This is a genomic window from Hydrogenophaga sp. NFH-34 (assembly GCF_021401345.1).
GTDB lineage: Bacteria > Pseudomonadota > Gammaproteobacteria > Burkholderiales > Burkholderiaceae_C > Hydrogenophaga > Hydrogenophaga electricum.
Window position 1 is genome coordinate 1 of sequence record NZ_JACBGE010000010.1, and the last position, 52,807, is coordinate 52,807.

The 52,807-nt window shown below is 65.2% G+C and carries 64 protein-coding genes (1 of these 64 cut by a window edge); 23 read left to right on the top strand and 41 right to left on the bottom strand.

What is annotated here, in order from left to right; genetic code table 11:
• Positions 1-311: 311 nt before the first annotated feature.
• The 3 genes from L0977_RS10805 to L0977_RS10815 are packed head-to-tail and all read left to right on the top strand — an operon-like array spanning position 312 to position 1,099.
• The gene (locus L0977_RS10805) at positions 312-578 is read left to right on the top strand and encodes a CopG family ribbon-helix-helix protein (protein WP_234264876.1); all 267 of its coding nucleotides are present in this window, start codon (positions 312-314) and stop codon (positions 576-578) included.
• Complete coding sequence (locus tag L0977_RS10810; RefSeq protein ID WP_234264877.1) at positions 578-853, top strand: type II toxin-antitoxin system RelE/ParE family toxin; 276 nt, start codon at positions 578-580, stop codon at positions 851-853. The genes L0977_RS10805 and L0977_RS10810 overlap by 1 nt, the downstream gene beginning before the upstream one ends.
• 24 nt (positions 854-877) lie before the next feature.
• Positions 878-1,099 (top strand): hypothetical protein, encoded by a 222-nt coding sequence (locus L0977_RS10815; protein WP_234264878.1) that lies wholly within the window; start codon positions 878-880, stop codon positions 1,097-1,099.
• A gap of 304 nt (positions 1,100-1,403) precedes the next feature.
• On the opposite strand, the gene L0977_RS10820 is transcribed toward L0977_RS10815, so the two are convergent.
• From L0977_RS10820 to pilL2, 24 genes are all read right to left on the bottom strand, one after another.
• Positions 1,404-3,041 carry a conjugal transfer protein TraG N-terminal domain-containing protein gene (locus L0977_RS10820; protein WP_234264879.1) on the bottom strand — a complete coding sequence of 546 codons (1,638 nt, stop codon included), beginning with the start codon at positions 3,039-3,041 and terminating at the stop codon, positions 1,404-1,406.
• Between the two features lie 18 nt (positions 3,042-3,059).
• Positions 3,060-3,455: a hypothetical protein gene (locus L0977_RS10825; protein WP_234264880.1), complete on the bottom strand. Its 396-nt coding sequence runs from the start codon at positions 3,453-3,455 to the stop codon at positions 3,060-3,062.
• Between the two features lie 12 nt (positions 3,456-3,467).
• Entirely contained in the window at positions 3,468-4,838 is a 1,371-nt protein-coding gene (locus tag L0977_RS10830) for an integrating conjugative element protein (protein WP_234264881.1), read from the bottom strand.
• A 40-nt stretch (positions 4,839-4,878) separates the two neighbouring features.
• Complete coding sequence (locus L0977_RS10835) at positions 4,879-6,210, bottom strand: TraU family protein (RefSeq protein WP_234264882.1); 1,332 nt, start codon at positions 6,208-6,210, stop codon at positions 4,879-4,881.
• A gap of 13 nt (positions 6,211-6,223) precedes the next feature.
• Entirely contained in the window at positions 6,224-6,664 is a 441-nt protein-coding gene (locus tag L0977_RS10840; RefSeq protein WP_234264883.1) for a TIGR03757 family integrating conjugative element protein, read from the bottom strand.
• A gap of 58 nt (positions 6,665-6,722) precedes the next feature.
• Positions 6,723-7,154 (bottom strand): DUF1525 domain-containing protein, encoded by a 432-nt coding sequence (locus L0977_RS10845; RefSeq protein WP_234264884.1) that lies wholly within the window; start codon positions 7,152-7,154, stop codon positions 6,723-6,725.
• A 61-nt stretch (positions 7,155-7,215) separates the two neighbouring features.
• A complete protein-coding gene (locus tag L0977_RS10850) occupies positions 7,216-7,749 on the bottom strand; it encodes a hypothetical protein (protein WP_234264885.1) in 534 nt (177 codons plus the stop codon).
• 1 nt (position 7,750) lies between these two features.
• A complete protein-coding gene (locus tag L0977_RS10855; protein WP_234264886.1) occupies positions 7,751-8,008 on the bottom strand; it encodes a hypothetical protein in 258 nt (85 codons plus the stop codon).
• A 17-nt stretch (positions 8,009-8,025) separates the two neighbouring features.
• On the bottom strand, positions 8,026-11,010 hold the full coding sequence (locus L0977_RS10860) for a conjugative transfer ATPase (protein ID WP_234264887.1): 2,985 nt from the start codon (positions 11,008-11,010) through the stop codon (positions 8,026-8,028).
• Between the two features lie 56 nt (positions 11,011-11,066).
• On the bottom strand, positions 11,067-11,567 hold the full coding sequence (locus L0977_RS10865) for a TIGR03751 family conjugal transfer lipoprotein (protein ID WP_234264888.1): 501 nt from the start codon (positions 11,565-11,567) through the stop codon (positions 11,067-11,069).
• The gene (locus L0977_RS10870) at positions 11,554-12,996 is read right to left on the bottom strand and encodes a TIGR03752 family integrating conjugative element protein (protein WP_234264889.1); all 1,443 of its coding nucleotides are present in this window, start codon (positions 12,994-12,996) and stop codon (positions 11,554-11,556) included. The genes L0977_RS10865 and L0977_RS10870 overlap by 14 nt, the downstream gene beginning before the upstream one ends.
• A gap of 15 nt (positions 12,997-13,011) precedes the next feature.
• Complete coding sequence (locus tag L0977_RS10875) at positions 13,012-14,145, bottom strand: TIGR03749 family integrating conjugative element protein (RefSeq protein ID WP_234264890.1); 1,134 nt, start codon at positions 14,143-14,145, stop codon at positions 13,012-13,014.
• 52 nt (positions 14,146-14,197) lie between these two features.
• Complete coding sequence (locus tag L0977_RS10880) at positions 14,198-15,007, bottom strand: PFL_4703 family integrating conjugative element protein (RefSeq protein WP_084383438.1); 810 nt, start codon at positions 15,005-15,007, stop codon at positions 14,198-14,200.
• A gap of 23 nt (positions 15,008-15,030) precedes the next feature.
• Positions 15,031-15,528 (bottom strand): TIGR03750 family conjugal transfer protein, encoded by a 498-nt coding sequence (locus L0977_RS10885; protein WP_234264891.1) that lies wholly within the window; start codon positions 15,526-15,528, stop codon positions 15,031-15,033.
• A gap of 48 nt (positions 15,529-15,576) precedes the next feature.
• Positions 15,577-15,999 carry a TIGR03745 family integrating conjugative element membrane protein gene (locus L0977_RS10890; RefSeq protein ID WP_133156645.1) on the bottom strand — a complete coding sequence of 141 codons (423 nt, stop codon included), beginning with the start codon at positions 15,997-15,999 and terminating at the stop codon, positions 15,577-15,579.
• A gap of 72 nt (positions 16,000-16,071) precedes the next feature.
• Positions 16,072-16,305, bottom strand: coding sequence for a TIGR03758 family integrating conjugative element protein (locus L0977_RS10895; protein ID WP_133156644.1), 234 nt, complete (start codon positions 16,303-16,305; stop codon positions 16,072-16,074).
• A gap of 34 nt (positions 16,306-16,339) precedes the next feature.
• The gene (locus L0977_RS10900; RefSeq protein ID WP_234264892.1) at positions 16,340-16,699 is read right to left on the bottom strand and encodes an integrative conjugative element protein, RAQPRD family; all 360 of its coding nucleotides are present in this window, start codon (positions 16,697-16,699) and stop codon (positions 16,340-16,342) included.
• Between the two features lie 104 nt (positions 16,700-16,803).
• On the bottom strand, positions 16,804-17,550 hold the full coding sequence (locus tag L0977_RS10905; RefSeq protein WP_442786630.1) for a TIGR03747 family integrating conjugative element membrane protein: 747 nt from the start codon (positions 17,548-17,550) through the stop codon (positions 16,804-16,806).
• A gap of 5 nt (positions 17,551-17,555) precedes the next feature.
• Positions 17,556-19,877 (bottom strand): type IV conjugative transfer system coupling protein TraD, encoded by a 2,322-nt coding sequence (traD, locus tag L0977_RS10910; protein ID WP_326491062.1) that lies wholly within the window; start codon positions 19,875-19,877, stop codon positions 17,556-17,558.
• Positions 19,874-20,479, bottom strand: coding sequence for a PFL_4695 family integrating conjugative element protein (locus L0977_RS10915; RefSeq protein WP_234264894.1), 606 nt, complete (start codon positions 20,477-20,479; stop codon positions 19,874-19,876). Before L0977_RS10915 ends, traD begins: the two co-directional genes overlap by 4 nt.
• A complete protein-coding gene (locus L0977_RS10920) occupies positions 20,476-21,045 on the bottom strand; it encodes a lytic transglycosylase domain-containing protein (protein ID WP_234264895.1) in 570 nt (189 codons plus the stop codon). The genes L0977_RS10915 and L0977_RS10920 overlap by 4 nt, the downstream gene beginning before the upstream one ends.
• Positions 21,046-21,311: 266 nt before the next feature.
• Positions 21,312-21,896 carry an integrating conjugative element protein gene (locus L0977_RS10925; RefSeq protein ID WP_234264896.1) on the bottom strand — a complete coding sequence of 195 codons (585 nt, stop codon included), beginning with the start codon at positions 21,894-21,896 and terminating at the stop codon, positions 21,312-21,314.
• Positions 21,893-22,813 (bottom strand): hypothetical protein, encoded by a 921-nt coding sequence (locus L0977_RS10930; protein WP_234264897.1) that lies wholly within the window; start codon positions 22,811-22,813, stop codon positions 21,893-21,895. Before L0977_RS10930 ends, L0977_RS10925 begins: the two co-directional genes overlap by 4 nt.
• A gap of 68 nt (positions 22,814-22,881) precedes the next feature.
• Entirely contained in the window at positions 22,882-23,403 is a 522-nt protein-coding gene (gene pilL2, locus L0977_RS10935) for a PFGI-1 class ICE element type IV pilus protein PilL2 (RefSeq protein WP_234264898.1), read from the bottom strand.
• Between the two features lie 561 nt (positions 23,404-23,964).
• On the opposite strand from pilL2, the gene L0977_RS10940 reads away from it, so the two are divergent.
• The 4 genes from L0977_RS10940 (at position 23,965) to L0977_RS10955 (ending at position 28,490) form a co-directional block, all read left to right on the top strand.
• Entirely contained in the window at positions 23,965-24,504 is a 540-nt protein-coding gene (locus tag L0977_RS10940) for a hypothetical protein (RefSeq protein ID WP_234264899.1), read from the top strand.
• 133 nt (positions 24,505-24,637) lie between these two features.
• The gene (gene mobH / locus L0977_RS10945) at positions 24,638-27,043 is read left to right on the top strand and encodes a MobH family relaxase (protein WP_234264900.1); all 2,406 of its coding nucleotides are present in this window, start codon (positions 24,638-24,640) and stop codon (positions 27,041-27,043) included.
• A 329-nt stretch (positions 27,044-27,372) separates the two neighbouring features.
• Positions 27,373-27,708, top strand: a complete 336-nt coding sequence (locus L0977_RS10950; protein WP_234264901.1) for a hypothetical protein — start codon at positions 27,373-27,375, stop codon at positions 27,706-27,708.
• Between the two features lie 518 nt (positions 27,709-28,226).
• The gene (locus tag L0977_RS10955) at positions 28,227-28,490 is read left to right on the top strand and encodes a hypothetical protein (protein WP_234264902.1); all 264 of its coding nucleotides are present in this window, start codon (positions 28,227-28,229) and stop codon (positions 28,488-28,490) included.
• 17 nt (positions 28,491-28,507) lie between these two features.
• Here the strand turns inward: L0977_RS10955 and L0977_RS10960 are convergent, their stop codons facing one another.
• The 8 genes from L0977_RS10960 to L0977_RS10990 form a co-directional block, all read right to left on the bottom strand.
• A complete protein-coding gene (locus L0977_RS10960) occupies positions 28,508-29,368 on the bottom strand; it encodes a zonular occludens toxin domain-containing protein (protein WP_234264903.1) in 861 nt (286 codons plus the stop codon).
• Positions 29,368-29,688, bottom strand: a complete 321-nt coding sequence (locus L0977_RS10965; RefSeq protein WP_234264904.1) for a DUF5455 family protein — start codon at positions 29,686-29,688, stop codon at positions 29,368-29,370. The genes L0977_RS10960 and L0977_RS10965 overlap by 1 nt, the downstream gene beginning before the upstream one ends.
• A gap of 98 nt (positions 29,689-29,786) precedes the next feature.
• Positions 29,787-31,019, bottom strand: a complete 1,233-nt coding sequence (locus L0977_RS10970; protein WP_234264905.1) for a hypothetical protein — start codon at positions 31,017-31,019, stop codon at positions 29,787-29,789.
• Between the two features lie 12 nt (positions 31,020-31,031).
• Positions 31,032-31,277, bottom strand: a complete 246-nt coding sequence (locus L0977_RS10975) for a hypothetical protein (protein ID WP_234264906.1) — start codon at positions 31,275-31,277, stop codon at positions 31,032-31,034.
• Positions 31,278-31,684: 407 nt separating this feature from the next.
• Entirely contained in the window at positions 31,685-31,813 is a 129-nt protein-coding gene (locus L0977_RS25440) for a hypothetical protein (protein WP_267966419.1), read from the bottom strand.
• A gap of 9 nt (positions 31,814-31,822) precedes the next feature.
• The gene (locus L0977_RS10980) at positions 31,823-32,707 is read right to left on the bottom strand and encodes a rolling circle replication-associated protein (RefSeq protein ID WP_234264907.1); all 885 of its coding nucleotides are present in this window, start codon (positions 32,705-32,707) and stop codon (positions 31,823-31,825) included.
• A gap of 157 nt (positions 32,708-32,864) precedes the next feature.
• Positions 32,865-33,068, bottom strand: coding sequence for a hypothetical protein (locus L0977_RS10985; RefSeq protein ID WP_234264908.1), 204 nt, complete (start codon positions 33,066-33,068; stop codon positions 32,865-32,867).
• Positions 33,069-33,078: 10 nt separating this feature from the next.
• Positions 33,079-33,372 carry a G5P family DNA-binding protein gene (locus tag L0977_RS10990; RefSeq protein ID WP_234264909.1) on the bottom strand — a complete coding sequence of 98 codons (294 nt, stop codon included), beginning with the start codon at positions 33,370-33,372 and terminating at the stop codon, positions 33,079-33,081.
• 78 nt (positions 33,373-33,450) lie between these two features.
• Here L0977_RS10990 and L0977_RS10995 point away from each other — a divergent pair, with 78 nt between their 5' ends.
• The 8 genes from L0977_RS10995 to L0977_RS11030 all read left to right on the top strand — a co-directional run bounded on the left by L0977_RS10995 (position 33,451) and on the right by L0977_RS11030 (position 39,423).
• On the top strand, positions 33,451-33,738 hold the full coding sequence (locus L0977_RS10995; RefSeq protein ID WP_234264910.1) for a hypothetical protein: 288 nt from the start codon (positions 33,451-33,453) through the stop codon (positions 33,736-33,738).
• A 130-nt stretch (positions 33,739-33,868) separates the two neighbouring features.
• Positions 33,869-34,198, top strand: coding sequence for a hypothetical protein (locus L0977_RS11000; protein WP_234264911.1), 330 nt, complete (start codon positions 33,869-33,871; stop codon positions 34,196-34,198).
• Between the two features lie 170 nt (positions 34,199-34,368).
• Positions 34,369-35,208 (top strand): ABC transporter substrate-binding protein, encoded by an 840-nt coding sequence (locus L0977_RS11005; protein WP_234264912.1) that lies wholly within the window; start codon positions 34,369-34,371, stop codon positions 35,206-35,208.
• 12 nt (positions 35,209-35,220) lie between these two features.
• Entirely contained in the window at positions 35,221-35,907 is a 687-nt protein-coding gene (locus tag L0977_RS11010) for an ABC transporter permease (protein ID WP_234264913.1), read from the top strand.
• A gap of 3 nt (positions 35,908-35,910) precedes the next feature.
• A complete protein-coding gene (locus tag L0977_RS11015; protein ID WP_234264914.1) occupies positions 35,911-36,624 on the top strand; it encodes an ABC transporter permease in 714 nt (237 codons plus the stop codon).
• 7 nt (positions 36,625-36,631) lie between these two features.
• A complete protein-coding gene (locus L0977_RS11020; protein ID WP_234264915.1) occupies positions 36,632-37,780 on the top strand; it encodes a succinylglutamate desuccinylase/aspartoacylase family protein in 1,149 nt (382 codons plus the stop codon).
• A 24-nt stretch (positions 37,781-37,804) separates the two neighbouring features.
• Positions 37,805-38,620 carry an ABC transporter ATP-binding protein gene (locus tag L0977_RS11025; protein ID WP_234264916.1) on the top strand — a complete coding sequence of 272 codons (816 nt, stop codon included), beginning with the start codon at positions 37,805-37,807 and terminating at the stop codon, positions 38,618-38,620.
• A 128-nt stretch (positions 38,621-38,748) separates the two neighbouring features.
• On the top strand, positions 38,749-39,423 hold the full coding sequence (locus tag L0977_RS11030) for an EF-hand domain-containing protein (protein WP_234264917.1): 675 nt from the start codon (positions 38,749-38,751) through the stop codon (positions 39,421-39,423).
• Positions 39,424-39,447: 24 nt separating this feature from the next.
• Here L0977_RS11030 and L0977_RS11035 read toward each other — a convergent pair whose 3' ends face one another.
• Positions 39,448-40,392: an adenylate/guanylate cyclase domain-containing protein gene (locus tag L0977_RS11035; protein ID WP_234264918.1), complete on the bottom strand. Its 945-nt coding sequence runs from the start codon at positions 40,390-40,392 to the stop codon at positions 39,448-39,450.
• Between the two features lie 397 nt (positions 40,393-40,789).
• Between L0977_RS11035 and L0977_RS11040 the strand changes: the two genes are divergently transcribed.
• Positions 40,790-41,122 (top strand): hypothetical protein, encoded by a 333-nt coding sequence (locus L0977_RS11040; protein ID WP_234264919.1) that lies wholly within the window; start codon positions 40,790-40,792, stop codon positions 41,120-41,122.
• A gap of 36 nt (positions 41,123-41,158) precedes the next feature.
• Here the strand turns inward: L0977_RS11040 and L0977_RS11045 are convergent, their stop codons facing one another.
• The 4 genes from L0977_RS11045 to L0977_RS11060 all read right to left on the bottom strand — a co-directional run bounded on the left by L0977_RS11045 (position 41,159) and on the right by L0977_RS11060 (position 45,051).
• On the bottom strand, positions 41,159-42,115 hold the full coding sequence (locus L0977_RS11045; RefSeq protein ID WP_234264920.1) for an LD-carboxypeptidase: 957 nt from the start codon (positions 42,113-42,115) through the stop codon (positions 41,159-41,161).
• 2 nt (positions 42,116-42,117) lie between these two features.
• Positions 42,118-43,509 (bottom strand): tRNA adenosine(34) deaminase TadA, encoded by a 1,392-nt coding sequence (gene tadA, locus L0977_RS11050; RefSeq protein WP_442786627.1) that lies wholly within the window; start codon positions 43,507-43,509, stop codon positions 42,118-42,120.
• Positions 43,510-43,703: 194 nt separating this feature from the next.
• Entirely contained in the window at positions 43,704-44,339 is a 636-nt protein-coding gene (locus L0977_RS11055; protein WP_234264921.1) for a 3-oxoacid CoA-transferase subunit B, read from the bottom strand.
• Positions 44,340-44,349: 10 nt separating this feature from the next.
• On the bottom strand, positions 44,350-45,051 hold the full coding sequence (locus L0977_RS11060) for a CoA transferase subunit A (protein ID WP_234264922.1): 702 nt from the start codon (positions 45,049-45,051) through the stop codon (positions 44,350-44,352).
• Between the two features lie 139 nt (positions 45,052-45,190).
• Between L0977_RS11060 and L0977_RS11065 the strand changes: the two genes are divergently transcribed.
• Entirely contained in the window at positions 45,191-45,748 is a 558-nt protein-coding gene (locus tag L0977_RS11065; RefSeq protein ID WP_234264923.1) for a LuxR C-terminal-related transcriptional regulator, read from the top strand.
• Between the two features lie 18 nt (positions 45,749-45,766).
• Here L0977_RS11065 and L0977_RS11070 read toward each other — a convergent pair whose 3' ends face one another.
• Positions 45,767-46,750 (bottom strand): Bug family tripartite tricarboxylate transporter substrate binding protein, encoded by a 984-nt coding sequence (locus tag L0977_RS11070; protein WP_234264924.1) that lies wholly within the window; start codon positions 46,748-46,750, stop codon positions 45,767-45,769.
• A 45-nt stretch (positions 46,751-46,795) separates the two neighbouring features.
• A complete protein-coding gene (gene pcaC, locus L0977_RS11075; RefSeq protein ID WP_234264925.1) occupies positions 46,796-47,200 on the bottom strand; it encodes a 4-carboxymuconolactone decarboxylase in 405 nt (134 codons plus the stop codon).
• A gap of 65 nt (positions 47,201-47,265) precedes the next feature.
• Here pcaC and L0977_RS11080 point away from each other — a divergent pair, with 65 nt between their 5' ends.
• On the top strand, positions 47,266-47,859 hold the full coding sequence (locus L0977_RS11080) for a peroxidase-related enzyme (protein WP_234264926.1): 594 nt from the start codon (positions 47,266-47,268) through the stop codon (positions 47,857-47,859).
• Positions 47,860-47,936: 77 nt separating this feature from the next.
• Here L0977_RS11080 and L0977_RS11085 read toward each other — a convergent pair whose 3' ends face one another.
• On the bottom strand, positions 47,937-48,518 hold the full coding sequence (locus tag L0977_RS11085) for a superoxide dismutase (protein ID WP_234264927.1): 582 nt from the start codon (positions 48,516-48,518) through the stop codon (positions 47,937-47,939).
• A gap of 115 nt (positions 48,519-48,633) precedes the next feature.
• On the bottom strand, positions 48,634-49,944 hold the full coding sequence (gene xseA / locus L0977_RS11090) for an exodeoxyribonuclease VII large subunit (protein WP_442786628.1): 1,311 nt from the start codon (positions 49,942-49,944) through the stop codon (positions 48,634-48,636).
• A 336-nt stretch (positions 49,945-50,280) separates the two neighbouring features.
• Between xseA and L0977_RS11095 the strand changes: the two genes are divergently transcribed.
• The 5 genes in view from L0977_RS11095 to kdsB are tightly spaced (at most 46 nt apart) and all read left to right on the top strand, a layout consistent with a single transcriptional unit that may run on beyond the window.
• On the top strand, positions 50,281-50,913 hold the full coding sequence (locus L0977_RS11095; protein ID WP_234264929.1) for a MotA/TolQ/ExbB proton channel family protein: 633 nt from the start codon (positions 50,281-50,283) through the stop codon (positions 50,911-50,913).
• Between the two features lie 16 nt (positions 50,914-50,929).
• Complete coding sequence (locus L0977_RS11100) at positions 50,930-51,361, top strand: ExbD/TolR family protein (RefSeq protein ID WP_234264930.1); 432 nt, start codon at positions 50,930-50,932, stop codon at positions 51,359-51,361.
• A gap of 5 nt (positions 51,362-51,366) precedes the next feature.
• Positions 51,367-52,437, top strand: coding sequence for a tetraacyldisaccharide 4'-kinase (gene lpxK / locus L0977_RS11105; RefSeq protein ID WP_234264931.1), 1,071 nt, complete (start codon positions 51,367-51,369; stop codon positions 52,435-52,437).
• A gap of 46 nt (positions 52,438-52,483) precedes the next feature.
• Positions 52,484-52,699 (top strand): Trm112 family protein, encoded by a 216-nt coding sequence (locus L0977_RS11110; protein WP_234264932.1) that lies wholly within the window; start codon positions 52,484-52,486, stop codon positions 52,697-52,699.
• Positions 52,696-52,807, top strand: the start of a protein-coding gene (kdsB, locus tag L0977_RS11115) for a 3-deoxy-manno-octulosonate cytidylyltransferase (RefSeq protein ID WP_234264933.1). 662 nt of this gene lie beyond the right edge of the window; 112 of the gene's 774 nt are visible here — the first part of the coding sequence; the start codon lies at positions 52,696-52,698; its stop codon lies beyond the right edge, outside the window. Before L0977_RS11110 ends, kdsB begins: the two co-directional genes overlap by 4 nt.

The following is a 52,807-nucleotide window of genomic DNA, read 5'->3' on the forward strand; positions in this document are numbered from 1 at the left end:
GTGCCAACCCTGCATCGTGAACCTCAAAAGTGGGAGGCCACCATACCCGTTTACAAAGCGAACAGGAAAGTCAATGAAATCAACGGTCTACCCAGACCACCCCCGCGCCAGTGCTAGCTTTGCGTACCGTCACTTATTGCACTGAAAACGAGGAGACCCCTAGTTCTGCGTCGTGGGAGTGGAGTCAGCTCGGGCCATGGCTTTGTATTGTGCAATACACATTGATTGATTTGATTTTAATCACTATGATTCACTTTGAGTGAGCTGGAATGACCGGCCCAGCAACGTCAAGTTCTGACAGGAGAAACCCCATGACCGCAGCTACCAGGGTGCTGACCGCACATGTGCCGCTTCCACTGGCCGACAAGGTCGATCAGATGGCATCCCGACTTGAACGCTCTCGCGGCTGGGTGATGAAGCAGGCCCTTTCAGCCTGGATCGCCCAGGAAGAGGAGCGCGACAGGCTGACCCAAGAAGCGATGGCGGACGTAGACGCCGGTCATGTGTTCGACCACCAGGCGGTGCAAACATGGGCGCAGAGCCTTGGCTCTGACCAGCCGTTGCCGGTGCCGCGCTGATGGAGCTGAAGTGGACCAGCAAGGCGCTTTCCGACTTGGTACGCCTGTATGAATTCCTGGCTCCGGTGAACAAACCAGCGGCTGCGCGTGCGGTGCAGGCACTGACCAAGGCCCCTACTGTTCTGTTGACCAACCCGCGTATTGGCGAGCAGCTTTTCCAATTCGAGCCACGAGAGGTCCGGCGAATCTTGGTCAAGGAGTACGAGATTCGCTACGAGATTCAGAACTCGATCATCTACGTGCTGCGGTTGTGGCACACCAGGGAAGACCGCTGAAATGGCATTGCCAGTGAGGAGTGCATGTTGTTGAACAAATCCGGCGTTGACGACATCGAGGAGCCCGTGGAAGGCCCCCTGCAGGATCTGGACGTCGCCGGCATGGCCTGGTGGAACGGCTTATCCGAGGCCGACCGGCGCTACTGGTGCCTGGCTGCGATGACGGCCGTGCCGGCGGAGGCCTGGAAGTATTTCCGGCTGGTGACGGCGCCGCGCCGTTCGGTGAAGGTCAACCACTGCGATTGACGCGTGCCGACGTAGGTTGCGCACTGGGACCGACTCGACGAAAATCCCCTTTAAACCCCAAGGGAGAACAACATGACAGCAAAGCTTTTCTATCGCTTGGTCGATGCGGCAGCCGAGAAGGTCTACCGTGCTGCGACGACGCTCGGGCCTGCCGTGGGAAATGCTGTGCTTGATGGAATGTCGACCGCGACGAGGGCGCGCCCACCTGTAAACGAATGGCAAGGGATTCCCAACATTGATGCAGTTGAGCATCCAATGTGGGAAGAAACCTATGGCCCCAATAGGCGCCCTTGGTAGGGCTGTATCAACGTCGCCCCCTGGGAACCGATGAGTTCGTAGTGCTGTTTGCGGTTGAATCAGCACTTTTCAATGCTGATGTGATGCCATTGCCTAAGCTGTAGCCTAGCCAAGCCATCATCCCCGTCCAAAGCAGCGGCAAGCCAATAAACATCCCCAGCATCAGCAGGTTCAGCAGCATCCGCTTGTGACCCTGCATGGCCGACCCGAAGATGTCGGTCAGCGTGAAGCTGCCGACCGGGTACATGGCGCGGATCAGGTGGGCATCCACCCACACCGTGATCGCCCACAGCGCGCCCCAGAACTTCACCGTGAAGACGCCGATGGCGCCGTAGAGCATCACCTTGAGGTTGTAGCCGGAGAAGAAGGTCACCAGGGGCAGGAACATGTACATGCCCATGAGGATCAGCGCCTGCATCATCAGCAGCCCGTTCTTCAGTGGCCCTGAGGTGATGTAGCTCAGCAGCGAGACGATGCCCAGCCCGACGTTGGAGAGCACGCCACCGGCCGTCCTGGCCACGCCATCGGCGATGCCGGCCGGGTCGCTGATGCGGGCGTTCTGGTACCAGCGGTCGCCCAGCGCCTGGGTCGGATCGACGAACATCGGGTTGGCCTTGACTTGGGCCAGGCGGGCCAACTCGTCCTTGGTCCGGTCCTCGCTGGAGAACAGCGTGCGCGCCCGCCCCCACAAGGCCTGCCAGTCGGAAGAATGGGTGATCATGGCCTCGCGCAGGCCGATGCGGGTGTCTTCCCACCACTCGCGGCAGGTCGGGCGTCCCCAGTCGGGATTGGCAAAGCCCTCGAACGGCAAGGGCTCGCCCGAAGAGGGGTTGTAGTAGTCGACATCGCGCCCAAAGTCGATGGCAAAGCCGGTGACCGGGTTGACCGAGCGCATGTCGGTGTAGAAGCCCGGCTCGGTGCGGAACAGCTGCGAGCCCATCCAGCCGGTGTCGTCCGGGCCGTACTCGGTGTTGGTGGTGGCGATGATGGCGCGGCCGGCAGCCGTGAGGTCCGCAGGGTCCATCTGAATGAACCGGCTTTGCGCCGGCACGAAGCACTCGCTGTAGAAGCGCTGGATGTTGTGCAGCAGGCGCGGGTCTTCGATGGTGGCGATGCGCGCCAGTTCCTCGACCGCGCGCAACTCGCTCTGGCTGGCGTTCAGGCCCGCCTTGATCGAATGGTTCATGCCCGAGGAGATCGCCATCACCGTCATCCACCAGGCGGGCACGTGCGCCAGCGACCCGCTGACGTTGCTCATGCTGCCGTCGATGGCATCGACCAGCGCCGCGTCGTAGGTCGAACCCGTCCCGCTGTCGCGCGAGACTTCGGGTGGGTTGGGCTCCAGCGCCGTGGGCGGCGGCTGATAGCGCAGGTTGATCGAATGCAGCGAAGTGAGCGGGCTGGTCGCAAAGCAGGTCATGAAGACGAACAGGCCCACGATCAGCTGGGTGCCGATGCTGTCGACCAGGCCGAAGACGCCGATCTGCTCGGCGCCCTGTTCCTTGGCCTGGCGCCAGGCGTTGAAGGCCATGATCATGAACGGCAGCACGACCAGGCCGGTGCCGGTGAGCGCTTCGCCAATGATGTTGGCGAACGCCCAGCCGTACATGGTGGTGAAGATTTCCAGGTAGGAGTCCAGTTGCATGGTGCGATCCTTCCTTCTTCAGCCGCCAAGCACCCGCAGCAAGGTCGCGGGTCCGACAGGGATCAAGAGCCAGTAGGCCAGCAGCATCAGCATGACCTTGCCGCGCGCCGCAATGACTTGCTCGTACTCCCACTCCTGGACGATGCCTCGGCGGCGACCCCAGTTCACCACCTGCGTCCAGCGCAAGCCGATGAGCACGATCAGCGCACCCTGGATCGCGATACCCCAGGGCTTGAACACCCGGACCGTATCGAGCTGGGCCTCCAACTTGACGCCCAGGGCGAGGAAGATGGCGACGATCACGCCGATGAGCAGCACCAGCGCCAGCATGCTCAGGGCGGGCAGCAGCTTGCGCAGCCAGCGCTTTGAGCGGCTGGTGCTGGGCATGGGTTGGACGGGGAGGGGGTTGTTCATGAGGACCTCGGCTCAGGGAGTGGTTCGCACGCGGCCACCATCGAGCGGTGCGGGATCGGGGCGGCCGGCCGGCGGCACGCGGGTGGCCTGGCCATCGCGTTGGGTGCCCGATTCCAGGATGGCCAGCGCGTTGTTGGCGGTGATTTCCTTGCGGATGCGGTGCTCGAACATCAGGTCCTCGATGTGCTGCGTCATGCGTGCGACCTTGCCCTGCATGTCCTGCGAGACCTTGCCCGCTGCCGTGACCTCGGGCAGGCTCATGCCGGTGATCAGCGCGTTGCGCGCGATCAGGGCCTTGTCCACCACCCGCTGCATGCCCAGCTCGTGGGCCAGACGGCTGGTGGCCAGGGTCCGGTTTTCAGCGGGCATGGCTCGCAGGGCCTGAATGACCTGGGCGTTGACGGTGATGCCGGGTGCGCCGATTTCGGCCAGTGCCGCGCTGGTGGGGATGGTGGTGCCGTTGACGATGGCCTCCAGGCGCGGGCGCACAAACACGATTTCTTCCTCCAGCAAGGGACCCAGACCCGTGGCGGTCGAGGTGGAGGTGGCCGCAGGGCAGTTGGCGATGCCCTCGCACAGGTAGATCTGCTGGTCGCCCAGCACCTTGGTAGTGAACACCGCCAGCGCGTCCGAGGTGGGGAACGCGGCCACCATCCGGGCGTCTGCGGGGCCTCCACCGGAGGAGCCAGGCTGGCGGTTGAGCGTGACGTTGTAGCCCGCAACCGAGAGGTCGCGCACCGGCCGCAGCGGCTGGGTGCCCACACCACCAGCCCGTTGTCCAAAAATCCAGCTCACGCCGTTTCGGTGGCCTTCCTCCTGCTCGTTGATGGCCCGTTTGGCCTCGACCACGTCGCCGTTGAGGGAGGCGCGCATGCGCCAGGACTCGCCCTTGGCAATGCCCGCCCATTCCTCGTAGGGGTTGTCGCCCTGCTTGATGGCGGCCTCCATCTCCTCGCAGGTCTTCAAGGCCGCTGCGATCATGGCGTCGGCCTTGAGCGAGTAGGTCTGGAACAGCTGGTAGAGACCGGGCTGGGCACGCTCAAAGATGTACATCGGCAGCGCAGCGATGCCGGCGCGGATGGCGTTGGAGAGCGTGTCGCCGAACTGCTCGATGTTGTTCATCAGCGTCTGCCAGGACAGACCGATGTCGAACTTGCCGCAGGAGTAGTTCAGCCGCAGGTTGGCCGCGAGGCTGAGCTGCAGCGGGATCTGGGAGCGGTAGTTGGCGTTGCCACCGGGCGAGTTGCCGCCGAGCTGGTAGTACAGCGCGCCGCGCGAAGCCTGCGCGCTGGCGGGCGCGGACCAGGTCAGTGCCACCAGGCCGGCCAGGGCAACGCCGGCCAGCAGGGGCCGCACACGAAAACGGAGTCGGTTGTGGGTCATGGTGGTTCCAGGAAGAAATGGGATCGCGCGTCACGGCGCCTCAAGGGACCGCGAACAGGAAGATTTCGGTGCGGCGCCGGCAGCACTCGTACCGGGTCCAGAGGTTCCAGACGAAGCTGTTGTTGGGCGTGTTGCGGTAGTCGCCGTATCCGAGCAAGGCCACCGAGTCGTTGGCGCCGAAGGTGTGGCAGCCCGAGGGGTAGGGGTGCACCATGGACCACTTGGGGTCGGCCACTTGTGCAAACCACACGTAGGAGTGTGGGCTCTTGGGCCGCAGGTGCGCATAGATGTGCGGCTGCGAGGGCTTGAGGATGATCTGGGCCGAGCGCTCGGCCAGAACGGCCGAGGCCTTGACCGGGTGCTGCTGGACCACCTCGCCTATACGGGGGTACTTGCTGCCCCACGTGCTGAAAACCGGTGTCTGCGAGACTTCCTTGTAACCGGGAAACCAGGAGCCCACGTAGAGCAGCTCCAGCGGGATCATGCTGCGCCAGAACAGGGAGTCGACGTCGGAGCTGAAATACACGCCGAAGGCATCGGCCGAGCTGGGACACAGGAAGTCGTTGCCGCCGCCAGCGTCGGCCGCGCCTTCGAGCATGCCGCGCAGCTGGCCCAGTTGCTCCTGAAAACCGCCCTGACTGGCCGAGTCCATCCCACCTGAGGCAGCGGGTCCCATGCTGCTCATGTCGGGGCCCATGTTGCCCATGAGGTTGCCAACGCCGGTCACGGTGTTCATCAAGGCGCTGGGGTTGGTCAGCAGGTTGATGACTCCTTCGCCGGCCTGCTGCATCAGGCCCACGGGCGCCACGGCCCACTCGGCCAGGATGTCGGGCAGCGTGGAGGGAAAGCTCATCAGCTCGGTGATGCCGGGCACCACCATGCGCGTGCCCGAGTTGTTGATGAGTACCGCCGGATTGCCGATGGCGTCGACCGTTTTCATGGTCACGGGTTCGGCCGCGCCGCGCCGCTTGGCCGAGGTGTTGGCCGTTGCATCCAACGGGCTTCGCAGGATCGCGGCGCCAATGCGGTCGCCGATGCCGGAGACGGCGCTGCCCACGTCGCGCCAGGGGTGGATGTACTGGTCGTTGTAGGTGCTGACCACCACGTCGGGCATGTAGTGGCTGACCCGGATGGAGGTCTCTACCGTGCAGCCGAACGGTGTGCAGCGCAGGAAGAAGCACACCCCGGTGACCATGTAGGAGATGCAGCTGGGTGCCGAAGCAGCGGTCGCGGCCAGCACGCCGAGCGTGTTGGTGCTCGGTGGCGGCGCGGGCGACTGGGCCCAGGCCGGCCGCGCCAGCACCAGGGCACACACCAGGCCGCGCAGGAGCGCCAGGGCGGCGCGGGTGAGTGGGTCAAACCGTCGGGTCAAGGTGGATCTCCCTTCAGCGCTTGGCGGCTGCGGCCCGGTGCTGCTGGACCAGCGCAAGGGCCTGCGGTACGTCGGGCACCCCGTAGATGACGTTGGCGCCATCCACGACGATGGCCGGCAGGCGGTCGATCTTGTAGTGCCTGGCCAGCGCGATGCCGTTGGCGGCACCGAGCACGTGCGGGGTGATCTGCTTCTTGATTTCGGCCTGGTTGGCCTGGAAGTACGCGCGCGCGGCCGCTTCGGTCTTGGGCAGGCGCTGGTTGATCGCCGCCTCGACGTTCTTGAGCGCATCGAGGCGGTAGATGGCCAGCTGGTAGCGCTGGGGTTCACCCCCCGTGATGACCATGGCCGAGTTGGCAAACACCTCGACCTTGGTGATGCCCCGGTAGAGCTCCGTGGAGGCACTCTGTGCGTGGACGGAAGCGGCAAGGAGCCAGCCTGCCAGCCATGGCATGCGGCGCGCTCTGGCAAGGCGCCTGTTCGATTGGGTGGTGGGCTTGTGCATGAGCATGTCAATTCCCCTGGAGCTTCTGAAAGATCGCGACGGCCCGATCCACATCGGTCACGTCGTAGATCACCTTGGTGCCGTTGATCACGATGGCCGGCAATGCGGCAATGGCGTACTGGCGCGCCAGTTGCTCCACCTGGTAGTGGCGACTGACCAACGGAGCGAGCTGGTGCAGGACGGCCTTTCCCTGCTCGCGCAGGTAGGCTGCCTGCAGCGATTCGGTTTCCTTGTCGTTGCGCCCGGTGCCCGCCGGCGCCAGCAGTGCCCGCTGGGCCTGTTCCAGCTCGTCGGTGCGGTAGATCGCCAGCGGGTACGCAGGCTTGTTCGGGACGTTCAGTGGGGTGGCACTGACGGCAAACACCTCGACCTTGAGGATGGCGGGCGCTGCCCCCTGGGCGAGCACAGGGCCCGCACTGGTGACCCCCCACAGAAGCAACGCGGCGATCCTGGGCCGAACCGGTGGCGTCCAGCCTCCGCAGACAACAGACGACTTCATCTCAGCGCCCCCGGTAGTGCTTCTGGTAGGCGCGCAGCGCCTCGTGCAGGTCGTTCGTGTGGTCAAAGACCGCCACACCATTGATCACGAACGCGGGGTAGTCCAGCAGCTTGTAGCGGAACGTGAGTTCCTTGCCCTCCAGGTACATGGCCTTGAGGTCCTTGGACTCGGCCTCGATCTGGGCCTTGTTCGCTTCGATGTAGGCCGAGATGTTGTGCTGGATCTCGGTGCTCGATGCGCCCGGCGGCAGCTTGGGAATCCTGGGCATCAGGGTCTGCTCGATGTACTGCTGGTGGGCGTACAGGCGGTAGACCTTCACGGGCACCTTGGCGCCCTGGACATTGCGCACCGGGGTCGGGCGTGCCAGGAACAGCTCGATGCGCTCGACGCCGCCGTACAGGTCGGCGACTGCTGCTCTGGACTGCGCCTGGACGATGCCGCTGCCAAGCGCCAGCATCACCAGCAGGATACAAAGCAGGGCAGAGCGGACGACACCCGCGCTGAGACTGAACGTGTTTTCCTCTTGATGGGTCATGTCAGCGTCCCCCGGTGTCAAATTCCTGCAGCGCCTTCTCGCGACCTTCCGGGTCCAGATAGTCCCAGCGGTAGGCCACTTCCAGTGCCGCCGCGTGATGCACCTCGGGAATCGCCCTGAGGCGCTCGTCCACCAGTTCGGAGAACAGGCGCTGGTAGCGGTCATGGGCGCTGCCGCAATTGCGCGAGGCCTGCGCGGCCAACTGCACGCACAGCTCGTTCCAGCGGGCCGCGTTGAAGCTGGTGATTTCCTGGTCCATGGTCCGTCCCTTCTCGATCAGCCGCGCTTGGCGGTCAGTTCGTCGGCCACCAGCTGAGCGGCCTGCATTTCGGAGCAGCCGTGCTGATCCATCAGTCGGCGACGGTGGGCTTTTTCGTGTCCCTCGGTCATGGCCAGGGCAATCGGCAGGGCCGGTGGCACGTTGCGAAACAGCGCCTGGTCCGAAGCCGAGATGAGCACGCCCTCGGTGTACTTGGGCGGCTCCTTGCGAGCCGACTCCATGAGGGCGCGCTGTTCGGGGGTGAGGCTGCGAAACCGCGCCACCTCCTCAATCTCGGAGCGGTCCATGGTCAGCAGCATCCAGTATTCGCACATCGACAGCACGCGGCTCATGCTGTCGGGGAAGTCCTTCAAGTTCTGCGTGGCCAGCCAGAACCAGATGTTGAGCTTGCGCCACATCTTGGTGCCCTTGGCGATCTTGGGTCCCAACAGCTCATTGGTGGTGATCAAGTGCCCCTCGTCGGTGAGCATGATCAGCGGCCGGTCCTCGGCCTGTGCGCGCTCGCCGCGCGACTGCACCGAGTCGATCAGGCTGGTGTAGGCCACGGCCAGCGCATCGCCGTAGCCGTCCTGCGTCAGGGTGCCCATCTCCACCAGGGTCACATCGGCATCGGGCCAGTCCACGCCCTCGCGGTTGAACAGCTTGCCGCGCAGGCCCTGGGTGAAGCTCATCATGGCCTGACCCATTTCTTCGGCGCGCGCCTGGCGTGCAGGGGAGAGCGTGGCATCGGCGTGCATGCCCATGAGGGCGATGGCCACGTCGTGCGTCAGCGGGTGCTTGCGGCCTTCGGCTGCGGAGCGGGTGGCGGCGCGGATGATGGCGTTGGTGATCAGGTATCGGTCGGCGCGGGACATGCGCTCGACCTCCTGCTGCTCGCCACCGGTGATCATCATGATCGCAGCAATCAGCATTTCTCCCAGCAGATCGCGCTTGTCGGTGCCTTCGTCGTCGGCGTCGGCCTCATCACCACTTGCGGCCGTGGGCTCGCGCTCGATCTCGGCCGGCTTCTTGCCGTCCAGCAGCGCATCCAGGCTGGCATCGTCGGGCATTCCGGCGTTCTGCCGGGCCTGCTGCTCGGCGGCGCGGTAGGAGGACATCACGTCCTGGTCGCCCAGCAGCCGGTGGGCGTGGAAGAACGGCGGCAGGGACACGTCCGCCTCGTTGGTCAGCGTCACGCTGTAGGTGGACAGGCCCATGGTCTTGAAGTAGTCCATGAGCAGGGAGAAGGAGCGGCCGGCGTCGGCAATGACCAGGCGAGGGCGGTGCACCGCCATGGTCAGCATGGCGATGTAGTTCAAGGTCGCGCTCTTGCCCGCCCCTGTAGGTCCGAGCACCAGCATGTGGGCGTTCTTCTTGCGGTCGTGCCGGTTGAGCGGATCGACCCACAGGGGTTCGCCGCCCCGGTTCCAGAACCACATGCCCGGGTGCGGAGTGCCACGCGAGCGGCCGTAGACCGGCAGCAGGGCGGCGATCTGTGAGGCGAAGGTCAGGCGGGTGCGGCGCAGCTGCTTGGCATCGAAGGCCGGATCGAAGGCGAAGGGCAGACCCCGGATGAAGCTGTCCAGGGCCACCAGGTCCTGGCGGGCGTCGATGAAGCGAAGGCCAGAAGGCACGAGCTGGGCATTGACTTGCGAGATCACGGCGCCCAGCTCCTCGCGGGTGGGGGCCGTGACGTACAGCGTCATGAGCATCGGATACAGCTTGTCGCCCTCGATCATGCGCTTGAGCACCTGCACGCACTCCTTGTGCGTCTCCATGGCCAGCGGCGTCTGGGCGCGCGAGGCGTCGCGGATGCGGGCGATGTGCTCGTCCAGCCGGTGCTGCGGCTCCACGGTCACGGTGATGGAGAGCATGCAGCCGGCCGGCAGCCGGTCAAAGCGCGCAAAGGCTTCCTTGCCCAGGCTGCGCTCGGCGGTGAAGTGGCCGATGTTCGGGTTGGTGCGCATGCCGTCGAGCGTGAGTGCCTTGACTGGCACGCCATCGAACTCGAACAGGCCTGCCTCGGCATCCGAGACGGGTGGGCTCACGCTCAGCAGATCGGCCATGTCCCACCCGAAAACCGGCGCCGCCTCGCGGCCGTCGGCATCGTGTGCGGGGGACTGATCGCCGGGGTAGGGCAGCTGCTCCAGCAGGTCGCCGGTATGTCGGCTGGCCCAAGGCACCTTGCGATTGAAGAAGGGCAGCAGCCACTCGTAGAACTCGCGCGAGCTGCAGCGGCGGGCCTGGACGCCCGACTCATGCAGCGTGGCCATCAGCGTGACCGAAACCGCCTCGATCTGTTGCTGCGCGGGCGAGGGGTCCTCGGACAGGCGGGTGAAGCGCTTGTAGACCGCGCAGCGCACGCGCCGCTGCTGCCCGCGCCAGGGTTGGCCACTGACCAAGGTGTCGGTGAACAGGCCTTGCGGGCGAGAGACCAGGGCCAGGTGCTTCTCGAACTCCTTGAGCACCGCCTGGGTGTAGGGGGAACTCAGGATGGCGTCGCGCCGCTCGGGATACCGCTCGTGCACCTGGGCGATGTAGTCGCGCAGGTAGGTGTTCAGGCCGCTGATATCGCGGTCGTCGTTGACGAAGAACTGGACGATCCACGGGGTGTCGGTGGACTCGGGCAGCGCCTGCAGAGCCTCCTGCACCTTGCGGGCCTTGTCGATCAGGTAGGCCGGTGCCTGGGCTTCGGTGGGCACCGCACCCAGCTCGAACAGCGCCCCGAGCGTGGTGCCGTCGCCCAGCACGAAGGTCTTGGCATCTGCCTCGTAGCTGACATACGGCAGCAGGTCGGTGAACGAAGGCGGACGCTGGGCCATGCCCTGACGGCGCCCTACGGTCATGGGCTCACGCGGGGCAGCATCCTTGGGCCCTTGACGGGCAGCGCTGGGCTTCTTCGGCTCCGTACCCGCAGCGTCTGTGGCACCAGCACGCCCCTTGGGCATCAGACCCAGGGCCTGGATCACGGACAACAGACCGAGTTTTTGTGTAGCAGCCATGGACGGCATCCCTCTTGATGGGCGGGTGGTCGGATTCGGTGGGGTTGTTCTGCGGCTCAGCGGGACGGGATGAAGCGCTCGCGCGCCTGGCTGTCTTCCTGCTCGATCTCGCCGGGCAGGGCGTACTCCACCGTCTCGTACATGGGAAACACCGTCACGTAGCCGGGCACCGGGTACTTGCCCTTGGACAGGTGGGGGTAGACCACCATCACCAGGTCGGGGTTGGGCACACGGGCAAAGCGCTGCTGCGTGGGATTGAGCGGGTCCCAGTACTTGCTCTGACGCGCATCGCGCCCGTCCACCGTGCGTGCGCGGCTGGCCAGTTGCAAGTTGTCGCGGGCCTGCAGGTTGCGGCCCTGAGCGCCCTGACCCGACTGCTGGTCGCGGTAGACCTCGGTGACCGTGGGACTGCCCTCGGTGGCGCCGATCAGGGGAGACTCGCGCGGGCCAGCGGCCGAACATGCGGCCAGGGCCAGCGGCACCAGCACCGAGAGGGTGAGCAGCGCCGGGCGATGCCAGCGGTGGTGGGGGTGGCGTGGGGTGTCATTCGAGGCCATGGTTTCCTCCGCGTTGGGCGTTGCTGGTGTTCTGGGCGCGGTGCGCGATCTTTCGGGCGGCGACGGCCTTGTCCAGGCGCAGCTCCTGATCCAGGTGGATCACCACCTCGTCGCCCGAGGGGGTGACCACCGCGTCGAAGGAGTTCTTCAGGCGTGAAAGCAGCCAGGCCGTGAACTCGTCGGTGGCGCCGCTGACGGCCTGGCCCATGACGTAGCGGCTGGTGTCTGTGATCTGGGTGGTGGTCGATCCCAGGGCGTTCTGGGTGACCAGCTTGGCGGCGTCGGCGTAGGCCTGGCCTGCCACGCCCAGCGTCTTGGCACCGATGATGTCGGTCAGGTACGCTGGCGCGTTGGTGACGAACTTGCCAACGATGCAGGGGTTGCCGCGCGGGTCGCTGATGAAGCCCAGGTCGCCGCTCGATCCGGCCGTAGCGCCTCGACCGCGCGAGGAAACCGTGCGGATCGTGCCGTCGTTGAACACGAAGGTGGCCGAGCGGATCTTGCCCTCGGAGCAGGACAGGGCCATGTCGCCGATGGCCACGCCGGTGAGGATCATGCCGGCGATGTCCTCGGGCAGCTCCCAGCCATTGGCCGCGAGGTTCTCGCGCCCGACGATCAGCTTGAACTGCATCGGATCGGTCACCCGGCCGTCAATCGGCACCCGCCCGATGATGGCGGTCATGGCCTTGGCACCCACCAGTGTTGAGTTCTCGGGCAGCGTGAAGTAGGCCTCGTCCTGTTCTGCCTCGGCGACACCTGCCGCGCCCCCGGTGGCTGCGCCACCTGCACCTGCCGGTTCTGTGCCGGCGCGGGCGCTGGCGTTGGTTCGCACGTACCGCGTCGAGGGAGGTCCCTGATTGCGGTTGCGCGTGTCCTCGAAGGCCGCGTAGCCCATGGGCGCCACGGTCTTGTAGGCCACGGCGCCCGGCGCCGCTTCCTGCTCGCCCAGGTTCAGGTCCGCCGTGATGGGCGCTGCGGCACCGCCGTTGACCGTGCGGCCGACCTGCGAACCCGGCGCAGGGCGCGACGTGGGCAGGGTGGGCAGAGCGCCCAGCAACGATTCAGCGGCCTGGCCAGCCGCATCCACGGTCGCCCCGAACTCCCCGTCTTTCTGGCCGGACCCCGTGGTCGGGCGCGCTGCGCCGCGCCGGGCCGCTTCCTCTTCGAGCTTCTTGTTGCGCTCGACGATCTCGGCCACTTGCTTGCGCAACTCGGCGTTGCTGGCCACCACCGTGGCCAGGGTCTCGCCCGCGTTGTCGTTGTCAGCGCCTTTGGTGGGTGGCAGCTCGCTGGGCTGGGGCACCGCCTTCATAGGTGCAGCGGGTGCGCCGCCCTGCGAGCCGCTGAACTGCTGGTACAGGATGACCCCCACGATGAGCAGGGAGAGCAGGCCCAGGACGGGCAGCAAGGTGTTCTGTTTGATGGCCATGAACAGTTCCTCCGCTCAGAGACAGGCGTCAAAGGCACGGTCGCAGATCAGGTACAGCGCCGTGGTGTCCGTCTCGCTGCCAGCAGGACCAATGCGCCCGTGCTGCGCGGTCACCGCCAGCCAGCGCCCACGCAGGTGCTCAAGCGGCAGCTCGAAGGGCTGAGCCGACTTGTTGGTCACGCGAACCGCCGTGACATACAGGCCGGCCGAGCGCCACTGACCCAGCGGCACCGTCTCGACCAGGCCACCACGCACCAGCCCTGGCACGGGCTTGGTGCTGACCTGGACTTGCGAGATGCCGGGCCGCGTGGTGGCCAGGCGACGGGGCGCATACAGCATGCGGGAGGCAAAGCGCGTGAGTTCGACCATGTCCGCAGCCGGTGGGCCGGCCTCGGTGGCCGCTGCAGCGCCGGCAGAGGCATCGCGGCTGCCGGATCGGTCCAGGAACACCTCCAGCTCGGCGCTGGCGCCCGAGGTCTGGGCGTTGGCCACCAGGTCCAGCGGGATTTGCCGTCCACCGTCGATCAGCTCGGCCACGATGCGGATTGGGGCGAAGGGCACCAGCGCGGTGACATAGATGGTGCGGTCGATGGCCTCCACGCGAGCCACCGACTCGATGTCGGCGGGCACATGCAGGGCGGCAGGGCCGGGGAGCGTGATTAAGCGCTCGCGCTGGACCGGCAGGCCGACCCGCACGGGCTGCCGGTTGAAGACCGCCCGCTCCACACCGGGGCGATCCGACGGCGCAGCAGCGCCGGACGATGCTGCCGCGCGGTTGGCATTCTTGGTAGCTGGCTTGGCCTTGGGGGTGGGCGCGGCCTGGTTCGAAGACGCAGGCGTTCCCGAGTCGCGGGCCGCAGCGGCCGCGCGCGCGGCCACGCCCTGGGGCATGGGAGCGGGTGAAGCGCCGGCAGCGACGGCGCCGGCCTGTCCCAGATCCACCTCAGCGACCACGGGAGGGGAGGCGGTGCTCGATGCCGGTACCGGCTTCTGGCCTGCAGCAGGCAGGGCGATCAGCGGTGGCTGGGTCGCAGCAGGCGCGATGTCCTGCACCTGCTGCGCCAGCGACGGCAGGGCTGCGAACACGGCCAGCGCCGCCAGGCTGACGCTCAGGACATGGCCCGCAAGGGTTGGGGTGTGATCAGACATGGGTCGTCCTTTGGGAGGAATGGCCTGCTGCAGCGCAGAGGGGGATGGCGTTTCATCGGCTCGATGCCGGTGCGGAGGGGGTGGTTGCTGGCGCACCGGTCGCGGTGTTGGCGCTTTCGGCAGCGAGCGGTGTCGTGGTCGGCGATGGCGACACCGCAATCGGTGCCTGGGCGCTGATCGCTGGCAGTGCTGCAGGGGTCAGTCCCTGAGCGGCGCCGATGGCGCTGTCCTTGATGTCCAGCCGGGCGGGCGCGGCAGAGCCGAAACAGTCCACGGCCAGCCTGAACGGGTTGCGCTCGCGGTCGACGTCGTAGCGCACCACGCGAACGGGATAGCGGATGAAGGCGTCCTTGACCGCCTGGCCTCGGAAAGTCTCGGTCACCTGCATGTCCAGCAGCACGGTCCAGGCCGAGGGACCTTCACCGATCACCCGGTTGTCCTGGAATCCCAGGCCGGGAATTTCGCTGATCTGACGCGTGCGCTGGTGCAGCTCGCCAGCCCGGTTGCGGTTGTCGATGTCGCCCTGCAACTGCGCCTGGCAGCGCGGGGTCAGGTAGGACTGGAAGTCGTAGATCTGCTTGCCGTAGTCCTTGCCGCCATCGCTCTGCCAGCGGTTGACCTGCTGCCAGACGTAGTAGGCGAAGCTGTACACGTTGGGGTTGGGCACGGGCGCCACGCCACCGGTGACCGACACGCGCTCCCCGGCGCGCAGGTCCGGGTTGATGTGCAGGTCGATCTGGCGCGGCCTGGCCCACAGCAGGGCCATCCCGACGACGGCCACCAGGCCGATCACCACCAGGGCCCGGAACAGTCGGGCGTTGTGGGCGCGTTCGGCGGCAAGGGCATCAAGGTATCTGGACATGGTGATCGGCTCGTTGGTAAAACTCAGGATTCATGGGGCGTGCGGCGCGGCCGCGCCAGCCGGCGCCAGAGGGAACGGCCGGCCTGTGGGTCCAGAGGGTGGCTCAGCGAGAACGGCAGAGAGCGACCCAGCGACCACTGCCCGTGGTGGGTGAGAAACCGGCTCTTGCTCAGGCCCTTGCGTGCAAACCACAGGTGCAGCGCCTGGGTGTAGTAGCCGTCGGGCCGACCGCGCTTGAGGTCCTGCAGCTTGGCCGATCCGAACCACAGGGCGGCAATCGGCCCGAAGATGGCGGGCAGCAGCATCAGCTGCCACAGGCCCGTGAACAACAGCAACACCACACCCAGGAGCAAGCAGACGGGGATGGAGATCGCCGCCATCACCTTGGCCTCGGTCACCGTCATGCCGCGAAGCACAGACGGCTCGACGTTGACGCGGTGGGTCAGTGGCACCCGCTCGGGCGCCTGGCTGCGCTCGGCGCTGCGCTGGGTGTCGTCGGAGGCCGTCGGTGTGCCGCTCATGACCTGTTCCCTTGCTTGAACCTGGATGTGATTTGCTGCGCGGGACGGTCAGGTCTGACCGATCACCTGGAAGGCGTAGGTCACCAGGATCACAAGGAACACCGTGAGGATCATCCCCATGATGAAATACTCCTTGAGGTCGGCGATCTGCGCGCGGCCGGCCGTGTACTCGCGCCACTTGGACAGGGCACCGCCGACCACGTAGAGGAAGCCCAGCGCGACCAGCACCAGGCCCAGGATGGCCATGCCCGCCTTGAAGTAGGCGCTCATGGCGCACATCCAGTCGCCAGCGGCGCAGGTGGCGCCGTTCATGTCCGTGCCCGGCGTGGGCATGGTGGGCAGCGCGGCCAGGGCCGGGCTGCACATCACGGCCACGACCGGTGCCAGCGCCCAGCGCTGCAGGCGGTCGCCCAAGTGTTTGAACCCTGCGGCAGCGGCCTGCCGGGCGGGTGGGTGTTGACGCTGGGTCATGGGTGTGCTCCTTGAAGAAGTGATGGAGATGAAGGAAGGAAAACCGGTGGATGGGTCAGGACATCACTCGCGTCACCGGAACACCGCGAAGAACAGAACCGCCAGGATCACCATCACCTTCAGCGCCGACCAGGTGGCCGACATCAGCGAGGCGCGCTCTTCCTTGTAGGCGTTGAAGATGGCCAACATGGCCCAGGCAAAGACCAGCAGGATCACGCCGCTGGCAATGAGCTGGACCGTGGTCCGCAGGGCGGTGGGCGAGACACCCGATCCCGCCTCGAATGCCAGACTCATCGTGGGGTCCATGCAGCAGCTCCTGTGAAAAGTGGAGTGGGTGGGCTCACTGGCGGTAGTCGCCACGCAGCGGCGGCACCGGGCGTGGCTGGCGCGGCGCATCCACATGGGAGGTGATGCCCTCGCGCAACTGGCCCAGGTCGCGCAGCAGCCAGTCGTAGCGGAACTTCACCCGCTCGCCCGTGGGAGCGGTCTGTGCGGCTTCGGAGACCATCACTTGCACGCGCTCGATCTCCGAGGCGATGCGCGCCAGGTTCTCGCGCTCGGTGTCGGCGTCGCCCGCCTGGGCGTTGGTGGCGCTCAGCGCCACATAGAGCACGGCGAGCACCCAGCTGCGGCGCACGCGCGAGCCTGGGGTGGCCTGCTGGGGCGTTTGGGACGGGAGCATGGAAACGGAGGTGTTCATCGGGACTCCTTGGGGTGAAACAGGGGTGGTCTGCGCTGCGCCGGACTCGAAGAGCGATGGGATGCGGTGCGAGGTGATTCGGTGGGCTGGGTAGCTGGGCTGCATCAGACGTACTTCTTGAAGGTGGCCACCGTGGTGGACATGGCGAACGCGACCAGGACGGTGAAGACGATCACCATGTGAGACGGGTTGAAGTTGCCGAACGGCCAGGCCAGGTACAGACCGAAACCGCCGGTCAGCGCCCAGGCTGTGTAGCGCTTGGCGTGGTGATAGACGAAGGAGCTTTCGCGCCCGCCACCCCAGCGGCGCAGGTCACGGCGCACCAGGCCATCGACCACGCCCACCAGGCAGGCCAGGATGAAGGCAGGGGCAGCAAACGCCGCCACCGACAGGCGCAGCAGCACGTCCTGCAGCACGTACATGGAGGTCACCGCCCAGCGGCTGAGCAGAATCTGCATGGAGCGGTTGGCGCGGGCGGCGTTGTGGCGCAGATCGCCCGTGGGCGCATCCTGCGCGGCCTGGAAGATCGCCTGCTGACGCTCGTACCAGCCGATCACCCCCAGGCGCTCGTAGGGCAGGCGCACGTTGCGCACCAGCTGCTCGGACCAGGCCACGGTGTCGCGCACCAGCAGACTGCGCGGCGCCTGGGCGATGTACTCCAGGTCCTGCTCCACGATCTGCTGGGCGTGGTTCTCCTGCAGGTCGCGCCAGAGCGTGAACGAGCCCACGATCTCGATCATCATCCCGATGAACCAGGCGAAGAGGGTGATGAACAACAGTCCAAAGCCCATCTCCAGGCCCAGCTCGACCGGACCGCGTGCGCGCGGCCGGCCCGGGGTCTTGGCCACCATGGCACTCATTCAAGGACTCCCGTGGCGTTGGCCGAGCTGTTGAAGTCCATCTCGCGCGGCTCGGTCCGCGTAGCCAGGCTGTCATCGCCGTCCGAGTCTTCCTGCTCGTCCTGGACCTGGTCGCGCAGCGCCAGTGCCGTGTCGATCACCCCGGCGCCGGCCATGCCGATGGGTTGGTTGCCCAGCCAGTCGGTCTCGCGCGCCCACTGCTCGGAGGTCCGGTAACGCGCCTTCATGTCCAGCGCCACCTGGCGGATGGACTCGGGCACGAACGGGTCGGCATCCTTCCTGGGCAGGGGGATGCGCAGCTTGAATCGCCGGTTGCCTTCGAGCAGGGCGAACGCCTGACCCTGGGGCAGACTCAGGATGTCGGCCGGCTGGATCATCGGCACCTTGGTGCTGGTGACGATGTCCACGTTGCGCGAGGTGAAGTCCACGCCGCTGCCGTCGGCCGCGCTGTCGCTCACACCGGTACTGGGTGTGATGTGCACCACATCCACCTGCGGCACCTGCTCGGCCAGCAGGTTGGCCGTGTTGACCGAGCGCACCCGCAGCATCACCAGGTGGTTGAAGTTGTCCAGGATCTGGCCGGCCTTGGCCTTGTCGCCCACCTTGGCCTCGATGTCGAACATCGACTGGGTATAGGCCGTGATCCGAAAACCCGAGCCACCGAGCTTGTTGACCATGGGCACGAACTCGGGGCCGGCGATCTCGTTGACCTCGTCGAAGTGGCAGCAGATCGTGGGCAGCACGATCTTGCCCGTGGGGTGGTGCGGGTCCAGACCGGTCTTGTAGAGCTTGCCGCCCACGCTGACCAGATCGGCCAGCATGCTGTTGCCCACGGCCGAGGACACGACCGAGTCGGTCAGCGCGTCCAGCCCGCAGTAGACGATGCCGCCTTGGCGGATGACGCTCATCCAGTCGAAGATCGGGCGCTTGTCGTGGGGGTCGAAGTAGTCCGGGCTGATGAGCTTGCCCACGGCGCCGGAGGTCAGCTTCTCCAGGAACGGGCCGAGGCTGGCGATGATCTTCTCGTAGAAGGACCGCTCGTAGGACACCGCCGCCGCCAGGCCCGTGAGCACCTTGTCCGGCACGCGCAGCTCCTTGATCAGCGAGATCATGGCCACCAGCGGCGGATCGCGGTCGGACAGCGCCCGCGAGACCGGGTACTTCTTCTTCTCGATCAGGCCCTCCAGATGGCCCAGCCGGTCCTGGTAGTCGGTGTACTGGCCCTCTGCCGCCTTCTGGCGGAACACCATGTGGGCGTAGTCCATGAACAGCGGGTCGATGCCCGTGACGTCGGCCAGCAGGCTCTCGTAGGTCGGCACACGGCCGAGTGCGACCTGGGCCTGCGCCACCAGGTTGGTGAAGCGCCAGGAGAACTCCTTGAACGCGGCCGAGTTGCCCGAAGAGGGCAGGGCGTTGGTGGCGCGTGCGGCCACCTCGGTGATGCGGGAGAAGTTGCCGATGCCGTTGTAGCGGGCAGAGATGTCGGGATAGCCCAGGTGGAACAGGTAGAACTGGTTGCCGCGGCCGGCCCGGTGCGCTTCGGCGTACAGCCGCATCATCAGATCGGCGTCCCCCTTGGGATCGATCACGATCACCACATGGCCCGCGTGAATGTCCTGCGTGGCCAGCACTTCGAGCAGCCGCGACTTGCCCACGCGCGTGGTGCCCAGCACGATCATGTGGCCCGTGCGCGAGGCCTGCCGCATGGTGATGGGACGTTCCTCCAGGGCGCCCACGCCATGGAGCACCGGGGAGCCGCCCAGGTCGTCATAGGCCTTGAGCGGGTTGAGCCAGTGGTCCCACTCGACCGCCTTGGTAGTCAGGCTGGCCACAGCCGCGCGCAAGCCCTCGAACTTGGCTGCTGGCACGGATTCGGCAGACACATCGGGGACGGTCTTGCTCCAAGCGGCCAGTTGCACGCCCAGGCCGCGCATGGCATTTTCTCGCGCTTGCGGCTTGACGAAACGCTCGGCGTCCGGCCGGCTGGCCTCGTGCTTGCGCTGGGTGTGCTGCTGGGACCACTCGAAGCCGTGCCCGAGGTAGAGCTGCCCGGGCTCGACCGGGATTTCGTGAGGCGCCATGCGCGTCACGGGGTAATACTTCATCCCGTGCTGGTACTTCAGGATGTGCAGCGCCTGCTTGCAGCGCACCCACCCGAAGTAGCCCGCGATGGCCGCGAGCACCCAGCCCATCCACGGCGGCATCATCAGCGCCCACGGCGCCACGATGGCGACCAGGGCCACGCCCCAGACGGTCATCGTGCTCCACAGCTCCACCGGAGGCCGCAGCAGGGCTTCGAGTGCGTCATCGGGCTTCACGGCTTGGCCTCCTGCATCGGCGCCGCAGTGGGCGCGGCGCCCGCCGTGCGAGGGGGCGAGCTGGTCAGGCGCCCATCGGCGAGCACCAGCAGCGGATAGGTCTGCACGCCCGCCCGTCGCAGCGTGGTGGTGAGCCAGTCGCCCACCATGGGGGCCAGCGATGCGCCTCCGGCGAGCTGCTGGACCTGCTTGAAAGCGCGTTCGGATTCGGCCTGCACCACCAGACCGGACGCTCCCAGGGCAATCAGGGCCTGGCGGTGCTGCGACAGCCATTGGCGGCTGAGCGGATCGGTGCCCACCAGGAACACCGGATGAGCCAGCCATTCGGGCCGGAACAGGCCGCTGGCGGTACGGGCCTGCGCTTCGGAGAGCACGCCCGGCACCATGCCCGAGCGGATCGGAAAGCGCACCCCGTCGAGCACACCAGCCTGATCCACCCCTGCCACCAGGTGACCGAGGTAGGTGCCCATGGGCACGGCGCCGGGACCGGCATGGATCACCACGGGCTGGGCCACGGCCCAGCCCGTGCACAGCGTACCGGCCAGGGCGCACACCCATGCAGCAGCCATGCGAGCGATGCCCAGCGTCAACGTGCGGTTCATGTGGGCTCCCCCGGCTCGGCGGTGCCCTGAACGGCGCTCTGATAGGCCTTGGCCAGACTGAGCACCCGACGGACGTATTGGCGCGTCTCCGGGTAGTTCGGTACGCGGTGACCCGCCTTGATGACCGCACCCGGACCGGCGTTGTAGGCGGCAACGGCCAGCTCGACGTTGCCGTCGAAGCGGGCCAGTTGCTCGGCCAGATACTTGGTGCCCAGCACGATGCTCACGCGCGGATCGGCCAGCAACTGCTCGACGGAGAGGCCCTGCAGCTCCTGCAAGCCCAGGTCCCGGGCGGTCGATGGCAGCACCTGCATCAAGCCGATGGCGTTCTTGGGACTGACCGCGCGGGGGTTGAAGGCCGACTCTGCATGGATCACCGCCTGCACCAGGTGGGCATCGACCGCGAAGTGGCGCGAAGCGCGCTGGAGCATCTGCGCCATCTCCGGCGTCATCTGGCGCGCCCTTGCATGGCTACGGACTGCAGGCAAAGGCCGCTGCAGCAGTTGCTCAGCCACAGCGGCAGCCCTGTCGGTGGTCGTTGCACGCTGGACGGTGGCATCCGGCATGGCATCAACGGGTCCAGCGGACTCAGAGACACCTCGTGCGGCGGGACGGCTTGCCGCTGCAGGCTGCTTGCTCAGGCGGGGCAGGATCACCCGCTGGTGTTCCGCACTGCTGACCCATGCCGCGCCGTGATCAGACTCCTGGGCATGGCCTTGCGCCACCACCAAGGCCGCGCCGAGGCACAGCGCCCACGCATGCACGCGCCTGAACACTGGGCGGTTCGAGAGGGACAAAAGGTGGTGCTGAGCTTGCATGTCCGTTTTCTGGCTCAGCGGCGGGGTGCGGCCTTGGCTGGAGCCAAGGGACGGGATGGGTCCTTGACCAGCTTGCGCGGAATGCCCAGCAGATCGGCGGCTGAGGTTGGCCCCTCCACCATGGGCAGCCCCTCGAAATCCACGACCTTCTGGTTCGGGTACAGGCGCGACTGGGCCTGCTGGAACGCGCGGTTCCAAGCCAGCGAGCGCTCGACATCGGCCTGCAGGGCACGGGCGAACATCTCGGCGTAGCGCTGGCGCTCCGCGTCATCGCGTGCGTGGATGCCCAGGGCCTCCACGGGAGAAAGGTTTTCGACGGAGAACGCGGCCCGAGGTCCCTTGAGCAGGACCTTGGCGCGGATCATCTCTTCCTCGCTCAGGCCCCAGATTTGAGCCACCAGCAGATCGTTGGCATCCAGGCGCGAATGCGCCTGGGCGATGCGCTGCGCATTGGTCTGACCCAGTTGCGTCTGGGCCTCCTGAATGCGCGTGGTGGCGGTTTGCGCCCGTGCAGGCTGCACCAGTACCCACATCAAAAGGCTCGCGGCGCAGAGCACGCCCACATAACCCAGCACCGGGCGAAGCAGCGGGGTCCTCATGGCTGACGCTCCACGGCGATGCTCACCGAACGCGCGCCGTCGCTGAACGTCGCGCGTTGGCCGGCCACATCCACGGAGGTGAGCGTCACACCCTGGTAGGAATCGCCGGGCGAGAGCACGCGCACGTGCGCTGGGTTGCCACCGACCTCACCGACCACCACCGAAGGCCGGCCGTCCCACATGTCCACGCTCAGCACCTGGTGGGTCGGCCGGGGAGCCACTGCAGCGACCGGGCGGCGCACAGCGGGTTTGCGCGGCGCCGGACGGCTTGCCGCTGCTGCTGCGACCGGCTGCGGTGCAGCAGGCGGCGGCAGGATCGAGGGGTGTGGCAGGAAATCGGCCACCTGCAAATCGGCCCCATCCTGACCGGCCCCCTCCTTGATGTAGCCCTGGGCCTTGAAGCCGGCGACCAGCTGGTCCAGGCGCTTCTCCAGACGCTCCAGCTGTTCCTGCAGCTGGGGGTCTTGCGCAACCGATGCAACAGGCACGGCCTGGGCCGGCGCTGTGGCCGGCAAGGCAGGAGGCAGACCCGCGCCGGCCGGTGCGGTGGGTTCAGCCAGCGCAGCCACTGCGGGCGATGCCTCCTTCTTGCGAGCGAATGGCAATCCGCCCGAGGACCACATCATGAACGCGGCCACCGATCCCAGAATGAGCAGGAGGACCACGGCACCGGTCAGCACCGGCTTGCCCTTTTTGACCGGCGCGGCGCTCACGGGCGTGGGGCGCTCGAAGGTCGCGTCGGCGTTGCTGCGCACCGCTTCGGTCGGATCGGGCAACACGCCATCGGTTGGATGGTCAGCAGCCCGTGCACGGGGCGAACGCGACGTGCGTGTCTGCTCGGCGTCACGACGTTTGGTGTCCCAGAACTCGTCATCCTGCTGGCGCTGAAACTCCTGCATTTCTGCATCTGGGTCCATGGCTGTCCTCACGGCGAATATGAAAAGTGGTCGAAAGGGAACTGATTGCGGTGCGTGGTGAGCAGGGTTCAGGGCGAGCCGAATGCATCAGCGTGACGTTCTGCCTCCATGGCTTGCGCCTGGGGTCTGGGCGGTTGAGGCGCCGGGGTGCCCTTGGAAGCCGAGCGGGTGAACCAGACCTGGCGGCTCACCGGATCGCTGTGCAGTTGCCAGGCTGGACCCAGCAAGGTCTTGAGCAGGTCGCTCACACGGTGCGGACCTATGCGCCGCTGCGACTCGGGCAAGGGCAGGGCGAGGAAGTTGCGCGCGGTTTCATCCAGCGCCTCGGCGGGGACCAGCCGAAAACCCGTGCGCACCAGGGTGTGTGCCAGTGCCTCGCCCACGGTGTTGACCGTCTGGCGCGGGTAGCTCAGCTGCGCGTACACCGACAGCGGGTCGGCCAGGCTTTCGGTGGGCGCGCCGGCCTGGGTGGTGTAGCGCCCCACCTGGACCTGGCTGCCGTCGGGGGTGACGGTCTGCGCGAGAACGGGATGAGCTGCCGCTGCGACCACCGCCAGCAACACAAGGGACAAAAGTGCTTTGAATGACATGGACCCGCCTCTTCACTGGTTGAAATCACTGGACGCGCCTGGGACCTGCTGGGAAGAAAGCGCCTGGTGACCCGCGAGGGCCACCAGGCAAACATGACGCCCCCAGGAGATGCGTCGCCAGTGCTGGGCAGTTTCTGAATCGGGAGGGTTTGTCGCCACCGAAAACCTGCCGCAGAAAAGGCAGGTTTTCGCTTGACAGGGCAATGCTTAAGGTGTAAGCGCTGTTACCAGTCGTGGCAAAACGACAACAAAGGTTCGCTGCCCCGTGGGCGGGGCAGGGACGGGCAAAGGCGGTTTACCGGTTAATGGCCCTATCCAAAGGGCGCCCCCCTCCCAAGGTCTCGGGGGGCAAAGGGCCTACTGGAACGGGCAATGCGGGGGATAAGGGCACAGGAGGCGCAACCGCACGGCGGGGCGTGCGGCAGCGCCTGGATGCGGGTAGCAAAACAGCGCGCAGGCGTCAAGCGAAAACCTGCCGCACGTGCTGGCAGGTTTTGAGTTGTGCGAAAGGGCACGCCTGCCTAGAGTGACCCGGTCTTATTCGCGCAGGGATTCACAACAATGACCACACGCCAGCGGCTCTCACCCAGGGAGGGATTTGCCAATTCCCTCGACATATCAGGCGGACGCAGCATTCATGACGCGCAGCATGCGCCCTACCTGGTGGCGGCATCGCTGCACGAGCTGGGCCTGGTCGACTGGATTCCGCGCGTATTCAGCTTCCTCAAGATGTACGACGGCGTGGCACGGTGGATGGAGACCGGCATGCCCGAAGCGGCCTTCATCGCGAACCTGGACCTGCGTGAGGAGATCAAGCGCAAACGCAGTGGCGCCACACCGCCCGAGCAGGACCCCGCTGCATTGAGGTTCCGGTTGGCCGTGGTCCTGACCAACTCACCAGTGACGCTGTTCGGCGCGCGCTGGAAGCTCGAACGCAGATTCAAGGACGTGCCCATGGACATTCCGTGGAATCCGCTGGAGCAACCGTGGCTGTCGTTCCTGGGGCAGCACATCGACCTGCCCGACCATGCCACCTTGCATGTCAACCGCAAGGGCCGTCACTTCCGTCAGCAGCTCATGGCCTACCTGCTGGAGCGCTGAGGCAACACTCATGATCGGTCACTGCATGCGCTGGATCAAACGATGGGACCCGCGTTCCCCGCGCCCGGCATCCAGCGTTGCACCAGCACCCGCCATCCCACCGCGTGCGACAACCGATGAGGTCGATCCTCCCATGCCGGTGGTCCGTGGCCACGCCGACGGGTGGCTGAAGGTGCTGCCAGCGGCCGACCTGCTGCGCCTGGTGCACGGCGGCAAGGTGCTGGACACGATGTGGCGCCAGTCGCGCCTGGCGCAGATCGTCTGGGAGCGGGACTTGTTGCCAGCGGTCCACCGCTATGCGGAGTACGTGCAGCTCATGCCCGCTTCCGAGTCGCATCACCACGCCCATGTCGGTGGGCTGCTGTCACACACGCTGGAGATGACGCTGGCGGCGATGACTTGGCGCAACGGTCACTTCTTCCCGGAAGGTGCGAGCGTCGAGGAGATGGACGCTCAGCGCGACGAGTGGACCTATGTGGTCTTCTTCGCAGCGCTGCTGCATGACATCGGCAAGATCATGGCCGACCTGCGCATCGCCTGGATCTGCACCGGCATGGAGGCGCCGTTGCGCTGGGTTCCGATGTCCGGGCCGCTGACGGCCATGGTGCAATCACGGCCTGGTGGTGAGTACCTGGTGGAGTTCACACCGAAGTCGGCGCGGGACTATGCGGCACATTCCCGCCTGGCCACGATTCTGTTGCAACAGGTGGCGCCAGCCACCGCGCTGAGCTTCTTGGCGCGCCGGCCGCAAGCGTTCGAGGCTCTGACGCAGTATCTCTCTGGCAGTGACAAGAGCAGCATGCTGGCCCAGCTCGTGCGCAAGGCCGACCAGACCTCGACACAGCAGGCGCTGGCCAACGGCAGCCGCGAGCGCTTCACGACCGCCACGAGCATCCCGCTGATCGACCTGCTGATGCAATCGGTGCGCGAGATGCTCAGGAGTGGCACCGCCTTGCCGTTGAACCGCTCCGGTGCCGCTGGCTGGGTCTACGAAGGCAGCATCTGGTTTGTTGCCAAACGGCTGGCCGATGCGGTGAGGCAGCACATTCGCCAGCACCACCCGGACGAGGCTGTTCCAGGCGAGAACAAGAATGATCGGCTGTTCGACACATGGCAGGAGTACGGCTGCATCCAGCCCAACCCGCAAAGTGGGCAAGCCATCTGGTATGCGCTGGTGCAGGGCACGGCCGTGGACGGTTCCGAGTCTGCTGCAGCGGCTCCTTTGCAAGGGGCAGGGCAGAGCGATGGTTCGTACAGCCACTCGCTGACCATGCTCAGATTTCCGCTGGACAAGGTGTTCGAGGATGCATCGGCATACCCACCCCCGATGCGTGGGCGCATTGAAGTGCAGGTCAAGCGTGGAGCAGCTGCGGGCGAGACGGCCAACGAATCATCTGATGTGCCAGAGGTTCGCCCCGTAGCTGGATCGGGGAACAAGTCGGCACCGAATGAGAGCGCGGACACTCCACCAAACAGCGACACCGGGCAGGCCACCCGGCCACCCACTGCCGGCGCGGGTCATCAGGAGGCATCTGGCGCAGCCAAGCAGGCTAAACCCAAAGCCGAACCGCTGCGAGCGCCTGCCTTCAAGCGGCCGGGCAAGCCGGCAGAAGCGACCAAGGCGGCGGCTCCCAGACCAGGCGGGCCGAATCAAGGCTCACCACGGTCAAACAGCGTCTCTTTGGAGGTTCCGCAGCGTGAGCAAAGCCCGAGCGAATCACGGCAGGCAGCACCGGCCTCATTGTCTGTTTCAGCGAGCCTGGACCCACCGCTGGACAAGTGGCTCGACTTCGAGGATGACGCTGCCGCCTTCAAGGACTTCCCGAAGCTGCCGCAAACCCAGGAAGCCCAACAATCCGCCCCGAATACTGCATCAGTTGGAGCCGCAACGTCACAGGCACCTGCATCAGTGGGCAGACGGGCATCCAAGGCTGGAGATGAAGCGCCCAACTCCGCAGCACCTGCCGCAAAGCGCGACACGAGCACCCTGCCGAGCCTGCCTGCGCTGCCTGCAGATCGCCCGCTTCTGGTTCGCTCTGGGCCGCCGCCCGAGGTGCTTGCCAGGGCGGCTCCCACACAGTTCCAGACTGCGCCAGTCATTCTCAGTCCGTTCCTGCCGGAGCTGCCGCATGAGACCGCCGGCAGGCCCAGCGAACCCACTCCTGCTGCAGTCGCCTTCATCGAATGGCTGCAGCAAGGCCTGTCCAGCCGGGCCTTGAAGTACAACGAGACGGGCGCGCTGGTGCATTTCGTGGCCGAGGGCATGGCGCTGGTCTCGCCGCTGGTATTTCGTACCTACGCCGCAGAAACTGGTGCAGCCAGTGATGCCCAGGTCGAGGCCCAGGCGCTGCAGGTGCAGCGCGAAGTGATCAAGGCGGGATGGCACCTGATGGGACCCGGCAAGGTCAACATCCTGAAGTACCAGGTCATCGGGCGCGGTGGCGTGCCTGTTGGCAAGCTCAGCGCCGTGGTACTCACTCAGCCGGACCGCTGGGTCGTGCCTGTGCCACCGGTCAACCCGGTCCTCAAACTTGTTTGAAAGGCTGGTGCCGAATGACTGGTAGATCTGACAGGGGGCGTTGAAAAAGTTTGACAGAGTCAGTCATGATGACTACATTGCAACCGTGCATCAGGGGAAACCAACTTGCTTGGGACCTGCGAAGGGCGTCACACACCAGTTGTGGCATCTGATCGAAAGTTGAGAAAACAGTGTGGAAGGTTGAACGGGCTCAGGCCCGTTTTTACGGCCTCCGTAAGATTCCACAATGTATATTATGTCAAGTTTCAGAAAGTGGCCGGGCAGCGTGGGCAAGCTGCTGGGCGCAAATCGAGCGATCACCGTCTGAGGTCCCCGACAAAATGTCGCCCATGTTCCGAACGCCCCGACAACTGCCGCCGCTTTCGATCATGCTGAACGACATGCCAGCAACCACCGCCCAGGTTGCCAAGCACCTGGGCATTTCCGGGCGGACGCTACAGCGCTACAGCGCCGCCGAGCAAGCACCCCGCGCCGTGATGCTGGCCATGTTTTGGGAAACACGTTGGGGCATCAGCGTTGCCGACACCGCAGCGCAGAACGAGGCCGCCCGCTACTACTCATGGGCGATGGCTTTGCAGCGAGAAAACCAGAAGCTGCGGCTCCAGATTGAGCAGCTTCAGAAGATGGACTTCGGGAGCGCCAACGCTCCAATCTTCAGGGTCTGAGCGCTCCGCGATTCCCGTCCACTCGCACTACGGGACTCGCACTACACCCGCTCGCACGCGGACCATTCGCACTACGTGTCTACATGATCCGCGTGTCTACGCGGGTTCCGTGTCTACGTCCCTACGTGTCTACGTGGCCGTGAACCGCTCCGCTTTTGGCGGTAGGCCAATGGGATTGATTGCGGAGAAATGAAACACAGTCAGAGCGGCTTTGCCGCTTGGGGCGCTCGCCGCGCGGCGTCATTGGCGTTCCGAAGCCTCTCACCCTATCACCGTTCCCCTGAGTTCTTCGCTTACCTCCCTGAGGCTAGCCGCCGCCGTTCGGGCTTTCAAGGGGGGTATTCATAAAACGAGTTTTACAAAGCTTCCCCCCTTGAAAGCCCGCCCGCCGCCGTCTGTCCTCTGGTCGGGCGATGAACTCAGGGGAACGGCGACAGGGGCCAAAAAGGCCCTTGGTCGACAAAGACCCAAAACGAAGGGCTCCGAATCTAGGGGCCCGGTGACCTGAAAGGCAAACCATGATTGCAAAGAACTTTCGTCAGTTTCCCGACGCGATGGCTGTTCAGATGGTTTTGCCCTTTGGGCGCCCCGTATGGAACGGCCAGCGGCCGAGCACGCGCATAGGCAGATTGATCAGGTCGGCACAGGCCGCGCTGGTGGTAGCACGTCCGCAGATCGTTGAATGGGTGAAGGCAGCAACGCCGCAATGGTGGAAGAACCTTAGGCGCGCTCAGAACGCGCTATCTGCAAGCGTCAAAGCAGCATGCATGCTGCTTTTGTAAGTTACCGTGACCGAGAGTCAGGCAAGACCGCGAACATACCGGGCGGCGAGTTCGACCGCACGATCTGCTGATATGTGCCCCTCGACGCGCAACCTGTCGATCAAATACACGGCCCTGATGCTGGGCCTGAGTGGCGGTTTTGCGAGAGGACCGAACCTGCCTTTCACCCGTGCTAGGAGTCTGGACCACGCCGATTGTTTCGGCATCCAATCCCATGGGGGCAGGTAGCTGAACGGGCCGTGCTCGTAGTCGGCACGAAACACCTGGCGGGTGTCGTATGCCGCGTGAAGGTGGGTGCCGAGGAAACTCCAACGCTCCGCAACAAGCTGATTCGCACCGTATCCGACACGCGCAGTCGCAAGATGGAATTTCGGAAAATATCCCCACTTCTTAGAGAAAAGGGAAAGCAGGCGACCGACCAAAGGAATACGCACTTTGTCCATTCGCATACACCTTGTCTGGTATTCAATAAGAGCTTCCCGGACCTGTTTGTCAATCATGCCCGCATCCTGGACTATCAGAAACACGTCCCAGCCCATTTTACGGGCGTGAATGAGCCAATCAAGAAGGCCCGCCCTGCCCTTGTCTTGATATGAACGAGAATTGAGCCAGGTTCCCAGCTCATCCAGGATCAAAAGTCCATTCTTATCCTCATCGTAGCTTTCAGGGTTTCCATGACCCATGGCCTCAAGGTCGAAAGCAGACGGCTTATCCGGAAGCCGGACATAACTGCATTTTTTGAATGGATTGAGAATTTCTGTTCTTAAATCGACATTGGATGCAACCCGGCGACCTGCAAGCAATGCCTGTTCTGCCATCCAGACACAGAATTTTGTCTTTCCGGTACCCAACTTCCCTTCAACCGAATAGACAGCCATCAGACCCCCGCAGTCGATTCAACGAAGCGAACCTTCAGCCGATAGACGAAAACAGCGCCAACAGCCGAAACGATTGTCGCAAGGCAGGTCCCCGCAATGGGCGGGAACGCCAGTCCTATAAATTGACCGTAGGAGGTCATGAAGGCAGATTGAACTAGAGGTGCCAGGAACTCATTGAACGTGGCAACCAAACCAACTGACAAAGCAATGATCGCAGTAACGCCGACCGCGCGAATCGCAGCACGGGCAAGAAACAGCTTTAGAAGAAAAAAACCAAGCTGAGTGAATACTGCACCAATTAAAGCAGCCAAAGCCGGCATTTCAGCCCCTCAAACTCAAGAAGAAGCCAATAAAACAGAATGCGGTAATCCCGATCCAGAAAAGCTGTATGAGTACAGAAACAATCAAAACAAACATATCAATCACCTGCCCTCAAGAAAAGGCCAATCAAAAAGAATATGGTTGTTCCGATCCAAATAAGCGACATGATGTCGTGAATCATTGGCTGATATTGACACATATCAATTGAAAAACCGAAAGCCGGAAGATTCAGAGGGGCACACCCCGTTGGCAATTGAAAAGACCACGTCCAAGAGGGCTCAAGGTCTTTATCGACAATGCGGTCTATGGCGCCCTGAATAGAGTCATGTTCGGCAAGATTGTCGGCAGCATCAGAGAGGCCATCGAAAAGGCCACTGCCATCGGGTGTACCGTCCTCGTTTATTTGTACTGAACAGGCGGGCTGTCCTGGCGCACCACACGGCTCTGTTCCTTCGCCATCAGAGCCGTTGCCTGAACCGGACCCCGAGCCCGAGCCGTTTCCTGAACCGGAGCCGTCTCCATCTCCATCACCGGGACCGTCGCCGTTTCCGTCGCCGTCGCCATCACCGGGACCGTCGCCGTCGCCCGGACCAGGCCCATCGCCATCCCCAGGACTGCCGCCATCACCAGGACCGTCGCCGTCACCGGGGTCGGTACCCGGGTCAGTGCCAGGAGGCGTACAAGTACCAGAGGGGCAGCCGTTATCCGGGACCCCCGGACCAGATGTGTCGACACTGCAAGTCACCCCCGTATTCATGTAAACATAGGTGCAGGTGTAGACGTGGACGCCCTGCTCGTTCTCCTCACTGTCGCAGGACTCAATAGGATCATTGGTCTGCTGATAACGGCACTGGCCGTCGCAGAACTGCTCAGGCTGCCCGGGATCATCGTAGGTATCAACTGAGTCGGCCTTCGTGTGCCAACCACGGTAGAAGGTGCCAGAGCGGGTCTGCCCCGGCTCGCAGGTGTCGGGAGGGTCATCCGGGACGCACTGACCACCTTGCTCTACATAGCCACTGTTGCAGGCACAGGATGGGCCAGTCAATGTGCTGTTTGAAGGACAGACCTGAACAGTCCGGAAGATCAAACTTTGATTCCCAATATCCTTGTAGTTGCAGCGTGGCGACGTACCAGAATACGTGATACCAAGGAAGGCCTTTTGGGTGTAGACGAGACAGGCGTCTTCCATGGTTGAACGCCAGCCGCTTTCGCTAGTGATGAGGGACACCCGCCACTGTGTTTGCGCTGTTGAAGGAATGAGCGCAGCAGACGCACACGGCAAGAAAAGGGCCATGAACAGGCCCGCGAGAACTCGACGAAACATGTTCATGGCCTGCACCGATCAGGATGCCTTGGGGATCTTCTTCACGTACTTGATCGCCACGAAGAAGACCACGGCGACAGCAGCGAGGCCCACGAGCGCCGCGCCGTAGCCGCTGACCTTGTCGGTGATCTCCGACAGCGCAGCGTCGAACGGATCGGCCTGCGCCATGGCGGCAGCGCTGACGCCCAGGGACACCACACCGACGGAGGCGCGACGGACCAGGGAAGCGCCGGCGGCGCCGTATTTGCGGATCATGACTTGCATTTCAAACTCCAGAAAACCGGGTAGCCGACCCGGGAGCGGTTTTCCCAAAATGGGAGAAATCAGGCAGCGTTGCGAATGGCCCGAGTCCAAGCAACGGACTTGCCAACGCTAAAACCCATGGCCCATGCGCCGAAATACGAGGCCACGAGCTTGGAGATAAAAATCAGATCAATCATGTTTTGTCCCCTGATCGGTAGCCGAGGAAGAACGCAAAACAGAGCGAAGCCACAAGCGAGGCTTGCAAAAGATGAGGAACGCTCGACCAGTCCATAATTGCCCGCCCAAAAAACCTAGAAAGAGAGTGATAAGAAAAAAGACAAAATCATGCTCGAAGGAATACTTGACGACATGATCAACAACAGGAAGCCAGAATTCGGCACACTGCATATCGGTAACAGATATATCTGTCACCGCATGATCCCCACGCTTTTACGCCACATGATTTCGCCAGGACTCATATCGGGATGAGGCGGCACCCATGCACAGGCCGCGAGCAGCGCCAGAGCAGCGAGGATGAAAAGGGTTTTTCTGTTCATGGCTTTTTCTCAATGCAGGGTCGAATACGGCCCGCTATGGAATCGCGAAGGAAGTTCGCGAAGGCGACACAAGAGGAAACCCGATGGCACTTGCTGCACTCTGTAAGCTGGTTCGAGGACTTCCCCCGTTCTGAGCACCACAAAGCCACTCGATAACCGTTTAACGTCTCCCACGCCGTGGGAAGCCTTGACCCATTCGGGGAGATTGAGCCAGGAACGGATTGCCCGCCCCTCTTTGTTGAGTCCGCCGATTCCATATAGACGAAGTCCCTTCGGGAAACGGGTTTGTTCTCCGAGCTTGGAGAGATATTTCATGAGATAGCCAACACCCGCTTTTGCTTTTTGGGTGTTCGTCATGCCATGGGGCCACCACTTGGCACGCCGCCCCTTTGCGCGATCCCAATGCGGCATGCTGAAACCGCGAGGGAGCCAGCAGAGAAGGTGATAATGCACGGCGCCACGGCCCTGCAATTCGGCAACCCATGTGTATCGGCACGGGATACGGTTGTCCCTGCACCAATTCCGATACCCTTGGATTGCCTTGGAAATGTGGTCGGCCTGCCAGTCATCGACCCCGCGATAGGTCAGCGTGACAAACCAGCACACGGGCGGCCTATGGCCGCGATCCGCCATGGCATGCAAATGACCAGAGGCCCAAACACTGCGCTTGAGGCGCTTCACTCGCCGCTCTGCTACCGCAGACGGAGAGAGGTTCACAAACAAGTCAGGAAGACTTGTTTTAGATGAGACAAGCCCAGCGCCCTCCGACGCCACCGAGCCCGCGCTGCGCGCGTGCGCGGTGGCGCCTACGGCCGCTTTTTCCGCCGACATGGCAGCAAGCACATCAAGACGGGCTTGATGCGCCGACCAATCGTCATAGGCCTGAGGGGTCACAATGCCCCCCTGGCAACGAACGGCCCATCGAAATGCACAGGCCCGACGTTCTGAAGCCAATGCTTGATGTAGCCATCAAAGGCACTGGCAGACGTGAAGACACGACGCCATGGCCCCTTTCGCATAGGCGCGGTGAAGACGAACTGGTGATCGCGCTTCATCCGGCACCCCAGCCCGCCAGAGGTTGCCCACCGACGAAAAGCGTGCACTCGACTTCCAACCCCTGAGGCGTGGCGTTGAACGTCACGCTGCAGGTGTCGGCCATCTCGTTTTCAGCCAAAGCGAGGCGAGCCGCCGCCGCGATATGGCCGAGAAGTTGAATGCGCGTCAAAGACGGCATTTCAGGGACAGGGGCGAACATGGCGCACCCCTCAACCCTTGCGGACCGCGACGAGGCGCGGAGCCACCGACAGACCGCCGTTGTGATCCACGTACAGGGAAGAAGGGTGCAACTGGTACTCACCCGGCTGGTACAGCTGGAAATCGCCCGCTTCGTTGCGATCCAGGTTCAGTTCGATCTTTTCGGGAAACGGCATGGGGTTGCCGTCGCGCTCGAAGGTGTGAACCCAGCCGGTCTGGAAAGCCATGTGGTACGGCTTGCCAGAGGTCTTACCCACCCCCTTCATTTCGCGGATGGCGGTAGACGTGATGGTGACTTTCAACATTGGTGGCTCCTACGAACAGGCGAAAAAAATCCCCCGCCCCGCGCCTGTTCAAATGGCGAGACGAAGGAGGTTGAAAAAATGTGGTTTGCAGACTTTGAACGGCTATGGGCCATTGCCATGAGCGGGAACGCAAAGGCACTGGAAGCCGAACTAACGCGGATGCTGGTTTTTGCAGCCGCGATTGATGTCGTGGTGCTGATCGTTTCGCTTTGGGTGCTGTACCTGGTGATCAAGGCAGCAGTACGCGACGGCATCAACGAATCGCGAATGGTCGAAAGGCCACGACTGCCCAGGCGGGACACCACGCCGCAGATCGAGGCAAGCACCCAACCTGCGGACTTGCCGCCGATGAAGGCCGAGAGGTAGCGGGCAGGGTTCAAGGCGGCTCCGTTGTCATGTTGGCAACGGTCCGGACCATATCAGAGCGTAGTCACCTTGACAACATTTTCGGCATTACCATTGCCAACTTGTCAACATCAAGCAACAGGAACGCACCATGAAATCCACCATGGACCTACTCGACCAAGCCCTAAAGGTGAAGACTCCCCCAGAGTGGGCGCGATCCCTTGGACTGGAAAGAACCGCGCTCCACAACGCCAAGCGACGAGAACATCTAAGCCCCGCCGTTGCCTACGCGCTGGCCGAGGAACTAGGCGAGGACGCCCAACAATGGGCGCTTGTGGCAGCGGTCGAATCGGAAAAGGAAAGCGCATGCCGCCAGCGCATGGCACGCCGTATTTTGGGTGGGGCAACAACTGCGGCAATGGCAGTTTTGGCGGTTAGCTCTGCCCTGCTAACGGCATACTCCCCCTTGTATATTATGTAAAGTATCAAAAGCGGAATCACCAACAGCCAGGCGCAGAACTTGCTGTGAACCCTCTCAGTGGTACGGGCAAACACCAGCCCGACTGGACCGGGAATTGGACTGCCCAGACCTACAATCAAACTCCTTGGCAGGAGTCCAATCCTGTCTCATCTTTTTCATCGAGGAACTTCATGAAGCATCTGATTCTGACCGCGGGCCTGATCGGTACCGTTGCGCTGGTGGGTTGTGGCAAGAAGGAAGAACCGGCGCCGGCCCCTGCCGCCGAACCGGCTGCCGCTGCGGCGCCCGCGGCACCGGCCGAGCTGCCTGAGCTGAAGGTAGCGATCGATCCGACCTACGAGCCCTTCACATTCAAGACCGCCGATGGCAAGCCGACCGGCTTTGATGTGGACATCGCCGAAGCGCTGTGCAACGAGATCAAGCGCAAATGCGTCTATGTCGAACAGGTCTGGGACAGCATGATCCCGGGTCTGCAGGCCAAGAAGTACGACGCAATCATCAGCTCGATGACGATCAACGAAGAGCGCAAGCAGGTCGTGGACTTCACCGACCGCTACTACAAGACGCCCAGCCGCATCGTGACCAAGGCTGACACCAACTTCACCGACCTGGCATCGCTCAAGGGCAAGAAGATTGGCGTGCTCAAGGGCTCCACCCAGGAAAAGTACGCCATGGCCGAACTCAAGCCGGCCGGCGCCACGGTGACGCCGTACGCCGCGCAGGATCAGGTGTACCTGGACATCAAGTCCGGCCGCCTGGACGGCACCGTGGCCGACGCGGTGGAAGTGACCGCTGGTTTCCTGAGCAAGCCCGAGGGCCAGGGCTATGCCTTCGTCGGCCCCGAAATCAGCGACGCCAAGTACATCGGTGATGGCGTGGGCGTGGCGCTGCGCAAGGAAGACACCGCACTCAAGGACGAGTTGAACGCCGCCATCAAGGCCATCCGCGCCAATGGCGTCTACGACACCGTGGCCAAGAAGTACTTCACCTTCGACGTGTACGGCCAGTAAGGCGTCTGCGGTTTGTCCGGTTACTACGCATCGATCCTGCAGGGCGCCCTCCTCACGGTGGGCGTCTCGCTGGCAGCCCTGGCGGTCTCCATCGTGCTGGGGTTGCTGGGCGCTGCAGCCAAACTGTCCGGACGGCCGCCGCTGGTGGCCCTGGCCACCGTCTACACCACGCTGATCCGGGGTATTCCCGAACTCGTGCTGATGCTGCTGATCTTCTACGGCGGCACCATCGGCCTGAACCACCTGCTGACTCTGATGGGCAGCAAGGCCTCGGTGGACATCAACCCCTTTGTGGCGGGGGTGCTCACCATCGGCTTCATCTATGGCGCCTACATGACCGAAACGTTCCGCGGCGCCATCCTCTCGATTCCCAAAGGCCAGGCCGAAGCGGCATGGGCCTTCGGCATGGGCTCCCTGCGCACCTTCCTGCGCATCACGCTGCCCCAGATGGTGCGCTACGCCCTGCCCGGCTTCACCAACAACTGGCTGGTGCTGATCAAGGCCACGGCGCTGGTGAGCCTGATCGGGCTGCAGGACATGACCTATCTGGCCCTGCAGGCGGGTGCCGCGACGCGCGAACCGTTCAACTTCCACCTGTTCACGGCCGCGCTGTTCCTGCTCTACACCTCGCTGTCGCTGTGGGCGCTGCGGGCCCTGAACCGCCGCTACAGCCTCGGCGTCAAGCGCGGGCAGGTCTGATCCATGCGCTGGGACATCATTTTCCAACCGGCCAACCTGGCCCTGTACGGTGACGGTCTGATCACCACGCTCAGCCTGCTGGGCGCTTCGCTGGTGGTTGGCGCTGTGCTGGCCCTGCTGTGCGCGCTGGCGCTGACCAGTTCCATCGCGCCTTTGCGCTGGGTGGCCGGTGCCTACACCTTCGTCATCCGCGGCACGCCGCTGCTGATCCAGCTCTACCTGATCTATTACGGCCTGGGACAGTTCGAATGGCTGCAGGCGCGCTGGAACGAGGTCTGGCCCTGGATCTATTTCAAGGACGCCTTCTTCTGCGCCCTGCTCGCCTTCAGCCTGAACACCGCCGGCTACACCGCCGAGATGCTGGCCGGCGCGATCCGGGAGACCAGCGCGGGCGAAATCGAAGCCGCCCAGGCCATGGGCATGACCCGCGGCCAGGCCATGCGACGCATCGTGCTGCCCAGCGCCCTGCGCCGCACCCTGCCTGCCTACAGCAACGAGGTGGTCATGATGCTGCACGCGACCAGCCTGGCCAGCGCCGTGCCGGCCATGCTCGACGTCACGTCGGCCGCCAGCCGCATCTATTCCACCTTCTACCTGCCGTTCGAGGCCTACCTGTTCGCGGCCGGCATCTACCTGCTGATCACGTTCTCGCTCGTGGGCCTGTTCCGGCTGGCGGAGCGGCGCTTCCTCGCCCATCTGGCGCCGCGCACCCACTGAGACCCGCATGCAGCGTACCGAACACCCCCTGCTCAGTCCCAGTCTGGGCGTGCAGAAAACCCTGGTGAGCTTCGGCTACGGGCCCGAGGGCGCGTCGCCCAAGGTCTACATCCAGGCCAGCCTGCATGCGGAAGAGCTGCCGGGCATGCTGGTTGCCCACCACCTGCGCGCGCTGCTCGACCAGGCCGAAGCCGACGGACGCCTTCAGGGCCGCGTGGTTCTGGTGCCCGCCGCCAACCCGATCGGGCTGGCCCAGCGCCTGGACCACCATGCGCAGGGCCGCTTCGAGTTCGAATCGTCCGAAAACTTCAACCGCGGCTACCCCGATCTGGCCGAAGCCGTGTGGCCCGCGATCCAGGACCGGCTGGGAGCCGATGCGTCAGCCAATGTGCGCGCGGTGCGTGAAGCGGTCGGGCATTGGCTGAAAGCCTGGCAGGCACCGACCGAACTGCAAAGCCTGCGGCGGCAGTTGCTGCTGCTCTCGCACGATGCCGACGTGGTGCTGGACCTGCATTGCGACGCCGAAGCGGTCATGCACCTCTACAGCGAAGCTGCCTGCTGGCCTCCCCTGGCCCCCCTGGCCGCCTGGCTCGGTTGCCAGGCCGTGCTGCTGGCCCGCGAGTCGGGCGGTGGTCCGTTCGATGAACGCCTGTCCGGTCTGTGGTGGCGCCTGGCCGAACGCCTGGCCGAGGCCCCAAACCCCGCTCCCCTGCCCCAGGGCTGCGCCAGCGCCACGGTCGAATTGCGGGGCGAAGCCGAGGTGCGGCACGACCTGGCCGCGCAAGACGCCTTGGCCATCGCCCATTACCTGACCCACCTGGGCGTGCTCCGGGCCCCCACGGGGCAAACATCCGCCGAACCGCCGCCGTTGCCCTGCGAGCCCACGCCACTGGCCGGCTCGCAGACCCTGCGTGCGCCCCTGCCCGGCCTGCTGGTGCCAACCGTTCGCCCCGGCACGCGTGTGACGACCGGTGACGTGGTGGCCGAGGTGATCGACCCCACCGCGCCCGGCGCCTCGCGCGTGCACCCGGTCAAGGCGGGCGTCGACGGTGTGCTCTACGCGGCCGTCAAAGACCGCTATGTGGTCGCCGGCGGTGAAATCGGCAAGATCGCCGGCGCCACCCCTTTCCGTACCGGCGATCTGCTGGGATTCTGAACCTCTGCCCGAGCCTCCGTGCCCATGAACGACGCCGCCCCCACCGACAACGCCTCCGCCAACGGCGGTCCGTCTGCCGTGCTGCTCGACGTACAGGACATCCACAAGCGCTTCGGTCCCAACGAAGTGCTCAAAGGCGTGTCGCTGCAGGCGCGCGCTGGCGACGTGATCAGCCTGATCGGCAGCTCCGGCTCGGGCAAGAGCACGCTGCTGCGCTGCATCAACCTGCTCGAAAAACCCAACAGCGGCCGCATCGCGCTGTCGGGCGAGGAGCTGCAGCTCAAGCCGGACCGCCATGGTGAACTGCAGGCGGTGCATGCCGCCCAGTTGCAGCGCCTGCGCACGCGCCTGGCCATGGTGTTCCAGCACTTCAACCTGTGGGCCCACATGACGGTGCTGCAGAACATCATCGAAGCGCCCGTGCACGTGTTGGGCGTGCCCAAGGACCAGGCCGTGGCCACGGCGCGCAAATACCTGGAGCGCGTGGGCCTGCGCGGTGTGGAAGACCGCTATCCGGCCCACATGAGCGGCGGCCAGCAGCAGCGCGTGGCCATTGCGCGTGCGCTGGCGGTGGAGCCGGCGGTGATGCTGTTCGACGAACCCACCAGCGCGCTCGACCCGGAGCTGGTGGGCGAAGTGCTGCGCGTGATGAAGCTGCTGGCCGAAGAAGGCCGCACCATGCTGGTGGTGACCCATGAAATGGGCTTCGCGCGGGAGGTGTCCAACCACGTGATCTTCCTGCACCAGGGGCGCATCGAAGAACAGGGGCAGCCACGCGAAGTGCTGGCGCGCCCACGCAGCGAGCGGCTGGCCCAGTTCCTCTCCGGCAACCTCAAGTGAGCCGCGCCTAAGCACCGAACTGGCGGGTTTGGCGGCCGTTGTTGCGGCGCTTCGCGCCCCGGCTTTTCGTCGACCATTGCCGCGTGGCCCCGCGTTGTGGGGAACCGTTCGACGAAAGGAACCGCCTCATGAGCACAACGAGCAGCAACGCCCAGAACCTCTGGGCCCAGTCCCTGCTGAATCTGGCCCCCAACCTGACCTCGCAATTGCAGGGCAAGGTGATGAAAAAAGCCGATCTGGACGGCAGCGGCGCCATCGACGCCAGCGAATTCCAGGCCGCGCTGGACAAGGTGGCCACCAAGTTCGGTCTGCCCGTTTCCGGCGACGCCAACACCCTTTTTCAGCAGGCGGATACCGATGGCGATGCCCTGCTCTCGGGCGCCGAAATGACGCAGGCCCTGCTGGGCCTGCTCGCCCCCGCGAGCAGCGGGACGCAGGCCTTCGTGCAATCGCGGGGCGACGAGGCCCGTTTTGCCGAACTCGATACCGATGGCGATGGGGTCATCTCCAAGGCCGAATTTGGCATCGGCAACGCGGAAGCCGGCGTGGTCACCACCACCACGACCACCACCGTGACCACGGTACAGTCCACCGCAGACGGCGACACGGCCACGGCCAGCACCGAACCGGGCGCGGTCACATCCCGCCTGCAGGAGCTCGTCGCCGGGCTCGATACCGACAACGATGGCCAGATCAGCGGCCAGGAACTGACGGCCTTCATTGCCCAGCTGTCCAGCCAGCTCGAGCTGGCTTCGCGGCTGTACAACCAGAACCCCAGCGGCAGCGGTAACGCCACGGCGTGACGGCAGCCCTGCGGACGCAGTCGCTCAGGCGTCCAGCGGCCCCCGGCCCAGCACCATCGAACCATCGACCAGGCGGAAACTGATGGTCGGGGTGCTGTAGTCGGTGAATGGCGCCCCCATGGCGATTTCGCCGTCGCTGTGCAACAGGCATTCCTGCCGCCGCAGCGACAGGATGTGGTCGTTGCCCGCAAAACGCACCCAGGTGCCGTAGCTGGAAATGTCTTCCAGCACATAGTTGCCCGAACGGATGTCGATCGTCGAGTGCATGCGCGAAACACGCGGATCGGCCACCACGAAATCCGCCTCCGGCGCGCGCCCGATGCGCACCGGCAGGTCGGTCAGGTTGAACGACAGACTGGCATCCAGCCAGCCCAGCTCGATCCCCCCGAACACCGACTCACGCTGCTTGGCTACCGCGTGCAGGTCGGCCGGCAGGGTGAGAAATTCGGAACCCATTTCCGTCTGCCATTCCACCCGGAACACTTCGCAGGGCTCGGCCCGCCCCTTGATGCGCATGGGGCCCAGGCTGCGGCTGCGCACGCCGGAGCGTGCGCCGAGCTTGCGGATCACCGAATCGGTGGCCAGGATCTGTTCAGGGCCGGCCAGGTCGCTCAGGCGGGACGCCACGTTCACCGCGTCGCCGAAACAATCGCCATCGACCACCACAACCTGGCCCCGGGCCAGGCCGATCTGCATCAGCAGCTTGAGCCGATCAGGCCACTGCAGCACGCGCTGCGCGTGTTCCTGCTGGATGCGACTGACGCATTCGATGGCCTGGCGGTTGTTGGCAAAGGACATGAGCACGCCGTCACCCAGCATCTTGACCACCTGGCCGCCATGTTCGATGGCCAGGCTGCCCACCCACTGGGTGAGCTTGGTCACCGCCCGGGCCGCGCGATCGTTGCCCAGCGTCTCATAGACCGACACGCTGCCGGTCAGGTCCACAAAAGCGATCGTGAGTTCAGCCATGGGGCGGTGGGTTCCCAGCCATTAGATCACGGCCAATGCCGGTCGCAGCGCCCGCGGGCAGCAGCGACAGAAACAGGATATGCGTGTTTTTTTTCACACCGTTTTCAGGCACCCAAGCCTGCGCCCAGCGAAGACGGCCCGCTGATCCGCTCCGTCGATCAGGGTTGGGCCAAAGGTTTTACCTGCGAGCCTTCCAAGGAGCACCGGCCACACAAGCTTCGATCAAAGGTATTCAAAAATTGAAGGCTCCATCTTAAGGAAACCGTGTAACTCGATGATTTGGCTGTTGTTTTTTTATCGGTAGAAGGGCGCTCCCTGTATCGGGACAGCCAGCGTGGGCTTATTCTTTGCTTAACCGGCCTGACAAGAACCTGAGACGTCGTTGAGGCACAGAACCATGCGTTGGACCAAACCCGGTATTCGAAACACCATTTCTGCCCTGCTGGGAGGGGACGAAAGAAAGACTTCGCCCGAAGCCCTGGAGCCCGTGCGGCAAGCCATGCTGAGGGCGCTGGGCGAAGACGGCGCCCAGCTCAACCCGCAGTTGCACCGGCGCCTGCAGTACCTGCACGACGCTCACGCGCTTTGGTACGCGCGCGCCGAAATGGTGGCCGTGCTGAGTCGCCTGCACGGCGAGGCGGTTGCGGTCGGCACGGTGCGCCAGCTCACACCCGTGTTCCACGGCCTGATTCCCCGCAGCCTGATCGACGCCTGCCGCCTGCATCGCTGAGGCCGGCGGCACGCCACACCCGGGTGCCGGGTGCCCTCAGCCCCAGAAGATCAGCGCGTCGCGCCCTTCCACCAGCAGATCCACCGGCTGCCCGACCGGCAGCAGTACCTTGGTGGGCACGTGGCCGAACGGCAGGCCCGTGAGCACGGGCACTTTCAGGCGCGAACGCAGCCAGTCCACCACCGTCTGCAACTTGAAGCCGCGATCGTGCGGTACCGGCTTGTAGCGGTTGAAGCTGCCGAGCAGCACCGCCTTCTGGCGGCCCAGAATGCCCGCCTCCAGCAACTGGGTCAGTTGCCGTTCGATGCGGTAGGGATGTTCGTTCACGTCCTCCAGAAACAGCACGCCATTGCGCACCGCCGGAAGCCAGGGCGTGCCGACGAGCGAGCACAGCACCGACAGGTTCCCACCCCAGAGCGTGGCCTTGCGGATGTGCAGGGAAGGCCCCTCTTCCGCGTCGGTTGGGGTGGCGGCCCTGGCGGGAAGGCGGCGGGCCAGCGCGGGCAGGTCGCGCACCGGCAGCCGCCAGCCGCTGCCTTCGCCGTGGCCGTCGAGCAGGTCGTCGAAGCACGCCAGCATGATGTCGTCGGGTGTTTCGGCCCCGAAGTCTTCGCCCAGCGCCGGACCGGCCCAGGTGGTGGTCCCTGTCTTGGCGAGCACGGCACATTGCAGGGCCGTGAAGTCGCTCAGACCGACGAATTGTGTGCCCTTGTCGACCGCCCGCGCGATCTGGCGGTACGGCAGCGTGGGGAGGATGCGCGTGAGGCCGTAACCCCCGCGCGTGATCAGGGCCACGTCGGCGCCGCTGGCGGCTGCGCGCGTGATCGCCGCGACCCGGGTCTCGTCATCGCCGGCGAAACGCATGTGGCTGCGCAGCGCGTCGGGATCGATCTCGACCTCGTGGCCGAGCCGCTTGAGCAGGGCGACGCCGCGCCGGAAGGCCGCTTTGTCGCGCACGGCGCTGGAAGGGGAATACAGATAGATGTGGCTCATGGTCAGGAAAGGGAAAAAAATTCGATGGCGGCTTGGGCAATGCGTTCCCCGTGCTCCTGCACGAAATGCCCCGCCTCGGGCAGCAGCAGCGGTTCGCCCGCGCCGCGGATTCGGGTGCCCAGGGCGCGCATCACCGGTTCGCCCAGCACCGGATCCTGCTGGCCGATGGCCAGCAAGGTCTGCCCCTGCCAGGTTTCGTGCCAGAACGTGCGGGCGCGGCGCGCGACCGCAGCCCCTTCGTCATCGGGGTGCTCGGGCACCAGCCGGGGAAAAGCGCGCAAGGCGGCGCGGTGCCCGCGGTCGGGAAACGGGGCCATGTAGGCCGCACATTCGGCCGCCGACAGATGGGGATTGCCGCGCGCGAAGAGCCGGGCGACGTCGAAGTCGGGCTTCTGCGCGCACATGTCCCGCCAGGCCAGGAAACCCGGTGACAGCGGTTCGTCCCCGGTGGCCAGCAGGGTGTTCATCGCCAGCAATCCGGCGTAGCGCTCGGGTGCTTCCATGGGCAAGGTCAGCCCCAGGATGCCGCCCCAGTCCTGGACCACCAGCACCACGTGCCGCAGGTCCAGCCGCGCCACCAGTTCCAGAAGCACCTGCCGGTGCCAGCCCACTTGGTGGGCATCCTCGCGCTTGGGCTTGTCGCTCTTGCCGAAGCCGATGAGATCGGGCGCCACCACCCGGTCGCCGGCCGCCAGGAAGCGCGGGATCATCTTGCGGTAGAGATAGCTCCAGGCCGGGTTGCCGTGCAGGCACAGCCAGGTGCGGCGGGCATCGGCCGGCCCCTCATCCAGGTAATGCAGGCGCAGGCCATCCAGCGTGGGCAGGTCGCTCAGGTAGTGCGGGGCCCAGGGGTAATCGGGAAGGTCAGCAAACCGCGCTTCGGGCGTGCGCAGGGCGTCTTCGCGCACCGGCTGGGCCTGCTGGCGCCGCGTTTCGCGTCGCTGGCGGAAAAACGCACTGAGGGCCAGACCGCATTCGTCGGCCAGCACCCCGCCCTGCACCGCCGTCTGGTGGTTGAGCGCGGGCTGCTCGAACAGGTTGACCACCGAACCGGCGGCGCCGGTTTTGGGGTCGGGCGCCCCGAAAACCACCCGCCGCAGTCGCGCGTGCAGCATGGCGCCGGTGCACATGGCGCAAGGCTCCAGGGTGACAAAGAGCTCGCAATCGTCGAGCCGGTAATTGCCCAGCGCGTGGGCGCCGGCGCGCAAGGCGGTGATTTCGGCATGCGCCGTCGGGTCGGCATCGCCGATCGGCGCATTGCGCCCGGTGGCGATCACCCGCCCCTGCCGCACCAGGACCGCCCCCACGGGCACTTCGCCCGCGCGAGACGCCATCTCGGCCTGTTCCAGGGCCAGGCGCATGAAGTCGGCGTCGGTCATTGCGGGTGGGGTCATGCCCCGACTGTAGCGGCTGCACAGAGGGCCTTCAGCCCCGTCCACGCAAACCCGTCGGGAGGAAGGCCGCACCCGGCGCCAACCCGGTGTTTCAGCAGCGATGCATGCCGTGCACCGGGACCGGGAAACGGCCGGCAGCGTGCACCAGGCTGGCACGCCGCCGGCGGGGCAAAGTCCGCTCAGCTCAGCTCAGATCAGATCAGCGGCACGCCGGTCTTGCTCTGGATTTCCTCGCGGGTCACGCCGTCGGCCAGTTCCACCAGCTTCAAGCCTTCGGGCGTCACGTCCATCACGCCCAGGTCGGTGATGATGCGGTCGACCACGCCCTTGCCGGTGAGCGGCAGCGTGCATTCGGGCAGGATCTTCATGTCCGTCGTGCCGTCCTTCTTCTTGGCCACGTGCTCCATCAGCACGATCACGCGCTTGACGCCGGCCACCAGGTCCATGGCACCGCCCATGCCTTTGACCATCTTGCCGGGGATCATCCAGTTGGCCAGGTCGCCACTGGCCGTGACCTGCATGGCGCCCAGAATGGACAGGTTGATCTTGCCGCCGCGAATCATGGCGAACGACTGGTCGGAGCCGAAGATGGACGAGCCCTTGAGCGTGGTCACCGTCTGCTTGCCGGCGTTGATCAGGTCGGGGTTGACCTCGTCGTCGTACGGGAACGGGCCGATGCCCAGCATGCCGTTTTCGGATTGCAGCCACACCTCCTTGTCGCCGGTGTGGTTGGCCACCAGCGTCGGGATGCCGATGCCGAGGTTCACGTAGAAGCCGTCTTCCAGCTCTTGGGCCGCGCGCGCGGCCATCTGGTCTTGGGTCCAGGGCATGGTGTTCTCCTTACGTGCGTTCGCGGGTGGTGCGCTTTTCGATGCGCTTTTCGGGGCTCGGGTTGTGCACGATGCGGTGCACATAGATACCCGGCAGGTGGATGTCGTCGGGGGCGATCTCGCCCACTTCCACGATGCGCTCCACCTCCACGATGCAGACCTTGCCTGCGGTGGCTGCGGCCGGGTTGAAGTTGCGCGCCGTCAGGTTGAAGCGCAGGTTGCCGCTCTTGTCGGCCACGTCGGCCTTGACCAGCGCCACCTCGGGCACCAGCGAACGTTCCATCACGTAGGTCTCGCCGTCGAATTCGCGCAGTTCCTTGCCCTCGGCCACCAGGGTGCCGACACCGGTCTTGGTGAAGAAGGCGGGAATGCCGGCGCCGCCGGCGCGCAGCTTTTCGGCCAGCGTGCCCTGGGGCGTGAATTCCAATTCCAGTTCGCCGGCCAGGTATTGGCGCTCGAACTCCTTGTTCTCGCCGACGTAGCTGGCGATCATCTTCTTGATCTGGCGGGTTTCCAGCAGCTTGCCCAGGCCGAAACCGTCGACGCCGGCGTTGTTGGAAATCACGGTCAGGTTCTGGACGCCAGCATCCTTGAGGGCGTCGATCAGGGCTTCGGGAATGCCGCACAGGCCGAAACCGCCCACGGCGATGAGCTGGCCGTCGGCCACGACGCCCTGGAGGGCATCGGCCGCGCTGGGATAGATCTTGTTCACTTCGTCGGGCTCCAGTGAGGGTGAGGGATCAACAAGGTCTGCAACGATACTACGTAACTACGTACGTAGTATTTCGTAAAGGAAAACACGCCCTGCCCGGCGATCTGCCCGGGGCCGGGGCCGGGAACGGGTACCGATCATGGAAAGCATCGACTACCGCCTCGCTTTCGAGCAGGCTCCGGTGGGCCTGGCGCTGTCGCGCCAGCGCACCATTCTCAACTGCAACCAGGCGCTGTGCGAGATGTTCGGCGTCACGCGCGACCAGCTCGTGGGCCAGAGCTTCCTGATCCTGTACCCGAGCGTGAGCGAATACGAACGCACGGGCGCGCGCATCGCGCATTCGCTCAACAGCAACGGCACCTACGCCGATGACCGGATCATGAAGCGCGTGGACGGGCGCTTCAAGGGCGAGACCTTCTGGTGCCACGTGACCGGCCGCGCTCTGCGGCCGGAGGCGCCGCACGAAGCCGGCATCTGGTGCTTCGAAGACCTGAGTGCGCGGCGCACCGTCAGGGCCGAACTGACCGGGCGCGAGCGCGAGGTGGCCGCCTTCCTGATGAAGGGCCTGACCAGCAAGGAGATCGGTCGGCAGTTGGGCATCAGCCACCGGACCGTGGAGATTTACCGGGCGCGGCTGATGCGCAAGTACCAGGCGCACAGCACGGCCGACCTGGTGCACCGCCTGCTCGAAGGCTGAGCCCAGCCCGGCGCCGGCTCACTGCGGCTGGTAGCCGCTGTCCTTGATGATCTTCGCCCAGACCTCGCGGTAAGCGACTTCGCGCTTGCCCAGCTCGGCGCCGCTCATGTAGCCGACGGTCAGGCCCATGGTGTTCAGCTTGTCCTTGACGTCGGTCTGCGCAATCACCTTCTGCACCGCGGCACCCAGCTTGTCGAGCGCCGCCCTGGGCGTGCCCGCTGGTGCAAAAAGGCCGTAGTACGGCACTTCCTCAAAGCCCTTGATGCCGACTTCGGTGAAGGTCGGCACATCGGGCAGCGCAGTCTGGCGCTGCGTGCCCATGACAGCCACCACGCGCAGCTTGCCGGCCTTGTGGTTCTCGATGAAGTCGGGCACCGAGCCGACGCCGGCCGGGATCTGGTTGCCCAGCATGTCGCCCATCATCGGCGCGCTGCCCCGGTACGGCGCTGCCACCAGGTCCAGACCGAACTGCTTGCCGATCACCTGGACCGCAAACTGCGGCGTCGAGGCCGGGGCCGGAATGCCGACGCTGGCCTTGCCACCAGCGGCCTTGACGCTGTCGACCCAGCCCTTGAAGTCCTTGGCGGGCGTGCCCCCCGACAGCGCCACCGCATTCACGAAGGTGGCAAAACCGGCCACGGGCACGAAGTCCTTGCCCGGATCGAAGCCCGGGTTCTTCATGGTCAGCGGCAGGATGGAAACGCTGTGGTCGTGGCTCAGAAACAGCGTGTGGCCGTCGGGCTGGGCGGCCTTGAGCGCCTGGGCCGCGATCTGGCCGCCGGCACCGGCCTTGTTTTCGACCACCACGCTGTGGCCCAGCTCGGCCTGCAGGCGTTCGGCCAGGATGCGGGCGATGGCATCGGTGCCGCCACCGGCCGGGAAGCCGACCAGGATGCGGGTGGTGGTGTTCTGGGCCTGGACCGGGGTCAGGCCGGCCACGGCGCTCAGGGCAAGCGCGGCCTGCAGCGAACGGATCAGAACGGAACGGCGAAGAAGGGACATGGAAGCTCCTGAATGAAAGAAGAGAAAAGGTATTTGGGATCCGGGTCAGGACGCCGCGCCGGCGGGCGGCGGCGCATCGACCACCTCGGCCGCAGTGCGGAAGGCGTCGACCGAGGCCGGCACACCGCAATAGATGGCCGCGTGCAGCAGCACTTCCTGCAGTTCGTCGACGGTGACACCGTTGTTCAGCGCCCCCCGCACATGGCCCTTGAGCTCGTGCTGCTTGCCCAGCGCTGTCAGCATGGCCACGGTGATCAGGCTGCGGGTCTTGCGGTCCAGGCCGGGCCGTTGCCACACCTCGCCCCAGGCGGCGCGCGAAATGTGGTCCTGGATCGGCTGCGTGAAAGCGGTGGCCCCGGCCAGTGCCCGGTCGACATGGGCATCGCCCATGACTGCCCGGCGGGTGGCCAGGCCTTTCAGATAGGTTTCGTCCTGCAAACTGTGCTCCATGTGTCAGAGATCGATCAGCGCGAGAGGATAAGCTGACGCCAGCACACCCCGACAGGAGACAAACCATGAGTGAACCAGCGCGTTACCCCCTGCCCGATCTGAACGACCTGCCCGACGATCTCAAGACCCAGATTCTGGAGGTTCAGGCGAAAGCAGGGTTCGTGCCCAACGTGTTTCTGGCCCTGGCCCGCCGCCCGGCTGAGTGGCGGGCGTTCTTTGCCTACCACGACGCCTTGATGATGCCCGAATCGGTGGGCCGCACGTCCAGCCTGAGCAAAGGGGATCGCGAAATGATCGTGACCACCACCAGCGCGGCCAACCAGTGCCTGTACTGCGTGGTGGCCCACGGCGCCCTGCTGCGCATCTACGAGAAAAAGCCGCTGGTGGCCGATCAGGTCGCGGTCAACCACCGCAAGGCCGACATCAGTGCGCGTCAGCGCGCCATGCTCGACTTCGCCATGAAGGTCTGCGAGCAGTCGCATGCCATCGAGGAGGCGGACTTCCAGGCCCTGCACGCACACGGCTTCAGCGACGAGGATGCCTGGGATATTGCCGCCATCACGGCCTTCTTCGGCCTGTCCAACCGCATGGCCAGCTTCAGCGGCATGATGCCCAACCCCGAGTTCTACCTGATGGGCCGGGTACCGAAAGCCCGATAACCGCTGCGGTCCCCATGAAAAAGGGCAGGCCTTTCGGCCTGCCCTTTTTGCACTCGGGAGCGGGAGTGAACTGGTGCTCAGCCGAAGTTCTTTTCGGCGAACGACCAGTTGACCAGCTTGTCCAGGAAGGTTTCCACGAACTTGGGACGCAGGTTGCGGTAGTCGATGTAGTAGGCGTGTTCCCACACGTCCACGGTCAGCAGCGCGGTGTCGGCGGTGGTCAGCGGGGTGCCGGCGGCACCGGTGTTGACGATGTCGACCGAACCGTCGGCCTTCTTGACCAGCCAGGTCCAGCCCGAACCGAAGTTGCCCACGGCCGACTTCACGAAGGCTTCCTTGAAAGCGGCGTAGCTGCCCCACTTGGCGTTGATGGCTGCGGCCAGGGCGCCGGTGGGCTCACCGCCGCCGTTGGGCTTCATGCAGTTCCAGAAGAAGGTGTGGTTCCAGATCTGGGCCGCGTTGTTGTAGATGCCGCCGCTGGAGGTCTTGACGATCTCTTCCAGGGTCTTGCTTTCGAACTCGGTGCCCTTTTGCAGGTTGTTGAGGTTCACCACATAGGCGTTGTGGTGCTTGCCGTGGTGGTATTCCAGGGTCTCGCGGCTGTAGTGGGGTGCCAGGTCGTCCAGGCCGTAAGGCAGCGGGGGCAAGGTGTGTTCCATGTGGGTTCCTCTTGTCGTGATCGATGGTGGGTGAATTCCTGTGGCACCGGGCGGTGGCTCGCGGCTGGGCCCGACGTGAGGCGCATTGTAGGGAAGCACGAGCCACCTGGACGGATCAGGGTTTCTCCGGTCGCACGCCCTGCACGGCCAACGCCAGTGCGCCGTCGGCCAGCGTGGCGGTGAGTGCCTGGCCGGTATGGACCTGTGCCACCTGGGTCACGGTCGCGCCGGCGCCGTCGGTCAGGTAGGCATAGCCGCGTTCCAGCACCAGGCGCGGATCGAGGTGCCCCAGCGCCACCTCCAGGCGCTGCAGGCGCAAACGGGCGCTCTCGCGCGAGCGGGCCCAGGCGGCCGGCAAAGCCACCGACAGCCGCTGCAGGCCGGCGCTCTGGCGCTGGTACTGCTGCTGCACGCCCCGCGCCAGCCGGTGCTCCAGCACCGTCAGTTGCTCCCGGTGTTCGTGCAGCCGCGCCGAGGGGCGTCCGAGCCGCTGGGCGAGGCGGTCCAGCCGTTGTGCACGCTGGTCAATCTGCCGGTAGAGCCGATCCTGCAGCGCTTCATGCAGGTATTCGAGCTCGCCCAGCCGCACCGAGCGCTCGGGCGCGCAAAGTTCGGCCGCTGCGGTGGGCGTGGGCGCCCGCAGGTCGGCCGCGAAATCGGCCAGGGTGAAATCGGTTTCGTGCCCCACCCCGCTGATCACGGGCATGGGCGCTTCGGCGACGGTGCGCACCACGGCTTCGTCGTTGAACGACCAGAGGTCCTCCAGGGAACCACCACCGCGCACCAGCAGCAGCACCTCGCTCTCGCCGGTGTCGGCATGGCGCCGGTACGCGGTACGCAGCGCGGCACAAATCTCGGCCGGCGCCTGTGCACCTTGGACCGACGCCGGGTAGATCACGACGGGCAGGTGTGGCACGCGCCGCCGCAGGGCCGTGACCACGTCGCGCAGGGCGGCAGCGCCCAGCGAAGTCACCACACCGATGCTGCGTGGCTGGGCCGGCAGCGGCCTTTTGCGGTCGGCGTCGAACAGGCCTTCGGCTTCCAGCCGGGCCTTCAGCCGCAGGAACTGCTCGAACAGGTTGCCCTGCCCCGCAGGCACCAGGCGTTCGACGATGAGCTGCAAGTCGCCGCGGGGGCCATACACGTCCAGCTTGCCATGGGCTTCCACGCGCTGGCCATCGGCCGGGGCGAAGCGCAGCGCGTCGGCGGCGCGGCGGAACATGGCGCAACGCAACTGACCACTGTCATCTTTGAGCTGGAAGTAACAATGCCCGCTGGCCGCGCGCGAGAACCCCGAAATCTCGCCGCGCACCGCCACCGGATTGAACCGCGCCGCCAGTGTGTCAGCGATGGCGCGCATCAGCGGCCCAACGCCCCACACAGGCCGCGCCGGTGCTTCAGCGGATGCCTGAAACGCTTCAGACACAGGCTTCTCCGGCACAAATGTGTCCACAAGCCGCGCCGTTGCTGGCGACGGCGCGCTCGTGCACCCAGCGCCGAGGGATTGGCAGACAGTTCGTTGATTCCAAAGCGTTTTGCACTGCTGTTTTTCTCATCGACGCAAGGAAAGTCCCGTATCTGCTGGCACTGGCAGCGGGTGAGCCCAGGTTCTTCACAAAGTTATCCACAGAAAATGTGCATGAAGCGGCCGGCGGGCGGCAAGCTTCGGCAGCGTGGGCGCCAGAGGCGGCGCGGGCACTGGGCGATAATCGCCTGCGAACTTTTTGCCGCCTTGCGGCGCCGCCTGTCAGGAGCCCCTGTCTTGCTGTCCATCATACAAGCCGCTGGTTGGCCGATCTGGCCGTTGATTGCCTGCTCCATCCTCGGTCTGGCCCTCGTGATCGAGCGCTTCCTCAGCCTCAAGACGGCCAAGGTCGTGCCCGCCCCGCTGCTCGATGAAGCCATCATGGTGTCGCGTGCAGGCGTTCCCAGCGCCGAAGTGGTGTCGCAGCTCGAACAGAACTCCCTGCTGGGCGAAGTGCTGGCCAGCGGCTTCCGGGCCTTGCTGAACAACCCGCGCGCCACCGAGGACGAACTGCGCTCCGGCCTCGAAGGTGCCGGTCGGCTTGCCGCCGCCAAGCTGCAGCGCTACCTGGGTGCGTTGGCGACCATCGCCTCGGCAGCGCCCCTGCTGGGCCTGCTGGGCACCGTGATCGGGATGATCGAGATTTTCGGCTCGCAAGGCGGTGATGGCGGCATGACCGGCGGCGGCAATCCGGCGCAGCTGGCGCACGGCATTTCCATCGCGCTGTACAACACGGCCTTCGGGCTGATCGTGGCGATTCCCGCGCTGATCTTCTGGCGTTACTTCCGGGCTCGGGTCGACGGCTACCTGCTGTCGATGGAGGTGGCGTCGGAGCGTTTCGTGCGCCACCTGCTGACGCTGCGCAAGTAAGGAAGGCCGGCGAAGCATGAACTTCCGTCCCGGTTCGCGCGATGAACCCGAGGTCAACCTGATCCCGTTCATCGACATCCTGCTGGTGGTGCTCATCTTCCTGATGCTCACCACCACCTATTCCAAGTTCACCGAACTGCAGGTGAATCTGCCGGTGGCCGACGCCCAGGCGCAGCGCGAATACCCCAAGGAAGTGATCGTGACCATCAGCAGCGATGGCCGGTATGCGATCAACCGCCAGGCGGTCGACGGCGGCGATGTGGCGCAGCTCACGCGCAGCCTGCTGCAGGCGGCCCGGGATCAGCGCGATATCGTGGTGATCATCAGTGCCGACGCCGCCGCCACGCACCAGTCGGTGGTCAACGTGATGGACGCAGCCCGGCGCGCGGGTCTGGTGCAGATCACCTTCGCGACCCAGCAATCCGGCGACGGTCGCCAGCGACGCTGATTCCCATGGCCGACGCCGACTCCCGGGCGCGGCGGCAGGCCGAATGGCTGGCCCTGGCCAGCCGGCGCGGCGCCCAGGCACGCGCGCTGTGGCCGCTGTCGCTGCTCTACCGCGCTCTGGTGGCCTTGCGGCGGCAGGCCTATGTGGCCGGCTGGTCCCGCGTCCAGCGCCTGCCCGTGCCCGTCATCGTGGTCGGCAACGTGGTCGTCGGTGGCGCCGGCAAGACCCCCACCACCATCGCCCTGGTGCAGGCGTTGAAAGCCCGTGGCTGGCGCCCCGGCGTCGTCTCGCGCGGCCACGGCCGGACCGGCACCGAGGTCAGCGCGGTCGGGCCGGCAGCGTCTGCGGAACAGGTGGGCGACGAGCCGCTGCTGATCCGATCGGCCACGGAGGTACCGGTATGGGTCGGTCGCCAGCGCGCAGACGCTGGCCGCGCCCTGCTGGCCGCGCACCCCGACGTGAACGTGATCGTCTGCGACGACGGCCTGCAGCACTGGTCGCTGGGCCGCGATCTGGCCTTGGCCGTGTTCGACGACCGGGGCATGGGCAACGGCTGGCTGCTGCCGGCGGGCCTTTTGCGCGAACCCTGGCCACCGCGTGCCGGCATGGCTTTTGCGCCCGACGTCGTTTTGCACACCGGGTTGAACGCACCACCTTTGGCAGCCGGTCAGGTGGTGTTTTCCCTGCAGCGTGGCCTGATCAGCGAGGCGCGCAATGAGCAGGGCACGCACATGCCCTTGGCCCGGCTGCGTGATCGCCCGCTGGTGGCGCTCGCGGGCATCGCCCGCCCGGGTGTGTTTTTCCAGGCCTTGCTTGCCGAAGGGCTGACCCTTTCTCAACAGATCGCCCTGCCCGACCACGCCGGCCCCGACGCCTACGCGCGGCTGGTGCAGTCCCACCCCGATGCCGAACTCATCTGCACCGAGAAGGATGCGGTCAAACTGTTTCCCCTGCTGGCTGGCCGCACCGGCACACTGCGTGCCTGGACCGTGCCCCTGGCCGTGACGCTGCCGCCAGCGCTGATCGATCACGTGGCTGCGCGGCTGCGCCAGACCGCGGCCCGCCAACCCGCCTGACCGACCGAGACCCTGCGCCCCCCGCGGCACTCACTATCATTGCGCCATGGATTCGAAACTGCTTGAACTGCTGGTGTGCCCCGTGACCAAGGGACCGCTGGTCTTCGACCGCGAAAAGCAGGAGCTGCTCTCGCGCAGCGCCCGCCTGGCCTACCCCGTGCGCGATGGCATTCCCATCCTGCTCGAACACGAAGCCCGCCCGCTGAGCGACGACGAAGCGGAGCGCCCCAAGCCCACGTCGCCGGCCGACCCGGCAGCATGAGCGCCCCCTTCACGGTGCTGATTCCGGCGCGGCTCGCTTCGACCCGCCTGCCGGACAAACCCCTGGCCGACATCGGCGGCGTGCCTATGGTTGTCCGGGTCGCCCAAC

What these genes read in the sequence shown, in the direction of transcription:
- L0977_RS10805 (WP_234264876.1), top strand. Translation starts at nt 312, where the DNA reads ATGACCGCAGCTACCAGGGTGCTGACCGCACATGTGCCGCTTCCACTG.
- L0977_RS10810 (WP_234264877.1), top strand. Translation starts at nt 578, where the DNA reads ATGGAGCTGAAGTGGACCAGCAAGGCGCTTTCCGACTTGGTACGCCTG.
- L0977_RS10815 (WP_234264878.1), top strand. Translation starts at nt 878, where the DNA reads ATGTTGTTGAACAAATCCGGCGTTGACGACATCGAGGAGCCCGTGGAA.
- L0977_RS10820 (WP_234264879.1), bottom strand. Translation starts at nt 3,041, where the DNA reads ATGCAACTGGACTCCTACCTGGAAATCTTCACCACCATGTACGGCTGG.
- L0977_RS10825 (WP_234264880.1), bottom strand. Translation starts at nt 3,455, where the DNA reads ATGAACAACCCCCTCCCCGTCCAACCCATGCCCAGCACCAGCCGCTCA.
- L0977_RS10830 (WP_234264881.1), bottom strand. Translation starts at nt 4,838, where the DNA reads ATGACCCACAACCGACTCCGTTTTCGTGTGCGGCCCCTGCTGGCCGGC.
- L0977_RS10840 (WP_234264883.1), bottom strand. Translation starts at nt 6,664, where the DNA reads ATGCCATGGCTGGCAGGCTGGCTCCTTGCCGCTTCCGTCCACGCACAG.
- L0977_RS10850 (WP_234264885.1), bottom strand. Translation starts at nt 7,749, where the DNA reads ATGACCCATCAAGAGGAAAACACGTTCAGTCTCAGCGCGGGTGTCGTC.
- L0977_RS10855 (WP_234264886.1), bottom strand. Translation starts at nt 8,008, where the DNA reads ATGGACCAGGAAATCACCAGCTTCAACGCGGCCCGCTGGAACGAGCTG.
- L0977_RS10860 (WP_234264887.1), bottom strand. Translation starts at nt 11,010, where the DNA reads ATGGCTGCTACACAAAAACTCGGTCTGTTGTCCGTGATCCAGGCCCTG.
- L0977_RS10865 (WP_234264888.1), bottom strand. Translation starts at nt 11,567, where the DNA reads ATGGCCTCGAATGACACCCCACGCCACCCCCACCACCGCTGGCATCGC.
- L0977_RS10870 (WP_234264889.1), bottom strand. Translation starts at nt 12,996, where the DNA reads ATGGCCATCAAACAGAACACCTTGCTGCCCGTCCTGGGCCTGCTCTCC.
- L0977_RS10875 (WP_234264890.1), bottom strand. Translation starts at nt 14,145, where the DNA reads ATGTCTGATCACACCCCAACCCTTGCGGGCCATGTCCTGAGCGTCAGC.
- L0977_RS10880 (WP_084383438.1), bottom strand. Translation starts at nt 15,007, where the DNA reads ATGTCCAGATACCTTGATGCCCTTGCCGCCGAACGCGCCCACAACGCC.
- L0977_RS10885 (WP_234264891.1), bottom strand. Translation starts at nt 15,528, where the DNA reads ATGAGCGGCACACCGACGGCCTCCGACGACACCCAGCGCAGCGCCGAG.
- L0977_RS10890 (WP_133156645.1), bottom strand. Translation starts at nt 15,999, where the DNA reads ATGACCCAGCGTCAACACCCACCCGCCCGGCAGGCCGCTGCCGCAGGG.
- L0977_RS10895 (WP_133156644.1), bottom strand. Translation starts at nt 16,305, where the DNA reads ATGGACCCCACGATGAGTCTGGCATTCGAGGCGGGATCGGGTGTCTCG.
- L0977_RS10900 (WP_234264892.1), bottom strand. Translation starts at nt 16,699, where the DNA reads ATGAACACCTCCGTTTCCATGCTCCCGTCCCAAACGCCCCAGCAGGCC.
- L0977_RS10905 (WP_442786630.1), bottom strand. Translation starts at nt 17,550, where the DNA reads ATGGTGGCCAAGACCCCGGGCCGGCCGCGCGCACGCGGTCCGGTCGAG.
- L0977_RS10915 (WP_234264894.1), bottom strand. Translation starts at nt 20,479, where the DNA reads ATGAACCGCACGTTGACGCTGGGCATCGCTCGCATGGCTGCTGCATGG.
- L0977_RS10920 (WP_234264895.1), bottom strand. Translation starts at nt 21,045, where the DNA reads ATGCCGGATGCCACCGTCCAGCGTGCAACGACCACCGACAGGGCTGCC.
- L0977_RS10925 (WP_234264896.1), bottom strand. Translation starts at nt 21,896, where the DNA reads ATGAGGACCCCGCTGCTTCGCCCGGTGCTGGGTTATGTGGGCGTGCTC.
- L0977_RS10930 (WP_234264897.1), bottom strand. Translation starts at nt 22,813, where the DNA reads ATGGACCCAGATGCAGAAATGCAGGAGTTTCAGCGCCAGCAGGATGAC.
- pilL2 (WP_234264898.1), bottom strand. Translation starts at nt 23,403, where the DNA reads ATGTCATTCAAAGCACTTTTGTCCCTTGTGTTGCTGGCGGTGGTCGCA.
- L0977_RS10940 (WP_234264899.1), top strand. Translation starts at nt 23,965, where the DNA reads ATGACCACACGCCAGCGGCTCTCACCCAGGGAGGGATTTGCCAATTCC.
- mobH (WP_234264900.1), top strand. Translation starts at nt 24,638, where the DNA reads ATGCCGGTGGTCCGTGGCCACGCCGACGGGTGGCTGAAGGTGCTGCCA.
- L0977_RS10950 (WP_234264901.1), top strand. Translation starts at nt 27,373, where the DNA reads ATGTTCCGAACGCCCCGACAACTGCCGCCGCTTTCGATCATGCTGAAC.
- L0977_RS10955 (WP_234264902.1), top strand. Translation starts at nt 28,227, where the DNA reads ATGATTGCAAAGAACTTTCGTCAGTTTCCCGACGCGATGGCTGTTCAG.
- L0977_RS10960 (WP_234264903.1), bottom strand. Translation starts at nt 29,368, where the DNA reads ATGGCTGTCTATTCGGTTGAAGGGAAGTTGGGTACCGGAAAGACAAAA.
- L0977_RS10965 (WP_234264904.1), bottom strand. Translation starts at nt 29,688, where the DNA reads ATGCCGGCTTTGGCTGCTTTAATTGGTGCAGTATTCACTCAGCTTGGT.
- L0977_RS10970 (WP_234264905.1), bottom strand. Translation starts at nt 31,019, where the DNA reads ATGAACATGTTTCGTCGAGTTCTCGCGGGCCTGTTCATGGCCCTTTTC.
- L0977_RS10975 (WP_234264906.1), bottom strand. Translation starts at nt 31,277, where the DNA reads ATGCAAGTCATGATCCGCAAATACGGCGCCGCCGGCGCTTCCCTGGTC.
- L0977_RS25440 (WP_267966419.1), bottom strand. Translation starts at nt 31,813, where the DNA reads ATGAACAGAAAAACCCTTTTCATCCTCGCTGCTCTGGCGCTGCTCGCG.
- L0977_RS10985 (WP_234264908.1), bottom strand. Translation starts at nt 33,068, where the DNA reads ATGTTCGCCCCTGTCCCTGAAATGCCGTCTTTGACGCGCATTCAACTT.
- L0977_RS10990 (WP_234264909.1), bottom strand. Translation starts at nt 33,372, where the DNA reads ATGTTGAAAGTCACCATCACGTCTACCGCCATCCGCGAAATGAAGGGG.
- L0977_RS10995 (WP_234264910.1), top strand. Translation starts at nt 33,451, where the DNA reads ATGTGGTTTGCAGACTTTGAACGGCTATGGGCCATTGCCATGAGCGGG.
- L0977_RS11000 (WP_234264911.1), top strand. Translation starts at nt 33,869, where the DNA reads ATGAAATCCACCATGGACCTACTCGACCAAGCCCTAAAGGTGAAGACT.
- L0977_RS11005 (WP_234264912.1), top strand. Translation starts at nt 34,369, where the DNA reads ATGAAGCATCTGATTCTGACCGCGGGCCTGATCGGTACCGTTGCGCTG.
- L0977_RS11015 (WP_234264914.1), top strand. Translation starts at nt 35,911, where the DNA reads ATGCGCTGGGACATCATTTTCCAACCGGCCAACCTGGCCCTGTACGGT.
- L0977_RS11020 (WP_234264915.1), top strand. Translation starts at nt 36,632, where the DNA reads ATGCAGCGTACCGAACACCCCCTGCTCAGTCCCAGTCTGGGCGTGCAG.
- L0977_RS11025 (WP_234264916.1), top strand. Translation starts at nt 37,805, where the DNA reads ATGAACGACGCCGCCCCCACCGACAACGCCTCCGCCAACGGCGGTCCG.
- L0977_RS11030 (WP_234264917.1), top strand. Translation starts at nt 38,749, where the DNA reads ATGAGCACAACGAGCAGCAACGCCCAGAACCTCTGGGCCCAGTCCCTG.
- L0977_RS11035 (WP_234264918.1), bottom strand. Translation starts at nt 40,392, where the DNA reads ATGGCTGAACTCACGATCGCTTTTGTGGACCTGACCGGCAGCGTGTCG.
- L0977_RS11040 (WP_234264919.1), top strand. Translation starts at nt 40,790, where the DNA reads ATGCGTTGGACCAAACCCGGTATTCGAAACACCATTTCTGCCCTGCTG.
- L0977_RS11045 (WP_234264920.1), bottom strand. Translation starts at nt 42,115, where the DNA reads ATGAGCCACATCTATCTGTATTCCCCTTCCAGCGCCGTGCGCGACAAA.
- tadA (WP_442786627.1), bottom strand. Translation starts at nt 43,509, where the DNA reads ATGACCCCACCCGCAATGACCGACGCCGACTTCATGCGCCTGGCCCTG.
- L0977_RS11055 (WP_234264921.1), bottom strand. Translation starts at nt 44,339, where the DNA reads ATGCCCTGGACCCAAGACCAGATGGCCGCGCGCGCGGCCCAAGAGCTG.
- L0977_RS11065 (WP_234264923.1), top strand. Translation starts at nt 45,191, where the DNA reads ATGGAAAGCATCGACTACCGCCTCGCTTTCGAGCAGGCTCCGGTGGGC.
- L0977_RS11070 (WP_234264924.1), bottom strand. Translation starts at nt 46,750, where the DNA reads ATGTCCCTTCTTCGCCGTTCCGTTCTGATCCGTTCGCTGCAGGCCGCG.
- pcaC (WP_234264925.1), bottom strand. Translation starts at nt 47,200, where the DNA reads ATGGAGCACAGTTTGCAGGACGAAACCTATCTGAAAGGCCTGGCCACC.
- L0977_RS11080 (WP_234264926.1), top strand. Translation starts at nt 47,266, where the DNA reads ATGAGTGAACCAGCGCGTTACCCCCTGCCCGATCTGAACGACCTGCCC.
- L0977_RS11085 (WP_234264927.1), bottom strand. Translation starts at nt 48,518, where the DNA reads ATGGAACACACCTTGCCCCCGCTGCCTTACGGCCTGGACGACCTGGCA.
- L0977_RS11100 (WP_234264930.1), top strand. Translation starts at nt 50,930, where the DNA reads ATGAACTTCCGTCCCGGTTCGCGCGATGAACCCGAGGTCAACCTGATC.
- lpxK (WP_234264931.1), top strand. Translation starts at nt 51,367, where the DNA reads ATGGCCGACGCCGACTCCCGGGCGCGGCGGCAGGCCGAATGGCTGGCC.
- L0977_RS11110 (WP_234264932.1), top strand. Translation starts at nt 52,484, where the DNA reads ATGGATTCGAAACTGCTTGAACTGCTGGTGTGCCCCGTGACCAAGGGA.